The organism is Agromyces sp. NDB4Y10 (assembly GCF_001620055.1).
Lineage (GTDB): Bacteria > Actinomycetota > Actinomycetes > Actinomycetales > Microbacteriaceae > Agromyces > Agromyces indicus.
This window is the reverse complement of record NZ_LQGY01000003.1, coordinates 1-53,967: the sequence shown is the minus strand read 5'-3', so window position 1 is coordinate 53,967 and position 53,967 is coordinate 1. Positions and strand designations below refer to the sequence as shown.

The window sequence follows — 53,967 nt, the reverse complement described above, 5'->3', positions numbered from 1 at the left end:
CTCGCGGCGGCCTCCGCCGTCGGTCCGGACGAAGTGCGGGCGCCGGCGTCGGGGCGGACGGCGGTCACGTCGCCGCTCCCCCGCGCCGGCGCACGAGCGCGATGAGCACGGGCGCACCGACGACGGCCGCGACGATGCCGGCCTCGAGTTCGGCCGGCGAGGCGACCACGCGCCCGATCACGTCGGCCGTGACGAGCACGGTGGCGCCGAGGACGGCGGCGACCGCGATGCGCCGCCGGTAGTCGCCGCCGGCCAACGCGCCGGCGGCGTGGGCGACGGCGAGGCCGAGCAGCGCGATCGGTCCCGCGAGCGAGGTCGCGGTCCCGGCGAGGACGATGACCGCCACGGCGGTGACGAGACGGGTCACCCCGAGGCGGACGCCGAGGCCGCGGGCGACGTCGTCGCCGAGCGCCATGAGGTTGAGCCGCGGCGCGAGCCACGCGGCGAGCAGGAGTCCCGCGACGAGGAACGGCCAGAGGGCGGCGGCGGTCTCGAGCCCGCGTCCGGCGAGCGAGCCGACCGACCAGAAGCGGTACTGGTTCAGGGTCGCCAGGTCGCGGATCAGCACGAGCGTGATGAGGGGTGTCGTGGCCGCCATGACCGCGGCGCCCGTGAGGGCCAGGCGGGCGGGGGTCGCGCCGCCGCCCACCGAGCCGATGGCGAACACGACGGCCGCCGCAGCGGCCGCGCCGGCGAACGCGAACCAGATGAATCCGAGCGGGGTCGAGACGCCGAGGAAGGTGATGGCGACGACGACCGCGAGCGATGCGCCGGCGTTCAGCCCGAGCAGCCCGGGGTCGGCGAGCGGGTTGCGGGTCGCGCCCTGGAGCACCGAGGCGACCGCGCCGAACGCCGCGCCCGCGAGCACCCCGATGATCGCGCGGGGCAGCCGCAGCTCGCGCACGACGAGCTGGTCGGTGTCGCCGTCGACCGGGGCGGTGAACGCGCTCCAGACCACGTCGAACGGCACGGCACGCGAGCCGATCGCGAGGCTCGCGAGCACGGCGAGTGCGAGCAGGGCGACGGATGCCGCGAGCACGACGCCGAACGGTGGGCGCGGCCGGGGCGCGCGGTGGGGTCGTCCCGCCGCCGCACCGCGGTCGGGGCGCGACCGTTCGGCCACCGGCATCCGCTGGACCATCGTCGGGATCAGTCGAGCTCGGCGCGACCGCGGCGCCAGTACCCCATGAACGCGACCTGGCGGCGGTCGAGGCCGGCCTCCTGCACGAGGAACCGCCGGAGCGTCTTCACGACGGACGCCTCCCCGGCGATCCAGGCGTAGCAGTCGCCGTCGAGGCTCGTGCCCTCCGGCACGTCCCACAGGATGCCGTCGGCGTCGGCGGCCGCCTCGAGGTCGGCGAGCGTGCGTCGCGACGTCTCGGCCGCCGCGGCGACGGGGTCGGCGCAGTCGCGCAGCCAGCAGGTGCGTGCGACCCAGTCGCGGACCGCGGGGACCAGCCGCTCGCCGTGAGCCTGTCCGTCGAGGCGGGGCAGCCAGCGCACCTCGACGCCGGACGGCGCGCGGACGGGCAGCGCGTCCTCGGCGCACGGCACCTCGATGACCGCGGCACCGGTCGCGTCGGCCGGGAGGGACTCGAGGATGGCGCAGATCGCGGGCGCGGCGGTCTCGTCGCCGGCGAGCAGGACGGTGTCGACGTCGCCGGGACGCCAGTCGATGCCGACCGTGCGCCCCTCGCTCAGCTCGTCCGGTCCCACGAGGACGATCTCGTCGCCGGGAGCGGCGCGGCCCGCCCACGCGGATCCAGGGCCGGTGTCGCCGTGTGCGACGAAGTCGATGTCCACCTCGCGCGAGGCGGGACGGACCCCGCGGATCGTGTAGGTGCGGAACGGGTTGCGCTGCTCCGCCGGCAGCTGCCGCCACTCCCCGAACCAGTCCTCGCCCTCCGGGAACGACGTGAAGCCGGCGCCGGGCAGCGGCAGGACCACCTTGACCCGCTGGTCGAATCCGGCCGTGCCGAAGCCGGCCAGGTCGTCGCCGGCGAAGGTCACGCGCACGAAGTGCGGCGAGAGCCGCTCGACCCGCGACACGCTCGCGCGGAACGTCCGGTAGGCGGGACGTGGGCGGGCGACGACCTCCGCCTGGGCGAGTGAGGTAAGCATTACCTAAGTCTTGCACACGGTTCGGCTGCGACCGCAACCTCGCGTCACCACACCGGCGGTCGCCGCCTCCCCCGCCGAGCCGCGCGCTCCAACTGGGCGGCGAGGGCGAACAGGGTCGCCTCCCCGCCCGGGCGTCCGATGAGCTGCACCCCCATGGGCAGCCCGTCCTCGGTGTCCAGCACGGGCAGCGTGAGCGCCGGCAGGCCCGCCACGTTGACGAACGACGTGTACGGCGTGAAGCGGACCTGCTGCGCGAAGTTCTCCTCGCCGTCCTCGGCGTGGTACCACCCGACAGGACGCGGTTCGAGGGCGAGCGCGGGCGTCATGACCGCGTCGAAGGGGGCGAAGCGCGCGATGGTGCGCCGCTCGAACCCGGTGAGCCACGACTGCGCGGCGGCGAGCTCGGCGGCGGTCAGGGCGCGGCCCCGGCCCATGAGCCACCGCGTGAGGGGCTCGAGCTGGTCGGCGCGCTCCTCGGCCACGTCGATCGTCGCGGCACCGGCCTGCCAGATGGTGCGGAAGGCCGCCGGGTACCCGGGTTCCGCCGCCGGGGCGAGCTCCTCGACGCCGTGGCCGAGCCGGTCGAGCAGCGCGACGCCGGCATCCAGGGCGGCGCGCGCGGCCGGATCCAGCCGGATCTCCGTGAACTCGTCCCACGGCGTGTCCGTCATCACGGCGACCTGGAAGCGGCCCTCGCCACGGATCGCCGCACCGAGGTACGGTCCGTCGTCCCCGGGTGCCCGCACCGCGAACGGATGCCGCGGCGGGTACCCGTGCGGCGCGATCATGCCGTCGAGCAGGAGCGCCGCATCGGCGACGGTGCGGGCGATCGGGCCGACGACGCCGAGGCCCGCGAGCCGGTCGAGTCCCGACCCGGACGGCACCCGCCCGCGCGACGGCTTCACGCCGACCAGGCCGCACGATGCGGCCGGGATGCGGATCGAGCCGCCGCCGTCGCTGCCCGGCGCGAACGGCAGCAGGCCGGCCGCCACCGCGGCCGCCGCCCCGCCGCTCGAGCCGCCCGCCCCGCGCTCGAGGTCCCACGGGTTGCGTGCCGGTCGACCGCCCACGGGCTCCGTGTACGACGGCAGGCCGAACTCGGGCGTGGCGGTCTTGCCGAGGCTCACCGCGCCGGCCGCATCGACCGCGTCGACCAGATCGTCCGACTCGTCGGGCACGCGCCCCTCGTGGGCGCGCGACCCGAACGCCGTGGGCACCCCGGCGCGCGGGTGCAGGTCCTTGTCGGCGAGGGGCATGCCCCAGAGCGGGGCGGCGCGGGGCACGTCGCGCTCCACCCGGCGCGCCCGCTCGAGCGCGAGGTCGGGCGTGACCGCCGCGAACGCGCCCACCACCGGATCCAGCCGCTCGATCCGGGCGAGGTAGTGCTCGGCCGCCTCCGTCGGCGTCACGTCGCGGCGCTGCAGCAACTGGTGCAGCTCCAACGCCGTGTACTCGTGCAGGTCCTCGATCGGGTCGGCCACGTCACGAGCCTACGCAGCGTCGCCGGTAGAGTGACGCACGTGGCGGGGGTGGCAGCCGGAGAGCGCATCGCGGGGGCGGTGGCGCGGCATCCGCTCGCCTGGGGTGCCGCCTGGAGCCTGGCGTTCGGCGCGCTGCTCGTGGTGGCGCTCGTCGCCGACTGGCCGGCGTGGGCCGACGCGATCGTGCTCACGGCCATGGTCGGGCCGTCGCTCGCGGCCACCGTGACGGTGCTGCACGCGACGCCGCGACGCCACTTCGACGAGATGTCGTCGGTCTTCGGCCACTTCGCCGTGCGCTACGCGGCGCTCGTCATCGGCGTCGTCGCGTGGAGCGCCTCGGTGGTCGTCGGCGCGGCGATCTCGCAGGCGATCCAGCTCGCCGCGGAGGGCCGCGAGGACGAGATCCTCGGCACGGGCGTGGACGTCATGCTCTTCCTCGTCCCGATCCTCGTCGCCCTGCTGTGGGCCGCGTTCGTCCTGCGCTGCGCGTGGTTCCTCGGGCGCGTGCGCGGCTGGGGCGAGGTGCCCGCATCCGACCGGGTGCCGCCCGCGATGCTCGCGAGCCGGCCGGCGCTGCGTCGTACGGTGATCGGCCTGGCCCACCCGGGCCTGTTCAGCGCCACCGGGCTCGTCGTGGCGGTCATGCTGCCCGCGCTGCAGGGCACGCACGAACTCGTGCTCTGACCCGGCGGCTACTTCAGCGACTTCTGCAGCAGCACGGTGCCGAGCCACCGGTCGAACTTGAAGCCGACCCGGCCCATGCGCCCGATCTCGGTGAACCCGAAGCGCTCGTGCAGCGCGATCGACGCCTCGGCGCCCTGGTCGGCGATGACGGCGAGGATCTCCTTCAGCCCCGCCGCCTTCGACGCCTCGATGAGCTCGCCGAGCAGCGCCCGCCCGAGGCCCTTGCCGGATGCCGCGGGACCGAGGTAGATCGAGTCCTCGACCGTGTAGCGGTACGCCCGCTTCTGCTTCCACGGGGAGACGAGCGCGTAGCCGAGCAGCTGCCCCGAGGGCGACTCCGCGACGAGGAACGGCATGCCGAGCTTCTGCAGCATCGCGAACTTCTGCTTCCACTCGCGGAGCGTCATCGCGTCCTCATCGAAGGTCACGGTCGAGTTCGCGACGTAGTAGTTGTAGATCTCGCGCACGGCCGGCAGGTCGGCGGGCCGCGCCGGGCGGATCTCGTACGCGAACGGCGTCTCCTCCGGCTCGGGCCGGCGCAGGTGCCGGGGCAGCACCCGTCGCTGCTGGTATTCCTCCTCGAGCATCCCGCCATGGTACGCGCGCCGTGTTGCGAACGGATGACGCGGCCGGACGCGGTTGCCCGGCGGCGATGCCCGCCGTCGTCGGACGGTCAGTCGTCGGCGAGCGACCAGTCGACGGGTCGCCCGCCGCGGGCCTCGAGGAGCGCGTTGGCCCGGCTGAACGGGCGGGAGCCGAAGAACCCGCGGCTCGCCGAGAGCGGGCTCGGGTGGGCCGACGCGATGCGGGGCGTGTCGCCGAGCAGCGGGGCGAGCGACTGCGCGTCGCGACCCCAGAGGATGGCGACGAGCGGGGTCCCCCGGTCCACGAGGGTGCGGATGGCGTGGTCGGTCACGCGCTCCCATCCCTTGCCGCGGTGGGAGCCGGACTCGCCGGGCCGCACGGTGAGCACGCGGTTCAGCAGCATGACGCCGCTGCGGTTCCACGCGCCGAGGTCGCCGTGGTCGGGCGGCGTGCAGCCGACGTCGTCGGCGAGCTCCCGGTAGATGTTGGCGAGGCTCCGCGGGATCGGCCGGACGTGGCGCTCCACCGCGAACGACAGGCCGATCGGGTGGCCGGGCGTGGGGTACGGGTCCTGGCCGACGATGAGCACGCGGATGTCGTCGACCGGCTGCCGGAACGCCCGGAGCACGCGGTCGCCCGCGGGCAGGTACGAGCGGCCCGCGGCAGTCTCGGCCCGCAGGAAGTCGCCCATGCGCGCGATGTCGTCGGCCACGGGCGCGAGCGCCTCGGCCCAGCTCGCATCGATGAGGCCCGCCTCGGCGAGCTCGGGGAGGGTGCGGCCCATCAGCCGGTGATGCTCCGCACGACGACGCCCTCGTCGCCCGCGGTGACGCTCCAGACGCTGCCCGCGCCGGCGACCCGCAGGCCGCCGGTGCCGATCGAGAACAGCGTGTCCTCGTCGATCGCGATGCCGCCGTCGACGAGCCCCGCCTCGGTGGCCGCGATCAGCCGCGTGAGGGTGCCCCACTGCGCGGCATGGCAGTCGATGGTGAGGTCGACGAGCCCGATGCCGGCCTCGGCGGTGACCTCGTCGAGGTCCTCGGAGGCCTCCTCGGGGGCGACGGGTACGCCGCCGATGCGCCATCCGCCGAGCAGCGCCGTGTCGGCCGCGATGGCGGCGCCGGCCGAGAAGCCGAGGTAGGGCAGGCCGGATGCCACGAGCCGGCGCAGCTCGCCCGCGACGGGCTCCACGGCTCGGCGGTAGGCGGGCGTCAGCCCACCGCCGACGAGCACCCCGTGGGCGCCCGCGAGCGCCGGGGTCGCGAACGCGCCCTCCTCGTCCACGACCGAGACCGCGACGTCGACGTCGGCGACCGACTCGAGCACGGCGCGCCACCGCGCGGCGAGCTCGACGCCCTCGGCCTCGGGCGCGACGAGCAGCACGGCGACGCGGGGCCGCTCGACGGCGTCGCGGCCGGCGGCCGCGGCCGCCTCAGCGATGAACGGCGCGCACACGGCGGGCGCGTGCTCCGCGCTCCAGCCGCCCCCCACGAGGTGGACGCTCATCGGACCTCCTCCTCTGCGCGCACGGGCGGCAGGGCCGACCAGGGGAAGACGATCCAGTCCTCGGTCTCGCGATAGGCGAAGTCGGGGACGAGCACCGTGCGCGGCTTGACGTAGAGCGTGGCGCTCCGCACGTCGGCACCCACCCCGCCCAGCAGGTCGACGACCTTCGCGAGGGTCCGGCCCGAGTCGGAGACGTCGTCGACGAGGAGCACCCGCTTGCCCTCGAGCGCCGGCGCGTCGAGCATGGGCGGGTGCAGCACCGGCTCCGGGAGCCGCTCGTCGACGCCGGTGTAGAACTCGACGTTGATCGAGCCGCAGGACTTGGTGCCGAGCGCGTACGCGATCGCGCCGGCCAGGAGCAGCCCGCCGCGTGCGATCGCGATGACCACGTCGGGGCGGAACCCGGAGCCGAGCACGTCGGCGGCGAGCCCGCGGGCCGCGGCGGAGAAGTCGTCCCAGGTCAGGATCTCGCGGCGGATCCCGTCCGCGCCGCTCGCGGCGGCGTCATTCGCGTCGAAGCTCATTCCCCCAAGGCTAGCGGCCCGCCCGCTCGGGGCCGGGGTCGTCGCTCGCGTTCCGCTCCGCGACGTCGTCGCCCTCGGCGAGCCCCTCGCGCTCGGCGACGACCCCGCGGCGGTGCGGGTGCTCGCTCCGCAGGCCGGAGAGGCGCTCGTTGAGGACGGAGATCACCGTCGCGGAGGCGACGCCCACGATCGCGACGCCGCCGGCCATGAGGACCGCGGCCCACATGCGGCCGGGCACGGTGACCGGGTAGGTGTCGCCGTAGCCCACCGTGGCGAGCGTGACGACGGCCCACCAGATCGCCTCGCCGAAGCTCGTGATGTTGGCGCCCGGCGCGTCGCGCTCCACCTGGAGCACCGCGAGCGAGATGAAGAACACGTAGACCGTGGCGTAGATGATCGCGGAGAGGATGAATCGGGCCCGTACGGCCTCCGTCGTCCGGCGCTGCAGCACCGGCAGGTAGCCGAGCAGCGAGACCACCCGCAGGGCGCGGAACACCGGGAACACGACCGACAGGAGCTCGATCGGGTGACGCCAGGCGTACCGCCACCGCTCCCCTCGCGGCGTCAGGACGAGGCGCATGACGGCGTCGACGAGGAAGAGCGCCCACGTGAGCGCGAAGATCACGTTGAAGGCCACCACGATCGACCTGGGCAGGTCCGGGACGAGCACCCACACCGTGTACGCGACGATGAACGCGATGCCGAGCAGGGCGAGGAGCCGGCCGGTCGCGTCGACCCAGCGCTGCCGCCGCTCGACCCCGCCGTCGCTCATCGCGACGCCTCCCGCCGCGTGACGAGCGGTCCCTTGGCGAGCCGGTGCGGCGCGGCCTGGGCGACGGGCTTGACCACGATGAGGTCGAGGTCCACGTGCGGCGGCTTCGACATGGCGTCGACGATGACGGATGCCACGTCCTCGGCCACCAGCGGCTCGGGCACCCCCTCGTAGACGGCGTCGGCGCGCTCGCGGTCGCCGCCGAACCGCACCAGCGCGAACTCGTCCGTCTTCACGAGACCGGGCGCCACCTCGACGACCCGGATGGGCTCCCCGTTGAGCTCGAGCCGGAGCACCTCGGTGAGGGCGTGCGCGGCGAACTTGGCGGCGTTGTACCCGCCCCCGCCGACGTAGGCGACGTGCCCGGCGAGCGAGGTCACGTTGACGAGGTCGGCGACGCCGCGCTCGTCGGCGCCGCGCCGGAGCAGGGGCAGCAGCGCGCTGGTCACGCGCTTGACGCCGAGCACGTTCACCTCGAACATCCACGCCCAGTCGGCGAGGTCGGACTCCTCGACCGAGGCGAGGCCCTTCGCGCCGCCGGCGTTGTTCACGAGGGCGTGCACCGGGCCCGCCGACGCGAGGTCCTCGGCGAGCGCCGCGACGTCCGCGTCGGAGGTGACGTCGGCGACGACCACCTCGCACCCGGTCTCGGCGGCGAGCGCGCGCAGGCGGTCCTCGCGCCGCGCGACGGCCACGACGTCCCATCCGTCGTGCCGCAGCGCCCGCACGGTCGCCGCCCCGATGCCCGAACTCGCCCCGGTGACCACTGCGCGCTTGCCGTCCATGCGGCCATTCTGCACCGGCGGGCGCGGTCGTCCACGTGCACGGCGCGGGCCATGCGCGAGAATGGGCGGATGCAGCCGACGCCGTCGACCCGCGCCCCGAAGCCGCCCCAGCGCAAGCGCCGCGTGCCGCTGTGGGACAACGCGCGCTGGATCGCGATCACGCTCGTCGTGATCGGGCACGGCATCCTGCCCCTCATCGGCGAGGACGACGCGGCCTACAGCGTGTACCTGTTCATCTACTCGTTCCACGTCGCGGTGTTCGTGACGGTGTCCGGGTACTTCGCCAAGTCCGGTCCGCCGAACGCGCGCGCGATGCGCCAGGTGCTCACCGACATCGTCTTCCCGTACTTCATCTTCGAGACGATCTGGACCGTCATCCGCTTCGCCCTCGGCGGGGACTTCGTCCTCGACTACACCACCGCCTCGTGGACGCTGTGGTTCCTCATCGCCCTCGCGATCTGGCGCATCGCGCTGCCGTTCCTGGTGCTGCTGCGCTATCCGCTCCTCATCGCCATCGCGATCTCGATCGGCGCGGGCTACGCGGTCGAGATCGACTCGACCCTCGCCCTCACGCGCACGTTCGGCATGTTCCCCTTCTTCGTCTTCGGCTGGAAGCTCCGCCAGTGGCGCATCACCGACCGCTGGCTCGACCTGCCCACGGCGGTCACGTGGCGCTGGCGGGCCGGCGCGATCGCGCTCTTCGCGGGACTGCTCGTCGTGCTCCCCATCGCCATCGAGACCTGGCGCGACCTGCGGCTGCGCCGGTTCATGCTCTACGACGAGTCCTACGAGTCCATCGGCTACGACGAGCCCTGGTCCGGCGCCATCCGGCTCTTCCTGCTGCTGCTCGCGATGCTCCTCGCGGTCGCCTTCCTCGTGCTGATGCCGCGGCGCACCACCTGGTTCACCGCGTTCGGCAGCGCCACGATGTACATCTACCTGCTGCACTCCTTCGTGCTGTTCCCGCTGCGCGAGACCCCACTGCTCGAGGGGCAGCAGCCGTGGTGGGTGCTGCCGGCCATGATCGTGTTCTGCATCGGCGTGTCGGTCGTGCTGTCGCTGAAGCCCGTGCGGCGGATCTTCCGCCCCCTCGTCGAGCCGCGGGCGCGGTGGCTGTTCCGCCCGGAGCCGGCGACCGCGACCGGCACGCTCGTGCTCCCGCCCGAGGCGCTGCCGCCGGCGCCCTCCGCGCCGCGCACGGCGGCCGAGGACGCGACGGCGCCCGATGCGCGACCGCCGGGCGGCGAGCCGCGCGACGGCGAGCGCGGCGCGTGACGCCGTGTTGCGGCATCCGTTGATCGCCTGATCGACCGCTCGTAACGTGGGCTGCGGTTGCGGCGCTGCCGCACCGCGAACGCGAAGGAGTCCCCATGGCAGAGCAGGCCGACTGGCGCTTCGAGACGAAGCAGGTGCACTCGGGCGCCGCCCCCGACCCGGTCACGAAGGCGCGCGCGACGCCGATCTACCAGACGACGTCGTACGTCTTCGACTCCGCCGAGCACGCGCAGAACCTGTTCGCGCTCGCCGAGTTCGGCAACATCTACACGCGCATCATGAATCCGACGCAGGCCGTCGTCGAGGAGCGCCTCGCCGCGCTCGAGGGCGGCTCCGGCGCGCTGCTCGTCGCGTCGGGCCAGGCGGCCGAGACCTTCGCCGTGCTGAACATCGCGCAGGCCGGCGACCACATCGTCTCGTCGTCGTCGATCTACGGCGGCACGTACAACCTGTTCAAGTACACGCTCGCCAAGCTCGGCATCGAGACCACGTTCGTCGAGAACCAGGACGACGCCGACGAGTGGCGCCGTGCGGTCCGCCCGAACACGAAGCTCTTCTTCGCCGAGACCATCGGCAACCCGAAGATCAACGTCCTCGACATCGAGCTCGTCGCGGGCATCGCGCACGACGCGGGCATCCCGCTCATCGTCGACAACACGATCGCGACGCCGTACCTCATCCGCCCGTTCGAGCACGGCGCCGACATCGTGATCCACTCGGCCACGAAGTTCCTCGGCGGCCACGGCACCGTGATCGGCGGCGTCATCGTCGACGGCGGCCGCTTCGAGTGGTCGAAGCACGTCGAGAAGTTCCCCGGCCTCACCGAGCCGGACCCGTCCTACCACGGCGCGAGCTACACCGCCGCGGTCGGGGACGCGCTCGCGTACGTCATCAAGGCGCGCGTGCAGCTGCTGCGCGACCTCGGCTCGTCGATCGCGCCGGCGAGCGCGTGGCAGCTCATCCAGGGCATCGAGACGCTCTCGCTGCGCGTCGAGCGCCACGTGCAGAACGCGCAGGAGATCGCCGAGTGGCTCGACGGTCACCCCGACGTCGCGAGCGTCAACTACTCGGGACTGCCCTCGAGCCCGTGGTACGCGGCCGCCAACAAGTACGCCCCCAAGGGCGTCGGCGCGGTGCTGTCGTTCGAGCTCAAGGGCGGCGTCGACGCCGGCCGCGCGCTCGTCGACAACCTGTCGCTGTTCAGCCACCTCGCCAACATCGGCGACGTGCGCTCGCTCGTCATTCACCCCGCCTCGACCACGCACTCGCAGCTCACGCCCGAGCAGCAGCTCACGACCGGCGTCACGCCGGGCCTCGTGCGGCTCTCGGTCGGCATCGAGAACGTCGACGACCTCAAGGCCGACCTCGAGGCGGGCCTCGCGGCCGCGCGTCGTGCCACGGAGGCCGCGCGGGTCTGACGACCGCACGAGCAGCGAACGGATGCCGCGTCCGGCCCGGGACGCGGCATCCGTCGTCTGCGCGGGCTGCGGGCATCGCGGCGTCGGTGGGCGCGTAACAGAGGAGCAGCCCCGTCGCGCGTCCGGGAGAATCGAGGCATGGACTGGCAGACGACCTCGGAGACGGTGCCCGCGAGCATCGTGCCCGAGGCCCGCGCCGCCCACCAGCTCGCCGGTCGGGCCCCCGCCACGGGCGCGTGGCGCGCCGGCGACCCGGTCGGCGACCGCCGGTTCGCGCGCATCGGCGACCTGGCGCTCGAGTCGGGCCAGGTGCTGCCCGACGTGCGCATCGCCTACGAGACCTGGGGCACGCTCGCCCCGGCCCGTGACAATGCGATCCTCGTCCTGCACGCGCTCACGGGCGACAGCCACGTGCTCGGCCCCGCCGGCCCCGGCCATCCGAGCGCCGGCTGGTGGCCGGGCGTCGTCGGCCCGGGTCGCGCGATCGACACCGACCGCTGGTTCGTCGTCGCCCCGAACGTCGTGGGCGGATGCCAGGGTTCGACCGGTCCCTCCTCCGTGGCGCCCGACGGCGTCGAGTGGGGCGCCAGGTTCCCGTTCCTCACCATCCGCGACCAGGTCGCCGCGCAGATCGCCTTCGCCCGCGAGCTGGGCATCGAGCGCTTCGCCGCCGTGGTGGGCGGATCGATGGGCGCGATGCACGTGCTCGAGTGGGCCGTCATGGCCCCCGACGCGGTCGAGCGGATCGCGGTGCTCGCCGCCCCCGCGGCGACCACGGCCGACCAGATCGCCCTGAACTCGGTGCAGCTCGAAGCCGTGCGCAGCGACCCCGCCTTCCGCGGCGGCGCGTACTACGACGCCCCGGACGGCGACGGACCCACCCGCGGGCTCGCGCTCGCGCGGCGCATGGCGATGCTGAACTACCGCACGCCCGTCGAGCTCAACCAGCGGTTCGAGCGCAGCTGGCAGTCGGGCCTCGACCCGCTCGGCGGCGGCGGACGCTTCGCGGTGGAGTCGTACCTCGACTTCCACGGCAACAAGTTCACGCGCCGCTTCGACGCGAACAGCTACCTCGTGCTGACCGAGGCCATGAACTCGCACGACCTCGGCCGCGGCCGCGACGGGGTCGCGGCGGCGCTCGACCGCATCGAGGCGCGCGCGCTCGTGCTCGGGATCGACAGCGACCGCTACTTCTCCCTCGAGGGCCAGCGCGAGATCGCGCGCGGACTGCGGCGGACGGTGCACGGCGACGAGCCGGTCGTGCTCCGCTCCGACTACGGCCACGATGCGTTCCTCATCGAGGACGACGCGGTCGGCCGGGCCATCGGCGACCTCCTCGCGGCCTGACCCGAACCGGACCCGTCGCCCCGGTTCGGGCCGTTTGGCCCGTGTCCGGGGGTCGCTCTGGGTTATCTTCGAGGATGACGGCACCCGGGTGCCGCCATGGCGAGCCGCGAGAGGGGTGGCATGCGTCGGATCGACAAGGAACGTGACCGGCTGCTGCGACGACTCGCACGCGCCGGGAGCCTCACCGGAGCGGTCCTCGCGCTGGCCTGCCTGCTCGTGCCGGGCGCCCTCGACGCAGACCGCTTCGCCCTCGCGGTGATCCTCGACCTGGCGCTCATCGGGCTCGTCGTCCTCGCGACGGCGCGGGGCGCCACGCTGCCGATCCTCGGCACGATCGCGGCCTCCGTCGCCCTGCTGCTCGTGATCGGGCTCGACCCGACCATCGACCCCGCCGCCGAGACCGCCATGGCGGTGACCGGCGCGCTCACCGCCGCGGCCATCGCGATCCCCTCGATCGTGCGCCCGAACGGCGTGGCGCTCGTCGTGCTCTCCGGGCTCGCCGTCGTGACCGCCGTGGTCGCGTCGTGGTTCGCGGGGGCCGACCTCGGCACGGTGCTGGTCGCGTCCATCGCCGGATGGGCCGCGTCCACCGCCACCGGCCTGTGGCTCGCGCGGGCCATCGACCGCGCGGCCGAACGGATCGACGAGGTCGGCCGCGCCCACCGGGCGGAGCGGCTCGCGAGCGAGTCGGAGGCGCAGCAGCGCCAGGATGCGCGCGTCCTGCACGACACCGTGCTCGCGACGCTGAGCCTCCTCGCCCACTCCGGTGTCGGCGTCGGCGAGAGCGCCCTCCGCCAGCAGGCCGGCGACGACGCGCGCCTGCTGAAGCAGCTCCGCCTGGGCGCGCCGCTCGACAACGGTTCGAGCACCGCCTTCTCGCCCGACTCCCCCGCCGACGTGCTCGGCACGACCTTCGACTCCGTCCGCCAGCGGTTCGCCCGCATGGGGCTCGACGTCAACTGGCACGGCGCCGGTCAGCTCGTGCTGCCGCGCGACACGCTCGACGCGCTCCTCGGCGCGCTCGGCGAGTGCCTCGAGAACGTGCGCCGTCACTCCGGGGTGAAGGAGGCCGACGTCACGATCACCGACGACGACCGGACCGTCCGGGCGATGGTCACCGACCAGGGCGCCGGCTTCGAACCCGCGGCGGTCGATCCGGCACGACTCGGCTTCGCTGAGTCGGTCGTGGGTCGACTGCATGCCGTCGGCGGCCGCGCGCGGGTCTTCAGCTCGCCGGGGTCGGGCACGACCGTGATGCTGGAGGTTCCGAAGCCGTGAGCCGGTTCCAGCGCAGCCTCCCGCCGGACGACGTGCCGCGCGACACCACCCACGAGGTGCAGTTCCGCCGGCCGACGCGGTCGGCCCGCGCCGCGGAGGACATCCGCAGTGCGCACGGCGGCCGGCGCCTCGCCGCCGGCGTCACCGTCGCCTGCGTCGCGATCGTGCTCGCCCACCTGCTGCACGCGTGGGGCCTGGCCGACATCTTCCCGCCCGGCCGGGACCCGGGGCCCGCGTGGATCGCCCTCGGACTCGTGACCGTCGGCGCGGTGGTCGCCACCCGCGGCCTCAGCCGCGTGCCCGACTGGGTGTTCGGCACGCTCCTCGTCGCGCTCGCGGTGCCGGTCTGGCTCGACGTGGCCGCCACGGTCGACACCCTGCAGCTCGGCATCACGCCCACCGCCGCCCCGGCCGCCGCGGCGCTGCTCATGCCGGTGGCCGCGCTGCGCGAGACGCGCGGACCGCTCGCCGCGGCGGTGACCATCGCCGCGGTGCTGCTGGTCCAGGCGCTGGTCCAGGCGCCCGAGGCGGGCACCCGCACGGTGGTCGGCGTGGCCATCGCGGCCTCCGCCGTGGTGCCCGTGGTGCTCGTGGTCATCGCGGTCCGGGGGTTCCGCCGCCTGGTGGGGCGCGAGCTCGACCTCACGCTCGTGCAGAGCACCGTCTCCACCCCGCGTTCGGCCGTCGGCATGCGCGCCTCGGAGGAGCTCGCGGAGCTGGACTACGACGCCGAGGCGCTGCTCGACGACGTCGGCGCGGGCCGGATCGCGCTGCCGCTGCCGCCGGCGGCGGCCGAGCGGGCCGGCCAGCTCGCCGCGCGGCTGCGCGTCCGGCTCATCGAGGGGCGGACCGACACCTGGCTGCGCCACGCCGTCACCGAGTCCGCGTACCTCAGCCGACGGGTGACGGTCGACGACCCGGCCGGCCTCGCGGGCCTGCTCGGCCCGGCCCAGCGCGACGGGCTCCTGCTCGCGCTCTGGCTGATCGCCGGGCAACGGCGGACCAAGGCCTCTGCCCCGCCGCTGCGGGTGCTCGTGACCTGCCGCGACCGCGAGGCGCTCGATCCGGAGCCCGACGACGGCCGGCTGTTCGACGGCACGCGCATCGCGATCCGCTTCGACGTCTCCGGCGTCACCGCACGGAGGGTCGACGAGGCGACGTGGGAGGCACTGGATAATGTCGGAAGACACGATGTGGTCGCGGGAGCCGACGGCTTCCGGGTCGACATCGACTGCCGGATCGACCCCGCGAACCGTGCGGGAACCGCGACGCCACCCGGCGCCGCTTGACTGAGGGGAGCCTGACGTGCCCGAACCCGACACCAGCCCGATCCGGCTGGCGATCGTCGACGACCATCGCATGCTGCTCGGTGCGCTCACCGAGTGGGTCCGGGGCGCGGCATCCGACATCGACCTCGTCGCGGCCGTGCCGTCCTGGTCGGAACTGCTCGCCCACCCGGAGTTCCCCGTCGACGTGGTCCTGCTCGACCTCGACCTGCGCGACAACATCCCGATCTCGATCAAGCTGTCGACGCTGAAGTCGGCGAACGTCGCCACCATGCTCATGAGCACCTACTCCGAACCGGCGGTGGTGCGCGAGGCGCTCGGTGCCGGTGCGCTCGGCTACCTCGTGAAGTCCGAGCCGGTCGAGACGATCGTCGAGGCGATCCGCGCCGCGCAGTCCGGCGAGACCTACATCTCGACCGAGCTCATCGGCGCGCTCGACGACGACGGGGCCGCACCGCGCCTCAGCGCCCAGGAGCGCCGCGTCATGGCGCTGTACGGCGCCGGCCAGCCGGTGAAGGCGGTGGCCTTCCAGCTCGGCATCTCGGAGGAGACGGCGAAGAGCTACCTCAAGCGCATCCGCGAGAAGTACCGGCTCGCCGGCTACGACGTCGGCACCAAGGTCGCCCTGCGGAAGCGGGCCATCGCCGACGGCATCCTCCTGCAGTCCGAGTAGGCGAGCGGCTCAGTCCCCGATCGCGGGCATGGCGCCGGTGACCGAGGGCATCGGGATGCCGCGGCGCAGGCGCGCTCGATCGAGCCCGAACGACGCGAGCGCGAGCGCGGTTCCCGCGAGCGTCAGCGCGAGCCCGACCCAGACCGGGGCGACGTAGCCGAGGCCGGCGGCGATCACCACGCCGCCGAGGATGGCCCCGAGGCTGTTGCCGATGTTCAGCGCCGAGTGGTTCAGTGCGGCGGCGATCGACTGGCTGTCGCGCGCGATGTCCATGAGCCGCATCTGGATGGTGGGCGACAACGCCGACGCCGACCCGCCCACGAGGAAGAGGCCCGTGATGAGGCCGACGGGGTTCGACGCGGTCAGCGCGAGCACCACGAGCGACGCGGCCATGATGCCGAACCCCAGGTACATCGATCGGCGCACGCTCCAGTCGGCGAGGCGACCGCCGACGAAGTTGCCGATCGTCATCCCGAGTCCGATCACGATGAGCACGACCGGCACGAGGGCGGCGTCGAGTCCCGTCACCTCGGTGGCGAGCGGGGCCACGTAGCTGTACACCGCGAAGAGGCCGCCGAAGCCGATCGCCCCGATCCCGAGTGCGAACCACGCCTGCGTGCGCGTGAAGATCCGCAGTTCGCGGCCGATCGTCGCGGCCGGGTCGCCGGGCTGCCACGGCACGGCCGCGAGCACGGCGACGAACGTGGCGGCGAAGATCGCGGCGACCGCGAGGTAGGCGATGCGCCAGCCCGCGAGCTGGCCCAGCCAGGTGATCGCGGGCACGCCGACGACGTTCGCGATGGTGAGTCCGGAGAGCACGAGGGCGACGCCGCGCCCGCGCTTGCCGGGGCCCATGAGGTTCGCCGCAACGAGCGACGCGATGCCGAAGTAGGCGCCGTGCGGCAGGGCGGCGACGAAGCGCGCGGCCACCACGAGCTCGAACGTCGGCAGGAGGGCGGATGCCACGGTGCCGAGCGTGAACGCGGCGAGCAGGGTCAGCAGGAGCTGCTTGCGCGGCCATCGCGCCGCGGCCGCGGCGATCGTGGGGGCGCCGACGACGACCCCGAGGGCGTAGGCGGAGATGATCCAGCCCGCGGCCGCGTTGGCGGCCTCGGTCGAGGTCGCGGCGAGGCCGGGCAGGAGGTCGAGGGCCATGTCGGGCAGCAGGCCCATCGCGACGAACTCGGTCGCGCCGATGCCGAACCCGCCCATCGCGAGGGCGATGAGCGCGAGGCGGATGCGAGCCGGCGACAGGGTCGTCGGCGCGTGCGGGTGGCGAGTCACCCGCACGATTCTGCCACGGATCGAATCGATTCGATAATCGCGGCGCGGGAGTCAGCCTCCGGCGCGGACCGCCGGGGCGGGCGTCATCCGTCGTTCTCGATCGCCGCCTCGAGACGGTCGACCTTGGCCTCGAGCTCGTTCGACCAGCCCGGCCGGATGTCGGCCTTCAGCACGAGCGAGACCCGCGAACCGTAGTCGCCCACCGCCTCGGTGGCCGCCTTGACGACCGCGAAGACCTCGTCCCACTCCCCCTCGATCTCGGTGAACATCGACGTCGTCCGGTTGGGCAGGCCGGACTCGCGCACGATCCGCACCGCGGCGGCGACCGCGTCGTGGACCGAGGCGTCCTTCCGACCCGTGCCGCTCGGCGCGACCGAGAATGCGACCAGCATGGTGCTCCCCTCTCTGCGCGCACGCCGCTCAGGCGGAGGCATCGACCACCGGCGGCCGGCGCGCGGACCCAGCCTGCCACACGCGCACGAGGGCCCACGCGAGCAGCGCAGCCAGCAGGACGACCTTCAGCGTGAGCAGTAGCACGAAGCCGGGATTCGCGATGAGCAGCCAGCCGTACCAGTACGGGTAGATCACGTGGGTGAGCAGCGCGATCGCGGCGGTCATCGCCGCCGGCGTCAGGAAGCGCCCCCCGCCGAGGGCGATGCCGAGGATCACCGGGGCGGCGAGCCAGGTGACGAACTGGGGCGAGCCCACCTTGTTCGCGAGCATCAGGGCGACGATGAAGGCGAGGGCGAGCGGCGGCAGGAGTGCCACGACCGGCGCCCGCCGCATCGCGGCGCGGATGCCGAGGGCGAGGACCGCGGCCACCGCGATCGCCATGAGCGGGGTGGTCAGCGCCGACGCCACCTCGACGCCCGGCCCCTCGACCTGGAAGGTGAGGATGCCGCGGTCGTACTCGATCGTCGCCTCGTCGGTTCCGGCGACGATCCACCACAGCCACGGCACGGCGAGCGGCGCCTCGACCTGGAGGCCGCGGCCGGCCTGCTGGGCCACGAAGCCGAACGCGTTGAGGCCCGACCCGGCGATGAGGCTGACACCGAGGATGCCGGCCGACAGCGCCGCGGCCATCACCGCGACCTCCCCGCGCCGGCGGAGCGCGACGACGAGGCTCGCCACGAGCGCAGCGGGCCAGACCTTGATCCAGGCGCCGACCGTGAGCAGCATCGCGGCGACCCGCGGCCGGCCGGCCGCCCAGAGGAGTCCCACGATCGCGAACGGCACGGTCACCGCGTCGATGCGCCCGAGCGCGATGGGGCCGAGCATCGCGAGGAAGGCGACCCACCACCAGGCTGCGGCGCGACGGCGCACCGACAGGGTCCCGCGGCCGAGCAGCACCGCGAACGCGAACGCGTCGAGCGCGGTCACCATGGCGAGCCAGGCCTCGCCGTACCACTCCGCACCGAACGCGAGCGCGGCGGTCATGGGCGCGAACGCGAGGATCGGGTACACCCACGGGGTGTCGATCCCCATCCGCAGCCATCCCTGCTGTGCGGTCTCCGCCCACACCAGGTACACGCCCGTGACATCCCCCATCGGATAGCCCGGCGCGAACAGGTTCAGGCCGGCCAGCATCGCGTGGACGAGCACGAAGGCGCCCCACGCCGCGGCGCGGCCGCCGAGCAGCCGGCGGATGCCGCGTGGCGGCGCGTCCGCCGTCACCTGCTCGACGCTGCTCCCGGTCACTGCCACGACTCCGCCGTCAGCGCCGCAGGAGCCCGCCGATCACGGGCGGGACGGCGTGCGCCACGTCGAGCGCGGTGACCGGACCGCCGTCCCACGCGGCGCTCGCCCGGCGCGCCGCCTCGGCGTGCACGTAGGCCGCGGTCGCGGCGAGACGCGTGATGGCCGTGGCATCCGCGGCGAGCCGCTCGTGGTGCGTCGCCGCGAGGGCGCCCACGATCCCGCCGAGCACGTCGCCCGTGCCCGCGCTCGCGAGCCAGTGCGTCCGGACCGTCACCGTGAGGCGGGTGCCGTCGGGGTCGGTCACGTGGGTGACGGCGCCCTTCAGCAGCACCGCGACGTCGAGCTCGCGGGCGGCGCGGTCCGCCCACCCCGCCGGGTCGGCCTCGACCTCCTCCACCGAGGTCGGGATGTCGCGTTCGTTCAGCAGGTTCGCGAGCTCGCGCGCGTGCGGCGTGATCACCGTCGGCGCGGTGTGCGACCCGACGAGGTCGAGCCCTCCCGCGTCGAGCACGGTCGGCTGCCCCGAGGCGAGCGCGTGCTGCAGCTCGCCCGCGAGCAGGAAGGATCGGTGCGACGCGTCCATGCCCGAGCCGAGGAGCCACGCCTGGACCCGGCCCGCGACCCCGACCGTCTCGGGGCGCGCGGCGATGACCGCCTGCCGCACGGCGCGGGGCCCGGTGAAGCGCACCATGCCCACGCCGGTGCGGTGCGCGGCCTCCACGCCGAGCACCGCCGCACCGGGGTAATCGGGCGATCCGGTGATGACGCCGAGCACGCCCCGGCGGTACTTGTCGTCGTCGGCACCGGGCTCGCTCAGCCATTCGGATGCGTCGTCGGCGGTCCATTCACGCCAGGTCCCGGTGCCCATGCCCCAACGATAGGTTGAGGGGCATGCCCTCGACCATTCCCGCGCCGAACGCGTCCGCGCCCCGACCGCGCGAGCGCGGCACGACCCCGGCGGAGGCGACGACTCCGGCGCTGTTCCGCCCGATCACCATCCGCGGGCTCGAGATCCGCAACCGCGTCTGGGTTCCGCCGCTCTGCCAGTACTCGGTGACCGCCCGCGACGGCGTCCCGCACGACTGGCACCTCGTCCACCTCGGCGCGATGGCGGCGGGCGGCGCGGGGCTCGTCATGGCCGAAGCCACGGCAGTGAGCCCCGAGGGCCGCATCTCCGACCACGACACGGGGCTCTGGAACGACGCGCAGGCCGAGGCGTGGTCCCGGATCACGGCGTTCCTCCGCTCCCAGGGTGCGGCCTCGGGCATCCAGCTGGCGCACGCCGGGCGGAAGGCCTCGGTGTGGCCGGAGTTCCGCCGCCTGCCCGGCTCCCAGCCGATCGAGGAGGGCGGCTGGCCCACGGTCGCGCCCTCGGCGGTGGCGTTCGACGGACTGCGCGAGCCGACGGCGCTCGACGAGTCCGGCATCCTCGCGGTCATCGACGACTTCCGGGCGGCGGCGCGCCGCGCGGTCGACGCCGGCTTCGACCTCGTCGAGGTGCACGCGGCGCACGGCTACCTGGTCCACCAGTTCCTCTCGCCGCTGTCGAACCGGCGCGACGATCGCTGGGGCGGCTCGCTCGAGAACCGCGCGCGCCTGCTGCTCGAGATCGTCCGCGCCGTGCGCGACGAGATCGGCGAGCGGATGCCGCTGTTCGTCCGGTTCTCGGCGACCGATTGGGCGCCCGGAGGGTGGGACGAGGAGCAGACCTCGATCGCGGCCGGGTGGGCGGCCGAACTCGGGGCCGACTTCTTCGACATCTCCACGGGCGGCCTGGTCCGCGACGTGCGGATCCCGGTCGGCCCCGCCTACCAGGCGGCGCATGCGGAGTTCGTCGGCGACCGCGCGGGCGTCTCCGTGTCGGCGGTCGGCCGGATCACCACGCCGGCGCAGGCCGAGGCGCTCGTGGCCTCCGGCGCGGCCGACGCGGTGATGTTCGGGAAGGCGATGATGCGGGATCCGCACTTCGCCCTGCGGGCAGCGCACGAACTCGGCGCCGACACGTCGATGTGGCCGCCGCAGTACGTCCGTGCGCGACCGGACCTGAACGACGGGGAGTGGTGAGCGCGATCCGGCTCAGGCGCCCGCTGCCGAGAGCATGCCCCTCGCCTCGTCCATGGTGACCCGGGTCGGCTGGGCCAGCGCGATGATGTTGCCCTCGCTGTCGTCGAACCAGGCGCCGCGTTCGCCGTCCATGTCGACGACCCCGTCCGTCGTCGTGAGGCCCGGCAGGTCGTAGTCGTGGAACGCGACGCCCTTCGCACGGAGGGCGGCCATGTCGCGATCCAGGTCGTCGGTCATGATCGACAGCGCGGTCGCCTTGTTCGTGCCGGCGAACTGCGACTCGTAGACGAGCACGCCGCTGCCGCCGACCGCGTAGAAGTCGCCGCCCCAGTCGCTGCGGACCGGGTCGAGGCCCAGGACGTCGTGCCAGAACCGGCGCGCCCGCTCGAGGTCGGAGGCGGGCAGCGTGGCCATCATGATGGAGTTCTCGAACATGAGTGCACCTCAGCTTTCGTGACGCGCGAATTCTACGCCCGCGCCCGTCGACCCGCGCCCCCCGATCACGGTGGATCGGGGGGCGGGCGGGTCACCCCCTCCGGGTCGCGTCCTGCACCTCGCCGACGAGCTCCTCGATGATGTCCTCGAGGAAGATCACGCCGGTCGTGGCGCCGTCGCCGTCGAAGGCGCGCGCGACGTGGGTGCCGAGGCGCCGCATCGTCGCGAGGGCGTCCTCGAGGTCGGTCCCGTCGAAGATCGACACGAGGCGACGCACGCGCTTGGCCGGGATGGGGTCGTCGAACTCGTCGTCGTCGAGGTCGATGACGTCCTTGAGGTGCACGTAGCCGTTGGGCTCGCCGTCGTCGCCGGCCAGCACGTATCGCGAGAAGCCGCGACGGGCCACGGCGCGTTCGACGTCGGCCGGGGTGGCATCCGCCGGCAGGCAGACCAGCTCGTCCATGGGGACCGCCACGTCCTCGACCCGCTTGGTCGTGAACTCGAAGGCGGCCGTGAGCGTGCCGCTCGCGTCGGCGAGGATCCCCTCGCGGCGGGACTGGTCGACGATCGTCTGCACCTCCTCGAGCGTGTAGGTCGAGGTCGCCTCGTTCTTCGGTTCGACGCCGAAGAGGCGCAGCACGCCGTTGGCGATGGCGTTCAGCACGACGATCACCGGCCGGAACACGCGCGCGATGAACACGAGCGGCGGCGCGAGCACGAGCACGGCGCGGTCGGGCAGCGAGAACGAGAGGTTCTTCGGCACCATCTCGCCGAGCACGACGTGCAGGTACGACACGAGCAGCAGCGCGATGACGAACGCCACCGTGGACACGACCTGGGGCGACCACCCCGTGAGCCCGAGCGGGTACTCGAGCAGGTGGTGGATCGCCGGTTCCGAGACGGTGAGGATCAGCAGGGAGCAGATCGTGATGCCGAGCTGGCTCATGGCGAGCATGAGCGTCGCGTGCTCCATGGCCCACAGCGCGGTCTTGGCGCTGCGCTTGCCGCGCTCGGCGAGCGGCTCGATCTGCGATCGGCGCGCCGAGATGACGGCGAACTCGGCGCCGACGAAGAACGCGTTGCCCGCGAGCAGCACGAACAGCCAGGCGAGGCCGGCCCAGTCGCTCATCGCTCCACCTCCGTCAGCACGTCGGCGTGCGTGCGCGCGGTCGCCGGGGTGAACTGGATGCGGTCGATGCGGCGACCGTCGAGGCGCTGCACGCGGAAGCGGCCGCCCTCGACCTCGACCTCATCGCCCACCGCGGGCAGGCGGCCGAGCACGCTCATGACGTAGCCCGCGACGGTCTCGTAGGCGCCGTCCTCGGGCACCTGGATGCCCGTGCGATCGAGCAGCTCGTCGGGACGCAGCATCCCGGGGAAGCTCACGAACTCGCCGCGTCGGACGACGCCCGCTCGCGTGCGATCGTGCTCGTCGGCGACCTCGCCGACGAGCTCCTCCACGAGGTCTTCGAGGGTCACGACACCGGCGGTGCCGCCGTACTCGTCGACCACGACGGCCATCTGGTAGCCGCGCCCGCGCAGCTCGCCGAGGAGCAGGTCGAGCTTCATCGTCTCGGGAACCCGCAGCGCCTCGGACTGCAGCGCCGAGACCGGAACCTGGTCGCGCTTCTCGCGCGGCACGGCGACGGCCTGCTTGACGTGCACGAGGCCGACCACGTCGTCGAGGTTCTCGTCGTAGACCGGGAACCTCGAGAAGCCCGTCTGCCGCGCGAGTTCGATGACGGCCTCGGCCGGTTCGAGCCGCTGCACGGCCGCCACGCGCGGGCGCGGCGTCATGACGTCGGACGCGTCGTGCTCCGAGAAGCGCAGCGTCCGGCCGAGGAGCGTCGCGGTGTCCTGCTCGAGCAGCCCCGCGCTGGCCGAGCGCCGGACGAGGCTCGAGAGCTCCTCGGCCGACCGCGCCCCGGAGAGTTCCTCCTTGGGTTCGATGCCCATGGCGCGCAGCAGGCGGTTCGCGCTGCCGTTCAGCACGGCGATCGCGGGACGGAACACCCACGTGAAGGCGGTCTGGAACGGCACGACCACCTTGGCGGTCTGGCGCGGCAGCGCGAGCGCGAAGTTCTTCGGCACGAGCTCGCCGATGATCATCGACAGGAGGGTCGCGACGACCACCGCGGTGACCGCGCCGACGGGGCGGATGAGCCCGTCGGGCAGCCCGATCGAGCGCAGCGGATCGGCGAGGAGCGACGAGATCGCCGGCTCCATCGTGTATCCGGTGAGCAGCGTGGTGAGCGTGATGCCCAGCTGCGCGCTCGACAGGTGCGTCGAGGTGATCTTGAGCGCCTCGATGGTGAGGCCGAGTCGCGACTCCCCCTTCGCGCGGCGCGACTCGAGGTCGGCGCGGTCGAGGTTGACGAGCGCGAACTCGCTCGCAACGAACAGGCCCGTGCCGATCGTGAGGAGGAGTCCGATGCCGAGGAGGATCCACTCAGACATCCGCACCTCCCCGTTCGGTCACGGGCGAGGGTCTATGGCCGGGCGAACTGGCAGAAGGAGGGTCGTCCATTGTGCGGCCCAGTATATCGACGGATGCCGCACGAATGCCGCGTCACGGACCACCGGTGCGTTCGCTGCGGGATCCGCCGCTCGACCGCTACCAGCTGACCGGCAGCGCCTTGCCCTCCTCGTAGCCCGCGGCCGACTGGATCCCCACGAGCGCCCGCTCGCGGAACTCCGGCACGCTGCGCGCCCCGGCGTACGTGAACGAGCTGCGGACGCCCGAGGTGATCATGTCGAGCAGGTCCTCAAGCGACGGCCGGAGCGGGTCGAGGTAGATCGCGGACGACGAGATGCCCTCGGCGAAGAGCTCCTTGCGGGCGAGCTCGTACGGCGACAGCCGGCCGAACCGCTCCTTGACCGCCTTGGTCGAGGCCATGCCCCAGCTCTCCTTGTACACGCGGCCGTCGAGGTCGCGGCGCAGCGTGCCCGGTGCCTCGATGGTGCCCGCGAACCACGAGCCGATCATGACGGATGCCGCGCCCGCGGCGAGCGCGAGCGCCACGTCGCGCGGGTAGCGCACTCCCCCGTCGGCCCACACCGCCGCGCCGGCCTCGCGGGCCGCCTCGGAGGTCTCGAGCACGGCCGAGAACTGAGGCCGGCCGACGGCCGTCATCATCCGCGTCGTGCACATGGCGCCCGGACCGACGCCCACCTTCAGCACGTCGGCGCCCGCGGCGACGAGGTCGGCCACCGCGTCGGCGGTCACGATGTTGCCGGCGACGATCGGGATGCCGAGCCCGGCCGCCTTCACCGCGCGCACGGCGCGGATCATGCCCTCCTGGTGGCCGTGCGCGGTGTCGACGACGAGCATGTCGACGCCGGCGGCGGCGAGCGCGCGGGCCTTCGCCTCGACGTCGCCGTTGATGCCGATCGCCGCGGCGACCCGGAGCCGCCCCGAGGCATCCGTGTTGGGCTCGGAGACGGTGCCGCGCAGGGCGCTGCGGCGGCTCAGGGTGCCGATGACGCGACCGTGCTCGAGCACGGGGGCGAAGTCGATGCCCGCGTCGACCATGAGGTCGAACGCCCGGCGGGGCGTGTCGACGTCGTCGGCGTCGAGCGACGGGATGGCGCCGTGGACGAGGTCGCCGAGCCGTGCGTCGGCCAGCGCCGTCGCGAGCCGGGCGGCGGGGATGGTGCCGGCGTACCGGCCGTCGTCGTCGTGCAGGACGATGCCGTGGCCCTCGACGGGCGGGAGCACCTCGAGGGCGTCGGCGACGGTCTGGTCGGCCGAGAAGGCGTGGGGCACGTCGAACCGCGCAGGCCGCGACTTGACCCAGCGGATGGCGTCGTCGAGCTCCTGGAGCGGCAGGTCCTGCGGCAGCACGCCGATGCCGCCGCGCCGGGCCAGCGTCGCCGCGAGCCTCGGCCCGGTGACGGAGTTCATGTTCGCCGACACGATGGGGATGCTGGCGCCCGACCCGTCGTCGGGCGCGAGCGACACGTCGAGCCGGCTCGTCACGCCGGAGCGGCTCGGCACGAGGAAGACGTCGGAGTACGTGAGGTCGTGCCGCGGCGTCGTGCGATAGAACTGCATGCCACCCAGCGTATTCGGGCGTGGTGGGTGCCACCCGAGAGCGGCGGCCGCGGCGGATCGACGCGATCGATGCGCGCACACTCCGATGCCGATCGCAAGCGGTGCCGAGTGCTCCCCGAACGGGTTTAGGCTTGATGGGGCGTTCCGCGACGTGCTGCGCGCGCCACGCCACCAGGTGAGCATCCATCAATGGAGAGAGTGGGCGAGAGGCTGTGTCGAGCCAATTGACCGGGTCGGGGTCCGAAGAGACGACTGCGGCGGAGTTCGGAGCCAACGAATGGCTCGTGGACGAGATGTACGAGCGGTTCCTCGCCGACCCGGATTCGGTCGACGAGACGTGGCGCCCCGTGCTCGAGCAGTACCGCAGGGTCAAGTCCAACGGCGAGCAGCCCGCACCGGCCACCTCCGCGACCATGCCCGATGAGGCCGCGGTGTACCAGGCCGCCGGCGAGCAGGCCGAGACCGCGACGCCCGACGCATCCGCCCCGGCTCCGGCCGCCGAGGCACCGGCCGCCGAGGCACCCGCCGCTGCCCCCGCACCCGACCAGCCGCGGTCCGAGGCCGCCGCGCCGCAGGCCGACGCCCAGGCGCCCGCCGCCCAGCCGAACGCGCAGCCGGCCGAGCCCGCGGCATCCACCGGCCCGAGCACCTCGCCGAACGCCGTGGTCGGCCAGGCGCCCGAGGCGCGCACCACCTCGGTCGCCCCGCGCACCGCGCCCGTCCCGGCCGACGTGCCCGTCACGGGCCCGCAGCAGCAGCCCGACGGCGGCGAGCGCGAAGACGAGATCGTGCCGCTGAAGGGCATGCCGAAGACCCTCGCCGCGAACATGGATTCGTCGCTCACGGTGCCCACCGCGACCAGCGTGCGCACCGTGCCCGCGAAGCTCATGATCGACAACCGGATCGTGATCAACAACCACCTCCGGCGCACGCGGGGCGGCAAGATCTCGTTCACGCACCTCATCGGGTGGGCGCTGATCCAGGCGCTGAAGGAGTTCCCGAGCCAGAACGTCTCGTACACCGAGGTCGACGGCAAGCCGGCCCTCGTGAAGCCCGCCCACATCGGCCTCGGCATCGCGATCGACCTGCCCAAGCCCGACGGCACGCGTTCGCTGCTGGTCCCGGCGATCAAGCGCGCCGAGACCATGACCTTCAACGAGTACCTCGGCGCGTATGAGGACCTCGTGCGTCGCGCTCGCACCAACAAGCTCACCGCCGACGACTTCAAGGGCGCGACGATCTCGCTCACGAACCCCGGCGGCATCGGCACCGTGCACTCCGTGCCGCGCCTCATGAAGGGGCAGGGCTGCATCATCGGCGCCGGCGCCCTCGAGTACCCGGCCGAGTTCCAGGGCGCGAGCGAGAAGACGCTCGCGAACCTCGCCATCGGCAAGACCATCACGCTCACCTCGACCTACGACCACCGCGTCATCCAGGGCGCGGGTTCGGGCGAGTTCCTGAAGAAGGTCCACGAGCTGCTCATCGGCGAGCGGAACTTCTACCAGGACATCTTCGCGGCGCTGCGCCTGCCCTACGAGCCCATCAAGTGGAACGAGGACATCTCCGTCGACATCGCGAGCGCGATCGACAAGACCGCGCGCGTGCAGGAGCTCATCAACTCGTTCCGGGTGCGCGGCCACATGATGGCCGACATCGACCCGCTCGAGTACGTGCAGCGCTCGCACCCCGACCTCGACCTCGAGAGCCACGGCCTCACCTTCTGGGACCTCGACCGCGAGTTCGTCACCGGCGGGTTCGGCGACAAGCGCACGGCGCTCCTGCGCGACATCCTCGGCGTGCTCCGCGACTCGTACTGCCGCACGATCGGCATCGAGTACATGCACATCCAGGACCCGGTGCAGCGCAAGTGGATCCAGCACCAGGTCGAGCGCAAGTACGAGAAGCCCACGCACGACGAGCAGATGCGGATCCTCAGCAAGCTCAACGAGGCCGAGGCGTTCGAGACGTTCCTGCAGACGAAGTACGTCGGCCAGAAGCGCTTCAGCCTCGAGGGCGGCGAGTCGATGATCGCGCTGCTCGACGAGGTGCTGCAGGGCGCCGCGAAGGAGGGCCTCGACGAGGTCGCCATCGGCATGGCGCACCGGGGCCGCCTCAACGTGCTCACGAACATCGCGGGCAAGACGTACGGCCAGGTGTTCCGCGAGTTCGAGGGAACCCAGGACACCAAGGGCTTCTCCGGCTCGGGCGACGTCAAGTACCACCTCGGCACCGAGGGCACCTTCACCGCCGACGACGGCACGCAGATCCCCGTGTCGCTGGCCGCCAACCCGTCGCACCTCGAAGCGGTGGACGGCGTGCTCGAGGGCATCGTCCGCGCCAAGCAGGACCGCAAGCCGGTCGGCTCGTTCTCGATCCTGCCGATCCTCGTGCACGGCGACGCGGCGATGGCCGGTCAGGGCGTCGTGTTCGAGACCCTGCAGATGTCGCAGCTGCGCGCCTACCGCACGGGCGGCACCATCCACGTGGTCGTGAACAACCAGGTCGGCTTCACGACCGTCCCCGGCGACGCACGGTCCTCGATCTACTCGACGGATGTCGCGAAGGCCATCCAGGCCCCCGTGTTCCACGTGAACGGCGACGACCCCGAAGCCGTCGTCCGCGTCGCGGAGCTCGCGTTCCGCTACCGCCAGGAGTTCAAGCGCGACGTCGTGATCGACCTCGTGTGCTACCGCCGCCGCGGCCACAACGAGGGCGACGACCCGTCGATGACGCAGCCGCTCATGTACAACCTCATCGAGGCCAAGCGCTCGGTCCGCAAGCTCTACACCGAGGCGCTCGTCGGACGCGGCGACATCACCGAGGAGGAGTACGAGAACGCGCACCGCGACTTCCAGGACCGCCTCGAGCGCGCCTTCGCGGAGACGCATGCAGCCCAGACCGGTGCGATCCCGATCGTCGGCGCCGACGACCTGCAGCCCGAGCCCGCCGCGGGCGAGCCCGAGACCACGGGCGTGTCGCTGGAGGTCGTGCACGCGGTCGGCGACGCGTTCGCCAACAAGCCCAACGGCTTCACGGTGCACCCCAAGATCCAGCAGCTGCTCGCCAAGCGGGTCGACATGAGCCGCAACGGCAAGATCGACTGGGGCTTCGGCGAACTGCTGAGCCTCGGCTCGCTCCTCCTCGAGGGCACTCCGGTCCGCCTCGTCGGCCAGGATGCGCGACGCGGCACGTTCGTGCAGCGCCACGCCGTCCTGCACGACCGGGCGAACGGCCAGGAGTGGCTGCCGCTGCAGAACCTGGGCGACCAGCAGGCGCGGTTCTGGATCTACGACTCGCTGCTGTCGGAGTACGCGGCGATGGCGTTCGAGTACGGCTACTCGGTCGAGCGCGCCGACGCCCTCGTCCTGTGGGAGGCGCAGTTCGGCGACTTCGCCAACGGCGCGCAGATCGTGATCGACGAGTTCATCTCGTCTGCCGAGCAGAAGTGGGGCCAGCGCTCGAGCGTGGTCCTGCTGCTGCCGCACGGGTACGAGGGCCAGGGCCCCGACCACTCGAGCGCCCGCATCGAGCGGTACCTGCAGATGTGCGCCGAGAACAACATGACCGTCGCGCGTCCGTCGACGCCCGCGTCGTACTTCCACCTGCTCCGCCGTCAGGCGTACGCCCGTCCGCGCCGTCCGCTCGTGGTCTTCACGCCGAAGGCGATGCTCCGCCTCCGCGGTGCGACGAGCGAGGTCTCGGACTTCACGCAGGGCCGGTTCGAGCCGGTGATCGACGATGCGCGGATCACCGACAAGGCCGCGGTCAAGCGGGTCGTGTTCATGGCCGGCAAGCTCTACTACGACCTGCTCGCCGAGCTCGAGAAGCGCCCCGACCCGGAGATCGCGCTGGTGCGCCTCGAGCAGTACTACCCGCTCCCCGCCGCGGAGCTGAAGGCCGTCGCCGACTCGTACCCGAACGCCGAGCTGGTCTGGGCGCAGGACGAGCCGGAGAACCAGGGCGCGTGGCCGTTCTTCATCATCGAGACGAACAAGCTCGGTCCCCGCGAGGTGCGCGTGGTGGCCCGCCCGGCCGCGGCGTCGCCCGCGACCGGTTCGGCCAAGCGCCACGCCGCCGAGCAGGCCGACCTGGTGAAGCGGGCGCTCAGCCGCTAGCCGCGAAACGCGAAACGAGCGGATGCCTCAGTGGGGGCATCCGCTCGTTCCGTTCTCCCCTCCTGGAGGGGAAGCCGGCCGCGGCGGTGGCGTGGGCGGTGCCGCCGCGGCCGGCGGTCCGTCACCCGGCCTGGACCGGGTCGCGTCGCGGAGGCTCGGCCGCGTCGGCCGTGTCCCCGTCCGCCAAGTCTGCGCTCGCCTCCGCCGGGACCGCCTCGGCGCCCTCCGACGACGGCTCGTCGGTGTCGGGCGCCGCGTGCACGCCGTGGCGTCGTTCCTCGCGCGCGAGTCGACTCGGCCACCAGATCGCCCGGCCGATGTCGTACGAGGCGGCCGGCACGAGCAGGGTCCGCACCAGGAACGTGTCGAGCAGCACGCCGAAGGCGACGATGAACGAGATCTGCGCGAGGAACAGGATCGGTAGCACGCCGAGCGCGGCGAAGGTCGCGGCGAGCACGAGCCCGGCCGACGTGATGACCCCGCCGGTGAGCCGCAGCCCGCGGAGGATGCCCTCGCGCGTGCCGTGCCGCATGGCCTCCTCCCGCACGCGGGTCATGAGGAAGATGTTGTAGTCGACGCCGAGCGCGACGAGGAACACGAACCCGAAGAGCGGGACGGACGGGTCGGCGCCGGGGAACCCGAGGATGAACTCGAAGACGAGCGCCGAGACGCCGAGGGCCGCCGCGAACGAGAGCACGACGCTCGCGATCAGGATGAGCGGTGCGACCACGGCGCGCAGCAGCAGCATGAGGATCACGAGGATCGCGAGCAGCACGAGCGGGATGATGAGTCGCTGGTCGTTCACCGCCGCCTCGTTCGTGTCGAGCGCCACCGCGGTCGGGCCGCCGACGAGCACGTCCTCGCCGACCTCGTCGAGGGCCGCGCGCAGGTCCACGACCGTCGCCTCCGCCTCGGCCGAGTCGGACGGGTCGTCCAGGGTGGCCTGGAGCAGCACGTTGCCGTCCACGACGGTCGGCGCGGGCGCGGGCGTGCCGGGCGGGCCGAAGGCCTGCACGCCGTCCTCGGTGACGGGCGCGCTGCCCGCGGGCGAGTCGGTCGACAGCACCGCGACGGATGCCACGCCGTCGATGCCGAGCGCGACGTCGGCCATCTCCTGCAGGTCGTCCTCCGGCCCGATGATGGCGGCCGGGGTGCCGGAGCCGCCGGGGAAGTGCTCGCTCACGAGCTCCTGGCCGTCGCGGGCCTGCGACTCGCCGAGGATGAACTCGCTCGACGGGACGCCGTCGGCGTCGAGTCGGACGAGGCCGATCGACATCACCGCGAGCAGGAGGGTCGAGAGGATCCACACCGTGCGGGGGCGGCGGGACACGAGGCGTCCGACGGCGCCCCACAGTCCCCGCTCGCCTGCAGCGCGGTCGTCGACGACGTCGGCGTGACGCCCGTGCGAGGGGTCTGCGGCCGTGGCATCCGGCCGGGCGATGCGGCGCGGCCAGAAGGCCACGCGCCCGGCCCACAGGAGCAGCGCCGGGAGCAGCGTGAGGGCGGCGAGCAGTGCGAACACGATGCCGATGGCCGCGACCGGGCCGAGGATCTTGTTCGAGTTGAGTTCGCTCGCGAGCAGGATCAGGAGCGCGACGATGACGGTGCCGGCCGACGCCGCGATGGGCTCCCACGAGCCCTTCAGCGCCGCCCACGTGGCATCCCACTTGCGCTCGTGCTGGGCGAGCGCCTCGCGGTACCGCGCGATGTAGAGCAGCGCGTAGTCGGTCGCGGCGCCGATGACGAGGATGAAGAGGATGCCCTGCGTCTGCCCCGAGAGCAGGAGCAGGTCGGCCTGCGCGAGCTGCACGACCGTGAACACGGAGGCGGTCAGCGCCGTGAGGCTCGTGAAGAGCACGATGATCGGCAGCAGCGGCGAGCGGTAGACGACGACCAGGATCACGAGCACGGCCGACAGGGCCACGAGCAGGAGCAGGCCGTCGATGCCCGAGAACGCCTCGGCGAGGTCGGCGGTGAAGCCGGCGGGTCCCGTGACGGCGGCCGTCGTGCCGTCGATCGCCGACTCCTCGAGCAGCGCCCGCATCTCCTCGATGGTGACGCCGGAGCCCTCCTCGCCCTCGCCGGGCGCGACCGAGGCGACGAACTGGGCGGCCTCGCCGTCCTCCGACGGGATGACCGGCGACGTCTCGTCGGCGACGACGCCCTCGACGTCGAGCACGTCGTCGCGCAGCGCCTCGACGTCGGCGAGCTGCGCCTCGGTGAGCTCCGTGCCGTCGTCGGTCGCGACGATCACGATCGCGGGGACGTTGTCGGAGTCCCGGAAGCCGTCCTGGAGGTCGTTGACCTCCGTGGCCTCGGCCGAGGCCGGCAGGAACGACGCCTGGTCGTTCTGCTGCACCTCGCTGATCGTGCCGAACGCGGCACCGCCCGCGCCGAACAGCGCGAACCAGACGAGGATGAGGACGGTCGGGATGAGCACCCGGAGCCACGTGGGCACACGTCCGGGGCGCTTGGCGGGGGTGGCGGTCTCGTTCATCGTCACCGACGGTACGGAACGGGCACCGCCCGGCGCGTCCATCGAAAGTTCGGACCGCGCCCGCTTGCCGGACGGCGAACCGCCGGGATCAGTCGACGAGGACGCCGTGCCCGGACTGGATGTCGCGGATGCGCGTCATGACCATGAGGCGCAGTTCCTCGGGCGCCGTCTCGCGGCACGCCCGCTGCACGACCTCGGTGATCGCCACGCCGACGCGCAGCTCGCCGCGGCAGTCCTCGCAGTGCTCCATGTGCTCGCGGATGTCGGCGGCATCCGCACTGCACAGCTCGTTGTGCAGGTATTCCTCGAGCTCGGCCTTGGCCTTCTCGCAGCCGCAGTCCGTCATTTCGTGCTCCTCCGGGATCGGGTGGTCGCCGGCGCGACGGCGATGCCCTGCTCGGTCGCGTATTCGGCGAGGGACTCGCGGAGCAGGCGCCGGCCACGGTGCAGGCGGCTCATCACGGTCCCGATGGGGGTGTTCATCATGTCGGCGATCTCCTGGTAGGAGAACCCCTCGACGTCGGCGAAGTACACGGCCAGGCGGAAGTCCTCGGGAAGGGCCTGGAGCGCGTCCTTCACGGCCGAGTCGGGGAGGTGGTCGATCGCCTCCGCCTCGGCCGAGCGGCTCGAGGACGCGGTCGTCGACTCGGCACCGCCGAGCTGCCAGTCCTCGAGGTCGTCGATCGTGCCCTGGTAGGGCTCCCGCTGCTTCTTGCGGTACGTGTTGATGAAGGTGTTGGTGAGGATGCGGTACAGCCACGCCTTCAGGTTCGTGCCCTGCGTGAACGACCCGAAGGCGGCGTACGCCTTCACGAACGTCTCCTGCACGAGGTCCTGCGCGTCGGCCGGGTTCTTGGTCATGCGCAGCGCGGCCGCGTAGAGCTGGTCGATGAACGGCAGCGCCTGCTCTTCGAACAGCGCGCCGAGGTCGCGCGTCTCGTCGTCGGGCCGATCGGCGTCGGCCTGGTTCGCGGTGTCGTCGGCGGTCATCAGGGGCCATCCTAGGTCCTGAGGCTCCGAGACCACCGGGCGGTCGAGCACCGTCATCGTCACGCGCACCAACTCCTTCCCGTTCCGCCGAGCGCTACTGTTGGTAACCGATGCAGCTTTCGAGGTATTCCGCGCCCGAGTTCGACCCGTACGGCGACAACCGCCAGGTGGAGTCGGATGACGGATGGCGTGCGCCGGTGGCGTCGGCCCCGCTCGCGGCGACCCTGTCGCTGCCGGGTTCGAAGTCGCTCACCAACCGCGAACTCGTCCTCGCCGCCCTCGCCGACGGACCCTCGACGCTCCGCGCTCCCCTGTGGTCGCGCGACAGCGAGCTCATGATCGAGGGGCTGCGGCAGCTCGGCGTCGGGTTCGAGCGGATGCCGGGTGCCGGCGGGTTCGGCGACGACCTCCGGGTCACGCCGACCGACGAGCTCGTCGGGTCGACCACGATCGACTGCGGACTCGCGGGCACCGTCATGCGGTTCCTGCCCCCGGTGGCGGCGCTCGCCCTCGGCCCCACGACCTTCGACGGCGACGAGGGCGCCCGTCGCCGTCCGATGCGCGGCGTGATCGACGGCCTCCGCGGCCTCGGCGTCGACCTGGACGACGACGGTCGGGGCGCCCTGCCGTTCACGGTGCACGGCTTCGGGCGGGTCGCGGGCGGCGAGCTCGCCATCGACGCCTCCGCCTCGAGCCAGTTCGTCTCGGGGCTGCTGCTCTCCGCACCGCGCTTCGAGCGCGGTCTCGACCTCACGCACACGGGCGAACGCCTGCCGAGCCTGCCCCACATCGAGATGACGATCGAGACCCTCGCCCTGCGCGGCGTCACGGTCGAGCAGCCCGCGGTCGGCCGCTGGATCGTCGCTCCGGGGCCCATCGCCGCACGCGACGTCGACATCGAGCCCGACCTCTCGAACGCGGCACCGTTCCTGGTCGCAGCGGTCGTCGCGGGCGGGTCCGTCACGATCTCCGGGTGGCCCACCGCGACGACGCAGGTCGGCGCGCACCTGGCCGACCTCCTCCCCCGGTTCGGCGCCCGCGTCGAGCGCGACGGCGACCGGCTCACCGTGCACGCGCCCGAGCCCGCCGAGGACGGCGGACGCGGCATCCGCGGCGTCGAGCTCGACCTCTCGGAGGCGGGCGAGCTCGTGCCCAACCTCGTGGCGCTCGCGGCGCTCGCCGACGAGCCGAGCACGTTCACGGGAATCGGGCACATCCGACACCACGAGACCGACCGGCTCGCGGCGCTCGCGGCCGAGCTCAACGGCCTCGGCGGCAGGGTGACCGAGCTCGACGACGGCCTGCGCATCGAGCCCGCGCCGCTGCACGGCGGGGAGTGGAAGGCGTACGCCGACCACCGCATGGCGACCTCGGGCGCCATCGTGGGGCTCGCGGTCGAGGGCGTGGTCGTCGACGACATCGGATCGACGTCGAAGACACTGCCCCAGTTCACCGAGCTCTGGGAGCAGATGCTCGGATGAGCTGGTGGGACACCGACGACGAGGACGAGCCGGAGTACGACCAGTACGACGAGTCCGACGTGCGGGTCCGACCCAGCCGCCGCGGGAGCCGGCCGCGCACGAAGGTGCGTCCCGAGCACGCCGACGCCGAGACCGGGATCGTGCTCGGCGTCGACCGCGGCCGCTACACCGTGCTCGTCGACGACGCCGAACCGACCGAACGGGAGATCACCGCCGCTCGCGCGAGCGAGCTGCGCCGCAAGTCAGTCGTGACCGGCGACCGCGTCGACCTCGTCGGCGACACGTCGGGCGACGAGGGCACGCTGGCCCGCATCGTGCGCGTGCAGGAGCGCACGACCCTGCTTCGCCGCAGCGCCGACGACACGGACGCCGTCGAGCGCGTCATCGTCGCGAACGCCGACCAGATGCTCATCGTGATCGCCGCCGCCGACCCCGAGCCGCGCGTGCGCCTCGTGGACCGCTACCTCGTCGCCGCGTACGACGCGGGGATCGCCCCGATCGTGTGCGTGACGAAGACCGATCTCGCCGACCCCGAGCCGTTCCTGGCGAACTTCGCCGGGCTCGACCTCCCGGTGCTCCGCAGCCGCGCCGACGCGATGCCGCTCGACGAGATCGCCGAGCGGCTCGTCGGCCACCGCACGGTCTTCGTCGGCCACTCGGGCGTCGGCAAGTCGACGCTCGTGAACGCCCTCGTCCCCGAAGCCCATCGCGCCACGGGGCACGTCAACGTGGTCACGGGCCGCGGGCGACACACGTCGTCCTCGACCGTCTCCCTCCGCCTCGAGCACGACGGACGGACGGGCTGGGTCATCGACACCCCCGGCGTCCGCTCGTTCGGCCTGGGGCACGTCGACCCCTCGAACATCCTCGGCGCCTTCGCCGACCTGGCCCGCATCGCCGAGGACTGCCCGCGCGGCTGCACGCACCTGCCGGACTCTCCCGACTGCGCGATCATCGAGGCCGTCGAGGCCGGCGAGCTCGGCGAATCCGGGCGCGTGCGCCTCGACTCGCTGCAGCGCCTGCTCGCGACGTTCGCCTGAGGTTCCGAGCGCCTCGGATGCCGGGGGCGCGCGGCGCGGCATCCTTCGCCGTGCCTACGATTGGGGCATGACCGACGCTCGACTCGCCCCCGGCGACCTCGCCCCCGACTTCACCCTGCCCGACCAGGACGGCAACCCCGTCACGCTCTCGTCCCTCCGCGGGCAGAAGGTCGTGCTCTACTTCTACCCCGCCGCCATGACGCCCGGCTGCACCACCGAGGCCTGCGACTTCCGCGACCACCTCAACTCGTTCGCCGGCGCGGGCGTGCGCGTGGTCGGCGTCTCGAAGGACGACGTCGCGACGCTCAAGCAGTTCGCCGAGCGCGACGGCCTGAACTTCCCGCTCCTCTCCGACACCGACCTCGCGGTGCAGCAGGCGTACGGCGCGTGGGGCGAGAAGTCGCTCTACGGCAAGACGGTCACGGGCGCCATTCGCTCGACCTTCGTCATCGACGAGGAGGGCCGCATCGACAAGCCCATGTACAACGTCAAGGCCACCGGGCACGTCGCCCGCATCCGCAAGGACCTCGGCCTCGACGGCTGAGACCCGCCGTTCCTCCGGGCGGTCGTCGCGATGCGGCGGCCGCCCGCGGCGTCTCCGCTCCGGTCAGGCCGGCATCGCGGGTCAGCCGGCCGTGGGGTGCGAGGCGTCCTCGTCGCGCGCGTACGCCGCGCGGACCGGCGGCCAGAGCAGCAGGCCGACGACCGTGACCGCGGGGATGAGCAGCGCCCACCCGATGTCCGGGCGGGCGAAGAGGCCCTGGAACGCACCCACCGCGATCGACAGCTGCAGCACCTGCCAGACGATCGCGCCGGCTCGGGCCCACGGCGCACGCCGCACCGAGGCCACCGCGATGGCGGCGACCCAGACGGCCGCGAGGGCGGTGATCACGATGAGGGCGATCGCGGTCGCGAACGACGACGGCTGCAACACCAGCAGGTCGATGACGAGCCACACGACCATTGCCGCGAGCGCCGCCGCCTCGGCGAAGAGCAGGACGGTGACCGTGAGCAGTGCCGCCCGGACCCCTCCCGGCGCGGACGCGGTCGCGTCTCGGCCGGCGTCCCGCCCATTCACAGGCTTCTCCGAAAGTGCACTCTTGATTCACTTCCCACGCTATGCGACCATTTATGAGGCCGAATTGATGCTCACAGGGACGTGAGCCGATCTTCCACGATCCTACTTCCCGAGATTCGGCTTTCCCCCACCGCAGCCCCGCCGGTTCCCGGCAGCGCACGCATGCGTCTGCTGCGGATCGACAACGCAAGGAGCATCTGAATGGATTGGCGCGACAAAGCCGCCTGCCTGACCGCGGACCCGGAACTCTTCTTCCCCGTGGGGAACACCGGACCGGCCGTCGACCAGATCGAGAAGGCCAAGGCGGTCTGCGCCCGATGCACCGTCACCGAGATCTGCCTCCAGTACGCCCTCGAGACCGGCCAGGACTCGGGCGTGTGGGGCGGCCTCAGCGAAGACGAGCGCCGCGCCCTCAAGCGCCGCGCCGCGCGAGCACGTCGCGCGGGCTGACGCCCGCGCGCGTTGCGGGCCGGCTGCCGCAGTCCCCGGATCGACTTCGACCGGCAGGCCCACGGCCCGCACTCCCCGCAAGCACCCGAACCGGACGGCACCCGCATCGCGCGGGTGCCGTTCGCATGCGGGGACCGATCCTCGTCGGCGCGCGGCGCCCCTGATCAGGGCTTCGTGATCCAGCGCAGCGGCACCTCGATCGTCACCTCGGTGCCACTGCCGACCACGGTGTGCCAGTCGATCGTCCCGCCGAGCTCGCCCTGGATCAGCGTCCGGACGATCTGGGTGCCGAGGCCCTCGCCGACCTTGCCCTCGGGCAGCCCTGAGCCGGTGTCGCGGACCTGCACGATGAGCATCGTCTCGGACCGGCTCGCGATGACCTCCACGTCGCCCTCCTGCCCGGCGAGGCCGTGCTCGACCGCGTTCGTGACGAGCTCGGTGAGCGCGAGGGCGAGCGGCGTGGCGTAGGCGCTGGGCAGCACCCCGAACGTCCCCGACTTCTTCGGGTGCGCCGTCGTGTTGTGGGCTGCGGCGACCTCGGCCACGAGCAGCAGCGCGCGGTCGAACACCTCGTCGAAGTCGACGTTCTGGCTGAGGCCCTCGGAGAGGGTGTCGTGGACGACGGCGATCGCACCGACGCGCCGCATCGCCTGGGTGAGGGCGTCACGCGCCTCGTCGGAGTGCGTGCGCCGTGCCTGGATGCGCAGCAGCGACGCGACCGTCTGCAGGTTGTTCTTCACGCGATGGTGGATCTCGCGGATCGTCGCATCCTTGGTGATGAGCTCCTGCTCCTGGTGGCGCAGCTCGGTGACGTCGCGCGTGAGCACGATCGCTCCGGTGCGCTCGCCGCGGCGACGGATCGGGATGGCTCGGAGGGACACCGTCACACCGCGCGACTCGACGTCCGTGCGCCACGGTGCGCGCCCGGTGACGACGAGCGGCAGCGACTCGTCGACGTCGAGCCGCCCGCTGAGCAGCCGCGACGCGACATCGGCGAGCGACTGGCCCTCGAGCTCGTCGTCGAAGCCCATGCGGTTGAACGCCGACAGCGCATTCGGGCTGGCGAACGTCGTGATGCCGTCGACGTCGAGGCGGATGAGCCCGTCCGACGCGCGCGGCGCGCCGCGCCGGGGGCCCGTCGGTGCGCCGAGGTCGGGGAAGTCCCCCGAGGCGATCATCTGGAACAGTTCGGCCGCGCAGTCGTTGAACGTCAGCTCCTGACGGCTCGGGGTGCGGGTCGACCCGAGGTTGGTGTGCCGGGTGATGACGGCGACCGGCTCGGGCGCCAGCTCGGTGCCGGTGACGGAGAGCCGACGCATCACGGGCACGGAGCGGACGCGCGTCGGCATCTCCTCGTACCAGTCGGGTGCCGAGGAGTCGACGATCGCGCCCGAGTCGAACGCCTGCGAGACGAGGTCGCGCCACTCCGCGCGGATCGCCTGCCCGACGAAGTCGCGGTAGAACAGGGTCGCCGCGCTCGACGGACGCGAGTGCGCGACGGCGACGAAGTCGTCATCGCCGGACGGCACCCAGAGCACGATGTCGGCGAAGGCGAGGTCGGCGAGGAGCTGGAGGTCGCCGACGAGCATGTGGAGCCAGTCCACGTCCGCCTGGCTGCTGCGCCCTTGGGCGAGGACGAGATCACTGAGGGTCGACACAGACCCAGCGTAGCGAGCGCTGACCGCCTGCTCAGGCCACCGCGGCGCGCCGGCGGCCGACCGGCAGGAGCGCGCGCCGGCGCGGCGCGGGTTCCGGTTCGGGCAGCAGCCGGTCGTCGACGTAGGCACGCAGTGCCGCGCGGAGCGGCGACCGCGGCGCGGCATCGCGGAGGGTGCGCGCCATGAGGATCGCGGCATCCGTCGCCCGCCCGTCGTGCGGGAGCAGCGTCGCCTCGGCGAGCCCGGCGAACCGCCGCAGCGTCTGGCGGACCTGCGCATGCGCATCGAGGCCGAGCGCACTCGACCGCACGCGGTTCACCACCACGTCGACGCGTTCGACGTCGACGAGGTCGACCAGCTCGCCGTGGCCACGCAGCAGCCGCGACAGTCCCACTGGGTCGGCGAGGCCGACGGCGAGCACGCGATCGGCCGCCGCGAGTGCGGCGAACGTCGCGGCATTGCGCCGCGGCGCGAACTGGTCGGTCATGAGCTCCTCGTCGCGTTCCAGCGAGAATCCCGTGTCGACCACGACGTACTCGAACCGATCGCGCATGGCCGCGAGCGCGGCCGTGACGCGCTCGTCGGAGAGCTCGGGCCATCGGCTCGGGCCGACGAGCCCCGTGAACACCTCGAACGGGGCGCGCGGCGACGAGTAGCGCTGGGCGATGCGCTCGAGCTCGGCGCGATCGAGCGCCCCCGCACCGGCCAGCCGGCACGCCGAGGCGAATCCCGGCGCCTCGTCGAGCAGGCCGAGGATCGGCGCGACGGCGCCGCCGTACGGATCGGCGTCGACGAGGGCCACGCGGTGGCCCGCGGCGGCGAGCTCGGCGGCGACGTTGACCGCGACGGTGGTCCGGCCCGGGGCGCCCGCCGGGCCCCAGACCGCCACGATCCCGTTCCCCGGGCCGGCGTCGCGGCCGGCGGTGGCCGGGTCGCCCAGACGCGACGGGACGGTGACCCCGCCGCTGACGAGGGCCTCGAGCTCGGCGACGGGGACCCCGGCATCGAGCACCTCGTGGAGCCCGATGCGATTGGCCTGCGCGCGATCGTGGTCGGAATCCGCGAGCGCGATGCAGCGGATGCCGCGCTCGTCGCACGCGGCGAGCAGCTCGGGCGTCAATGTCGCGCGGCCCGCGCCGACGACGACCACCTCCGGCCCGACGACGTCGAGGCAGTCGAGCACGTCGCGCCATCCGACCAGCCGGGCCACGATCGTGTGCCCCGACTCGACCAGGTCGGCGAGGATGCGGTCCTCGAGCGACGGGTCGAGGGCGAGCGCGAGACGGGCCATCAGTCGCGGACCGCGCCGGTCGCGGGGACGAGGTCGACGGCGTCGCCCGCGGCGAGCGCCTCGAGGAGCGCCGCGGTCTTCTCGCGCGGGATCAGCAACTCGACCGTGGGCCCGCCCGTCGACATCATGCCGTCGGATTCGGCGACCGCCGCGACCTCGGCACCGGGCACCAGCACCACCGGCGGCTCGAACGCGCCGCGCTCGACCTCGGCGGCGGTCCACACGTCGACGAGGGCGCCCGGCGCGACCTCGCCCGGCAGCGGACGCGAACTCGTGACGACCACCACCGCGAGGTCGGCGCGCTCGCGGTCGGCGACGGATGCCGCGGGCAGGAGCTCGCCCGCCTGCACGGTGCGCACCACCACGAGACCGCCCTCGGGGAGGTCGTCGGGGGCGAGGTAGCCGTCGGCGAGGGCGCCGAGCCGGACGGATTCGACCCGGAGCGAGGCGGCCTCCACGCGCGTGCCCGGCGTGAGCGTCGCCGGGGCGACCAGGACCTCGCGGGTGTCGTCGAGCGCCTCGACGAGCGCCCAGATCCCGAGGCTGGATCCGGCCACGAGCGCCAGCCCGATGAGCAAGCGGGGATCGACTCGCGTCGAGCCCCGCTCTCGTCGTGCGCTGCGAACCGCCATTCCGACTCCTCTCCTCGGTCGCCGGGACCATGGTGGCGCCTTGCCGAGAGGTCACCGTGAAGTTATCCACACCGCGGACGGCGTCCGACGGCGAGGTCGATAATCGAGTGATGATCCAGAACGGTCCGGGCGATGCGATCGGCCGCTTCCTTACGGTCGCCGATGCGGCCGAGGTGCTCGCCGTCGACGTCGAGACCGTGCACGACCTGATCCTGTCGGGCGAGCTGCCCGCGATCCGAGTCGGCGAACGCGGGCCATGGCGCGTCGAGCGCACCCAGCTCGAGCTGTGGATCGACGACCAGTACGAGGCGACGCGGCGTCGTTCGGCATGGCATCAGGGCGAGTTCGCCAACGTCATCGAGTTGTCCGGCCTGCGCTCCGGAGGGCCGCGCGCCGTCGACTGAGGCGCTTCAGCGCACCGTCACCGCCACGACGCGGGCGAACGGCACCAACCGGTAGCCGCGGACGTCGCGTTCGCGCCGAGGGGTCCCCGGCTCGTGCAGGGCGAGGTCGAGGTGATCGAGGCCGACGCGGTCGATCGTGCCGTGGTGCCGGCCGTCGAGGGACTCGAGATCGACGGGGATGCGACGCCGACCGAGGTCCCGCAGCACGAACGCGAGCCCGATGCGCTCGGCGATCCTGGTGGAGGACTCGGGCACTCGCGTGAGGCTCTCGTCCACCTGGCGACGACCCGCGGCGACCGCGGCGATCGCGTCCATCGGGACGATGCACTGGCTCCGGCCGCCCTGCACGACGAGGTGCCCGCTCAACCAGTCGCGGCCGAACGTCGTGGGCTGCACGAGCAGCGTGCGTCCTCCCGCGAGCTCGAGGCGGATCCCGCCGCGTTCCCCGTCGGCCGCGGCGAGCGCCATGATGCGCTCCCGGAGCGACAGCCGGGCGAGCCGCAGCCGCTCGGACTCGAGCGCCAGCACGCGCTCCTCCTCGCGTTGCTCGCGGTCGAGCTGCGACTCCAGGTCGTCGAACAGCAGGTCCCAGCGCATGCGCCGACGCTACCCGGCAGGGCCGGAGCCGACGCACTTCTCCACAGGCGCGGATTTCCCTTGACACCCGAGAGCGCTCGACCGTACCGTTCAGTCAGACCCTCCTACCCCCCGAACAGGGGACACCGCGTCGACGCATGCCGGCTGACGGGCCCCACCCTACTGGAGCATCCATGACCGCTCGCCTCCCCAGCGCGCCCAGAACCCCCGTCGTCGAAGGGGCCGTCGCGCGTCGCCTGTTCTTCGACGACGACGAGTTCTCCCGCCAGCGCTCCGGGCGAGCCGAGCTCGACGACCCCGAACAGCTGCTGCGCAACCTGACCCACTGCGTCATCGAGGTCCTCGCGGGTGCGCGCGACCTCGAGCAGCTCGCGCGGTGGGTGACCGACGACGTCTATCGGAACCTCTCGAAGCGCGTCGTGCTGGCGGCCCGAGCACGGCGAGCGAAGGGGCTCGTCCCGCAACGGCCCGCCTTCACCGTCGGACGGGTGATGATCGACGAGCCCGCCGACGGCATCGTCGAGGCGGTGGTCATGGTGCACCAGCGCGCTCGATCGCGAGCGGTGGCCATCCGCCTGGAGGGCCTCGACCAGCGCTGGCGCGCGAGCGTCATCAGCGTGCTCTGATCCGCGACTCCCCGGCCCCACCGGTCCCACCGGTGATGGCACCTCGCCGGCACATCCCCTAGCCTCATGCCATGGACCGCGGCTCGGCGGCCCGGCGCATCACGGCGGCGGGCACGGCCATCGCCTCGCTCGGCGTGGCCCCGGGCGACGACGACGGCCGCCGCATGGAGAAGCGGGTCCTCACGTTCACCGCCGTCTTCACCTCGGTGGTGGTCGCGCCCTGGGCGGCGTTCTACTACGCCATCGGGGTCCCCGTGGCCGCGGCCATCCCGACCGTCTACATCGTCGCCACGATCGCGGGCCTCGCACACCTTCGCGCGACCCGGGACGACCGGTGGTTCCGCCGGTCCCAACTGACGATGTTCCTCACGCTGCCGCCGCTCGTCCACGTCGCCCTGGGCGGCTTCGCGAACAGCAGCGGCGTCATCCTCTTCGCGGCATCCGCACCGATCGGCGCGCTCTCGTTCAGCCGCGTACGACGACCCGGGCTCGTGTTCGCCCTCTACGTGGCCATCGTGGCGGCCATGGTGCCACTCGAGGGCGTGCTCAGTGCGACCGCTCCCGACCTCGACCCCCGCGTGGTCACGCTGTTCTTCGCCGTCAACATCGTGTCGGTGTCCACGATCGTCTTCGTCGCGATGCGCGCGTACGTCCGTTCGCGCGACCGACTCGCCGCCGCCTTAGCGGAGGAGCGGGACCGCTCCGACCGGCTCCTGCGGAACGTCCTCCCGGGCGCGATCGCCGATCGCCTCGTCGCGGGCGAGCACCCGATCGCCGATCGCCTCGACGGGGTGGGGGTCCTCATCGCGGACATCGTCGACTTCACGAGCCTCTCGGAGACGCTCTCCCCGGACGCCCTCGTGCAGGACCTGGATCGCCTGTTCGGCGCACTCGACGACCTCACGGCCCGGCACGGCCTCACCAAGGTCAAGACGATCGGCGACGCGTACCTCGTGATCACCGGCGGGCTCGACGACGAGGCCGACCTCGACGCCCTCGCGGGGTTCGCGCTCGACGCCCGGGCACTGGCCGCCTCGCACGCGATCGGCGAACGTCCGGCGGTGCACCTCCGCGTCGGCATCGCCGTCGGACCGATCGTCGCCGGCGTCATCGGCGCCTCCCGCTTCCTGTGGGACGTCTACGGCACGACCGTCAACACCGCGAGCCGCATGGAGTCCACCGCGCCTCCGGACTCGATCCAGGTCACCGACGCGGTGGCGGACCGCCTCGCGGAGGGCTTCCGACTCCGGCCCCGGGGTCCCGTGGACGTCAAGGGCATCGGCACGGTGCACACCTGGTTCCTCGAGTCGCGACGATCGGCCTAGACGACCTCGCGCGAGGCGTCCCGCGAAGCGCCGGGACGCGGAACGACCCGGGCGTCGCCCGGGCCGTTCGTCGTGGTCGCGGTCAGCGCCCCTTGCGATCCTGGGCGCGGCGCTCCTGCCGGTTCATCGGCGCGGCGTCGCCCTCCGTGCGCTGCCCGAACGCGCCGCGGGCCGCGGGCTGCTGCGGCTGCTGCGGCTGCTGCTGTGCGGCGACGGCGCGACGCGCGCGCTGCGTGGCCGCCTGCTGGATCTGCCCGCGCTGGTTGCGCACCTCCACCCCGCCCGAGTCGCTCGGGGCGGAGTAGCTGAGCTTGTCCTCAGGAGCGGTGGGGCGCTGCAGGCCCTTGGCCTCGATGCGCGGGGCGGCACCCTGCTGCGCGACCTCGACCTCGAGGTTGAAGAGGAAGCCGATGGTCTCCTCGCGGATCTGCCCCATCATCTGCTGGAACATGGCGTAGCCCTCGCGCTGGTACTCGACCAGCGGGTCGCGCTGGGCCATGGCGCGCAGGCCGATGCCGTCCTTGAGGTAGTCCATCTCGTAGAGGTGGTCGCGCCAGCGGCGGTCGATGACCGAGAGCACCACGCGCCGCTCGAGCTCGCGCATGGCGGGGCTGCCCAGCTGCTCCTCGCGGCGCTGGTAGGCGAGCTTGGCGTCCGAGAGGATCTCGCGGCGCACGAAGTCGCGGTTGACGCGCCCCTTCTCGCCGGCCTCGGCGACGACCTCGTCGATCGTGATGCCGATCGGGTACAGCGTCTTCAGCTCGGCCCAGAGCGCGTCGAAGTCCCACTCGTCGGGGCTGGACTCGGCGGTGTGCTCGTCGAGCACCTCGTCGATGACCTCTTCGAGGAACGACTGCACGCGGTCGTGCAGGTCGTCGCCCTCGAGGATGTGCCGGCGGTCGGAGTAGATCGCCTCGCGCTGGCGGTTCAGGACGTCGTCGTACTTCAGCACGTTCTTGCGGATCTCGGCGTTGCGCGCCTCGACCTGCGACTGCGCCGAGCGGATGGCGCGCGTGACGACCTTCGACTCGATGGCCACGTCGTCGGGCACGCCGCGCGACATCAGGCTCTCGGCGGCTCCCGCGTTGAACAGGCGCATGAGGTCGTCGGTGAGCGAGAGGTAGAAGCGGCTCTCGCCGGGGTCGCCCTGTCGGCCCGAGCGGCCGCGGAGCTGGTTGTCGATGCGGCGCGACTCGTGACGCTCGGTGCCGAGCACGTAGAGCCCGCCGGCGGCCAGCACCTTCTCGGCCTCCTGCTCGACCTCGGCCTTGGTCTGGTCGAACACGGCGTCCCAGGCGGCCTCGTACTCGTCGGGGGTGTCGACGGGGCTGAGCCCGCGCTCGTGCATCCGCTGCACCGCCATGAACTCGGCGTTGCCGCCGAGCATGATGTCGGTGCCGCGACCGGCCATGTTCGTCGCGACGGTGACGGCACCCAGTCGGCCGGCCTGCGCGACGATCGCGGCCTCGCGGGCGTGGTTCTTCGCGTTCAGCACCTCGTGGCGCACGCCCTTCTTGGCGAGCAGCCGCGAGAGGTACTCGCTCTTCTCGACGCTCGTCGTGCCGACGAGGACGGGCTGGCCCTTCTTGTGCCGCTCGACGATGTCCTCGACGACCTGGGCGAACTTCGCCTCCTCGTTCTTGTAGACGAGGTCGGGCTGGTCGATGCGCACCATGGGCTTGTTCGTCGGGATCGCGACCACGCCGAGCTTGTAGGTCGACATGAACTCGGCCGCCTCGGTCTCGGCCGTACCGGTCATGCCCGAGAGCTTGTCGTAGAGGCGGAAGTAGTTCTGCAGCGTGACGGTCGCGAGGGTCTGGTTCTCGGCCTTGACCTGCACGCCCTCCTTGGCCTCGATCGCCTGGTGGATGCCCTCGTTGTAACGGCGCCCGACGAGGATGCGTCCGGTGTGCTCGTCGACGATGAGGACCTCGCCGTTCATCACGACGTAGTCCTTGTCGCGCTTGAAGAGCGCGCGCGCCTTGATCGAGTTGTTGAGGAACGAGATGAGGGGCGTGTTCGCCGACTCGTAGAGGTTGTCGATGCCGAGGTAGTCCTCGACCTTCTCGATGCCGGGCTCGAGGACGCCAACGGTGCGCTTCTTCTCGTCGACCTCGAAGTCCTCGCCGGGGACCAGCCGCTGCGCGAGGCGCGCGAACTCGGTGAACCAGCGGTTGGCCTCGCCCGAGGCGGGGCCGGAGATGATGAGCGGCGTGCGGGCCTCGTCGATGAGGATCGAGTCGACCTCGTCGACGATGGCGAAGTAGTGGCCGCGCTGGACCATGTCGGACGCCTGCCACGCCATGTTGTCGCGCAGGTAGTCGAACCCGAACTCGTTGTTGGTGCCGTACGTGATGTCGGCGGCGTACTGCTCGCGACGGACCGCGGGAGTCTGGCCGGCCACGATGCATCCGGTCGACATGCCGAGCGCGCGGAAGACGCGGCCCATGAGCTCGGACTGGTAGCTCGCGAGGAAGTCGTTGACCGTGACGATGTGCACGCCCCGGCTCGTGAGCGCGTTCAGGTAGGCGGCCGTCGTCGCGACGAGCGTCTTGCCCTCGCCCGTCTTCATCTCGGCGATGTTGCCGAGGTGCAGGGCCGCGCCGCCCATGAGCTGCACGTCGAAGTGGCGGAGGCCGAGGGTGCGACGGCTCGCCTCGCGGACCGCGGCGAACGCCTCGGGCAGGAGGTCGTCGAGCGACTCGCCGTTGCCGTAGCGCTCGCGGAGCTCGACGGTCTCGTGCTTGAGTTCGTCGTCGCTGAGCGCCCGGAAGTCGTCTTCGAGGGCGTTGATCGCGGCGGCGTAGTTCTCGAGCCGCTTGAGGGTGCGACCTTCGCCGACGCGGAGGACCTTTTCCAGAATCGAAGCCACGAACTGCTCTCCCGTTGTCGTCAGGCGTGCGACGGCGGGGTGGGGCACCCGCGCACGCCGGAGGATCCGCCTGTGCAGACGGTCATCATAGCCATGCTACTGGGCTGCGGACTGGGCGTCGGCCCGGTGCCCGGCAGGAGTCGCCGGGCGCCGGGCCGACGGGTCGGCGGGACGCGGGTCAGGCGCCGGCTCGAGCCAGGTCCGCCTGTCCCGACTCGGCGGTCGCGTCGGCGTTGCCGTGCTCGTCGAGGCCGATCAGGCCGTAGTCCCAGCCCTTCCGGCGGTACACGACGCTCGGTCGGTGCGTCTCGACGTCGATGAAGAGGTAGAAGTCGTGGCCGACGAGCTCCATGTGGTACAGCGCGTCGTCGACGGTCATCGGGGTGGCGTTGAACACCTTGCGGCGGATCACGACCGGTGAGTACGGCGCCTCCTCGGCCGAGGCGTCCGAGTACTCTCGGACGACGGGGATCTCGCCGGTGCGCACGCGCTCGAGCACCTCGACGTCGGCGGCCTGCACGCCGACGCCCGCGAAGCCGCCCTCGGTGGCCTCGCGCAGCGAGGTGGGGCGGCGACTGCCGCCGCGATGGACCTTGCGACGGTCCTTGGCCCGTCGGATGCGCTCGAGCAGCCGCCCGAGCGCGACGTCGAACGCCGCGTACTTGTCGGAGCCGTCGGCTTCGGCCCGGACGAGGGGCCCCTTGCCGACGAGGGTGAGCTCGACGCGGTCCAGCCCGGAGTTGCCGTTCTTCTCGTTGTGCCTGCTGACCTTGACGTCGAGCGAGATCGCACGGTCCGAGAGGTTGGACACCTTCTCGGCCTTCTCAGCCGCGTAGGCGCGGAATCGATCGGTCACTTCCAGGTTGCGTCCGACGATGTTCAGTTCCATGACGACCTCCATCCACCGGCGTGTCACCCGGGTTGGAAGGGTGGTTCGACCACGCCTGTCCTGACACCGTAGTCCGCCCGCCCGCCGATGTCACGGGCCGTTCACCAACTGGCAGGGAGATCTCCGGGACGCGCCTGGGCGTGTGGGCCACGACCGCCGCGGCATGCACGGTGCCGCCCGCCGAACGGATGGCGCGGACCGCCTCCGCGAGCGTCGAGCCGGTGGTGACGACGTCGTCGACGACCAGGAAGGTGCGCCCGTCGAGGCGGCGCAGCGGGGCCAGCGATCCCGCGGCGTTCGCCCGCCGCGCCTCGCGTCCGAGGTGGGCCTGGTCGAGCCGTCCCTCCCGCGTGCGGAGCACCGCCGGGGCGCGGAAGCCGGCGCGGCCGAGGAGCAGGCGGACCGGTTCGTACCCGCGCTCGCACCGCGCGGCCCGGGTCGACGGCACGGCGGCGATCTCGAGCCGCGTCGGCGGCATCCCGCCGACCGGGTCGCGGCAGGCCGCCGCGAGGGCGGCGCGCAGGGCGGGGGCGAGCGCGGCCGCGGCATCCGTTCGCTGGGCGTCCTTCATCGAGCGGATGACGCTCGAGGCGATGCCCGCGTACTCGAGCCCGGCCCACACTGCGATGCCGTCGGTCCCGCCGAGGACCGCCCGGCTCGTGCGCACCGGCGCGGGCGCGAGCGCAGCTCGGCACGCGTCGCACACCGAGCGATCGGGCGCGCCGCATCCGGCGCAGTCGACCGGCAGCACGAGCGCGAGGGCGTCGAGCACGGCGGCGCGGACGGGACGGGCGAACGGGGGCACCCGCCCATCGTGACCCGCGCCGCCCGCGGCATCCGCTCGCCTCGGCGGCACGCGTGCACCGCCAGCGCTTGCCGGACCCGTGGAGGACGAGTCAGCCGGACTGCTGCGTGGCCAGGAACCGGATGCCGCGGTCCTGGACCTGCCACGTCGCGCCCGCCCGGGTGGCCAGGTCGCCGTCCGACGTCAGGACGCGGAGGTCGCGCTGGCTGTTCGCGCCGTCGAGCTGCACCGCGCCCTCGGGCCCCTCGCCCGCGGTGTCCGGCGCACCGACCTCCTGCAGGCCGACCCGCGCACCCGACGCCGACGCCGTCAGCACGCCGATCGACCCCGAGTCGAGCCAGGCGAGGTCGAGCGGCTCGCCGACCGCCCCCGCCAGCTCGAGCACCACCGGCCCGAGGGCGACCGGGAGCCCGGCCTCGTCGCGCTGGACCGACGCGACGACCACGCGCGATCGCGCGCCGTCGGCCAGGAGGGCCGCGAGCCGCGTGCCGTCGCGCGACAGCTCGATCGCCGCGATGCGCGACCCGCTCCACGGAACGGGGATCTGCTCGCCGGCGGCCGAACCGTCGACCGCGAACCAGGCGAGCGCGTCGGGCGCGTCGCCCGGCACGGACCACACGACGTCGTCGATGTCGAGCGCCGGCACCACGAGCCCGTCGCGCGGATCGAGCAGCACCGGCTCCTCGTCGGGACGCACCAGCCAGACCCCGTCGGCGGCGCGCACCGCGGCGGCGTCGTCGCGGGGACCGAGCGCGGCTCCGGTCGGCTCGAGGGCGACGACCTGCTCGGAGATGCCCGGTACGGGTGAGAGCTCGTCGCCACCCGACAGGAAGCCGAACGCCTCGCCGTCGTACACGACCGGCCTCGGGTCGATGCGCAGCGTGCGCTGCGGCTCCTGCGCGAGGTCGGGCGCCTCCACGGGCGCGCCGTTCAGCGCGAGCTCGACGTTGCGGACGTTCCGAACCCCCGCGAGGCTCTGCTCGAGCTGGTACTGCATGCGCTGCACCGTCAGCAGGTTGTCGAAGGCCGCGCCGACGAGCGAGACCTCGGCGACGCCGTCGGTGACCGGCACGGTCGCGGGATCGAGCGTCACGTCCTCGGGGATCGCCGACACCACGGCGGGCGCGAGCCATTCCGCCGGCCCCGCGAGGAGGGCGCGCACGATGCTCGTCTGGGCGGACTCCCGCCCGGCGAACCAGCGCACGTCGGGCACGAGGAAGCGGTACTGCGGATCGAAGAACGCGAGCGTGTAGTCGCGGTACACGATCTGGAAGGTGGTCTCGTCGACCAGCAGGCCCGGCGGCGCGGCCGAGATGCGCCACTCGCCGTCGACCTGCTCGAACTCGTACTGGAGCTGGACCGGCGCGGTGGTCGCGGACTCGAGGTACTGGCCGTTCGGCGCGAGGCTCCCCGACGGCACCACCTGGACCCGGATGCCGCGCTCGCCGAACTGGTTGAACGTGCGGTCGGCCAGCACGTCGATCGTGGTGCCGGCGTCGGCCGCCCACTCGCTCGCGAAGGCGGGCGTAAGGTACTCGCGGGCGATGTCGTAGTTGCCGCGAGGGCTCGCGGCCGCCTCGATGAACCCCTCGAGGATCTGCTGCTGGGTCTCACCGCCCTGCGGCTGGCGGACGAGCACGTCGAGGTCCACGGGCTCCTCCGCCGGGCGCGCGACCCCCGCGTTGACGTTCCCGCTCGTCGGGATGGACGCGCATCCCGTGAGCGTCGCAGCGAGCGCGAGGGCGGCGATCACGGCCGCGCGGCGGGCGAGATCACGCATCGTGGACCTCCCGGATCGCGGCGGTGTCGGTCGGAGGTGTGGACGGCGGCCCCGGCTCGGTGGCATCCGGATCGTCGGGCTCGAGCGCGAGGGGCGGCACGACCGGCTCGATCCCTCGCCGCCGAGGGAGCGTGAGCCGGAACACGGTGCCCCGACCCTGCCGCGACCACACGTCGATCGTCCCCCCGTGCGCGACGGCGTCCTCGAGGGAGATGGCGAGCCCGAGCCCGGTGCCCCCGATGCTGCGACGGCGACTGGGGTCCGCCCGCCAGAACCGGTCGAACACCCGCGCGGCGTCCTCCTCGCTCATGCCCATGCCGTAGTCGCGGACCGAGAGCGAGATCGCCGTCTCGTTGCTGTCGACCGACACGACGATGGGGCGGCCCTCGCCGTGCTCGATCGCGTTGCCGACCAGGTTCCGCACGATGCGGCGGATGCGGCGCGGGTCGACGTCGGCGTCGAGGTGCCCGCCGGGCGCCTCGAGCCGGAGCTCGCTGCCGTGCTCGACGGCGAGCTCGTGCATCGACTCGATCGTCTCGCCGGCCAGGTGGACGAGGTTCGTGGGCTCCGTCTCGAGTTCCACGGATCCGGCGTCGTACCGGCTGATCTCGAGCAGGTCGGCGAGCATGTTCTCGAACCGCTCGGTCTGCGTGCGGAGCAGCTCCACCGTGCGGGCGGTCGCCGGGCGGAAGTCGTCCCGCTGCCCGTCGAGCACGTCGCCGGCCAGTCGGATGGTCGTCAGCGGGGTGCGCAGCTCGTGGGAGACGTCCGAGACGAACCGCTGCTGCATGACCGAGAGCTCGGCGAGTTCGCGGATGCGCGACTGCAGCGTGTCGGCCATGCCGTTGAAGGATGCCGCGAGCGTGGCGATCTCGTCCTCGCCCCGGACCGGCAGGCGCACGCCGAGGTCGCCCGCGGCGAGGCGCCGGCTCGTGGCCGCCACCGCCTGGATCGGCTCGATCACCCAGCGCACGACGACGAGCGTGATGGCCGACAGCAGGGCGATGAGCGCGACGGCGCCGACAGCGCCCGTCGCCTGCACGAACGCGAGCGTCTGCGCCGCATCGGCGAGGTCGTAGCCGATGTAGAGCTCGTAGAAGCCCGCGCCCGGGATCTCGAGCTGCGAGCCGACCATGATGCCCGGCACCGACTCGCCGCGGCTGTTGACGAGTTCGATCGACTGCCAGTACTGGCCGGTCGGGTTCTCCTGCACCCGCTCGCGCAGGTCGGCGGTGATGCGACCGCCGAGGTCGGGGCTCAGGAAGTCCGGCGGGGCGATCGACGCGGGCGGCGTCCCCGGCGCGCGGAACAGCGCGATGTCGGCGCTGCCGGAGACGCCGGTGACGGTCTGCAGCGCCGAGCTCGTGACGGCCTGGACCGAGGCGCGGTCCGCGGCATCCGACGACTCGAGGTATCGCTGGGCTGCGACCGTCGCCGTCGCCGACGAGGCCAGCACGCGGTCGACCTGGTCGGAGAACAGGTTCGAGGCGACGGTGAACGAGATCGTGAAGCCGATCACGAGGATCGCGAGGCTCGACAGCCCGAGCGTGATGAGGACGGTGCGGAACTGCAGCGAGCGCCGCCAGAGCGTGCCGATGCGGCGGGACTGCGCGCGGATCCAGCCGAGGCTGCGCGCCGCCGGGTTCGCCGCCGCGGTCATCGCGCCCGTCTCAGGTGGTGGCGCCGGCGCGGTAGCCGACGCCGCGCACGGTCATCACGATGCGGGGGTTGTCGGGGTCGTGCTCGACCTTGGCGCGGAGCCGCTGCACGTGCACGTTCACCAGGCGCGTGTCGGCCTTGTAGTGGTAGCCCCAGACCTGCTCGAGCAGCATCTCGCGCGTGAACACCTGCTGCGGCTTCGACGCGAGCGTGAGCAGCAGGTCGAACTCGAGCGGCGTGAGGTTGATGCGCTCGTCGCCGCGGCGCACCTCGTGGCCGGCCGCGTCGATCACGAGGTCGCCGATCGAGATCGTCTCGACCGCCGACTCGGGCGCCGGCCGCAGGCGCGTGCGGATCCGGGCGACGAGCTCCTTCGGATTGAAGGGCTTGACCATGTAGTCGTCGGCTCCGGACTCGAGCCCGCGCACGACGTCGGCCGTGTCGCTCTTGGCCGTGAGCATGATGATCGGCGTGCCCGACTCCGCACGGATGCGGCCGCACACCTCGATGCCGTCCATCCCGGGCAGCATGAGGTCGAGCAGCACCAGGTCGGGCTTGGTCTCGCGGAACGCGGCGACCGCGCCGGAGCCGTCGGCGCAGAACGACGGGTCGAACCCCTCGGTGCGCAGCACGATGCCGATCATCTCGGCGAGGGCCGTGTCGTCGTCGACGACGAGTACGCGTGGCGTCATCCGTTGCTCTCCGTCGTTGCCGGCGCACCGCCGGCGGGGAACCAGGTGCCTCCAGCGTAGTGGCTCGACAGCCGGGACCGGCCGGGGCGGGCCTGTGGCAGCATTGGGGCAACCCCGGAGAAGGAGCGCCGCACGTGCCCGACCACGACTGGAAGCCGCCCGTCGGCGGTCCCGACGACGCGACGGATGCCACGGGCGCAGGCCCCGCGCCCGGTCCGCCCCCGCCGGTGCCGCCGGTGGCGCCCCCGCTCCCGCCCGCGGCGCCCCCGCCCTACGGACCGCCGCCCGGATACGCGTCCGCTCCCGGGCCGTACGGAACGGCTCCCGGGTCGTACGGAACGGCTCCCGGGCCGTACGGCGCGGCCCCCGGCCAGTACGGCGCGGCGCCCGGCCCGGCCGGCTGGACGCCGCCGCCGAAGCCCGGCCTGCTCCCCCTGCGGCCCATGTCGTTCGGCACGCTGCTCTGGGCCCCCTTCCGCACGCTCCGCCGCAACCCCGCGCCCGTGTTCGGGACGGGCCTCGTCGTGCAACTCGTGTCGGCGATCGCGTCCGCCGCCGTGTTCGTGCCCCTCTTCTTCTGGATCTTCTCGCGCGTCGAGACGGCGAGCGAGGCCGACCTCGACGCGATCCTCTCCGGCGCCGTCGGCTGGGTGGTCCTGCTCTCGCTCGTGCCGATCGCGGTCTCGGTGGTCGCGGCCGCATTCCTGCAGGGCGTGATGGTCGTGGAGGTCGCGAGCGGCACCCTGGGCGAGAAGCTCACGTTCGGACAGCTCTGGCGCCGGGCCGCGCGCCGCATCGGCCCGCTGATCGGCTGGACGCTCCTCGTCGGCGCGGTCGTGCTCGTCGTGCTCGGGGTCGTGTTCGGCGGCGTCATCGCGGCCGCGTTCATCTCCCCCGAGGCGGCGTTCACGGCGGCGGGGCTCGCCGTCGTGGCCGTGCTCGGACTGGTCGTGCTCGGCGCATGGCTCGGCACGAAGCTCGCGCTCGTGCCGAGCGTCATCGTGCTCGAGCGCGCGGGCATCGGCCGTTCCATGCGCCGCTCGTGGGCCCTCACGAACGGCAACTTCTGGCGCACGTTCGGCCTGATCCTCCTGGTCGGGCTGATCCTGTCGTTCGCCGCGCAGGTGGTGGTGCAGCCCGTGTCGCTGCTCGGCACCATCCTCGCCAGCGTGCTCGACCCCGGCGCGGGCGAGACCTACCTGGCCATCTCGATCGCCACCACGATCGCGACGCTCGTCCTCTCGATCCTCATCGGCGCGATCACCTCGGTCGTGCAGGCGGCCCTCATCGCCGTCATCTACATCGACCTCCGGATGCGCGGCGAGGGGCTCGACCTCGAGCTCGAACGCCACGTCGAGGCCCGCGACGCCGGACGCGACGTGTCCGATCCGTACGAGACCGTGCCCGCCGCTCCGGCCGGGCCGCCGACCGCCGGCACCGCGCCGACGTGGTCCTGACCGGCCCCGTGCGGTGGGAGCCGCCGCTCGACCCCGACGCGCCCGAGGCGCGACGGTGGGTGCTCGACGAGCTCGCGAAGCCCGAGTACCGCGCGGCGGAGCCGACGGCGTTCGACCTGTTCGCCCAGGCGGTGCGCGACTGGCTCGTCGGCCTCTTCGAGGGCGCCGGCGGGCTGCCGATGCCGGCCCTCGCGCTCATCGCGGTCCTCGTCGTCGCCGCGCTCGTGGGCGTCGCCCTGCTCGTGTTCGGCCTGCCGCGGCTGCGTCGCCGGGCCGGAGCGCCCGTGCCGCTGTTCGACGACGGCGACGTGCGCGACGCCGCCGCCCTGCGCCGCGCAGCCGAGGCGGCCGCGGCATCC

The 53,967-nt window shown here is 72.9% G+C and carries 48 protein-coding genes and 1 pseudogene; 18 read left to right on the top strand and 31 right to left on the bottom strand.

Annotated elements, in window-relative coordinates; all coding sequences use genetic code 11:
- Positions 1 to 64 precede the first annotated feature (64 nt).
- The 3 genes from AVP42_RS00900 to AVP42_RS00890 are packed head-to-tail and all read right to left on the bottom strand — an operon-like array spanning position 65 to position 3,590.
- Positions 65 to 1,129: an iron ABC transporter permease gene (locus AVP42_RS00900; RefSeq protein WP_082846882.1), complete on the bottom strand. Its 1,065-nt coding sequence runs from the start codon at positions 1,127 to 1,129 to the stop codon at positions 65 to 67.
- 20 nt (positions 1,130 to 1,149) lie between these two features.
- Complete coding sequence (locus tag AVP42_RS00895; RefSeq protein ID WP_067945201.1) at positions 1,150 to 2,121, bottom strand: siderophore-interacting protein; 972 nt, start codon at positions 2,119 to 2,121, stop codon at positions 1,150 to 1,152.
- Between the two features lie 44 nt (positions 2,122 to 2,165).
- Positions 2,166 to 3,590 (bottom strand): amidase, encoded by a 1,425-nt coding sequence (locus tag AVP42_RS00890; RefSeq protein ID WP_067945213.1) that lies wholly within the window; start codon positions 3,588 to 3,590, stop codon positions 2,166 to 2,168.
- Positions 3,591 to 3,641: 51 nt separating this feature from the next.
- Here AVP42_RS00890 and AVP42_RS00885 point away from each other — a divergent pair, with 51 nt between their 5' ends.
- Entirely contained in the window at positions 3,642 to 4,286 is a 645-nt protein-coding gene (locus AVP42_RS00885) for a hypothetical protein (protein WP_067945200.1), read from the top strand.
- 8 nt (positions 4,287 to 4,294) lie between these two features.
- Here the strand turns inward: AVP42_RS00885 and AVP42_RS00880 are convergent, their stop codons facing one another.
- The 6 genes from AVP42_RS00880 to AVP42_RS00855 all read right to left on the bottom strand — a co-directional run bounded on the left by AVP42_RS00880 (position 4,295) and on the right by AVP42_RS00855 (position 8,458).
- A complete protein-coding gene (locus AVP42_RS00880; RefSeq protein ID WP_067945198.1) occupies positions 4,295 to 4,873 on the bottom strand; it encodes a GNAT family N-acetyltransferase in 579 nt (192 codons plus the stop codon).
- 86 nt (positions 4,874 to 4,959) lie between these two features.
- The gene (locus AVP42_RS00875; protein WP_067945195.1) at positions 4,960 to 5,655 is read right to left on the bottom strand and encodes a uracil-DNA glycosylase; all 696 of its coding nucleotides are present in this window, start codon (positions 5,653 to 5,655) and stop codon (positions 4,960 to 4,962) included.
- Positions 5,655 to 6,377 carry a peptidase S51 gene (locus tag AVP42_RS00870; RefSeq protein WP_067945193.1) on the bottom strand — a complete coding sequence of 241 codons (723 nt, stop codon included), beginning with the start codon at positions 6,375 to 6,377 and terminating at the stop codon, positions 5,655 to 5,657. Before AVP42_RS00870 ends, AVP42_RS00875 begins: the two co-directional genes overlap by 1 nt.
- Positions 6,374 to 6,901 (bottom strand): phosphoribosyltransferase, encoded by a 528-nt coding sequence (locus AVP42_RS00865; protein ID WP_067945191.1) that lies wholly within the window; start codon positions 6,899 to 6,901, stop codon positions 6,374 to 6,376. The genes AVP42_RS00870 and AVP42_RS00865 overlap by 4 nt, the downstream gene beginning before the upstream one ends.
- Before the next feature lie 10 nt (positions 6,902 to 6,911).
- Positions 6,912 to 7,673 (bottom strand): potassium channel family protein, encoded by a 762-nt coding sequence (locus tag AVP42_RS00860; protein ID WP_067945189.1) that lies wholly within the window; start codon positions 7,671 to 7,673, stop codon positions 6,912 to 6,914.
- Complete coding sequence (locus tag AVP42_RS00855; protein ID WP_067945188.1) at positions 7,670 to 8,458, bottom strand: SDR family oxidoreductase; 789 nt, start codon at positions 8,456 to 8,458, stop codon at positions 7,670 to 7,672. The genes AVP42_RS00860 and AVP42_RS00855 overlap by 4 nt, the downstream gene beginning before the upstream one ends.
- Positions 8,459 to 8,527: 69 nt before the next feature.
- Here AVP42_RS00855 and AVP42_RS00850 point away from each other — a divergent pair, with 69 nt between their 5' ends.
- From AVP42_RS00850 to AVP42_RS00825, 6 genes are all read left to right on the top strand, one after another.
- Positions 8,528 to 9,733: an acyltransferase family protein gene (locus AVP42_RS00850; RefSeq protein WP_067945186.1), complete on the top strand. Its 1,206-nt coding sequence runs from the start codon at positions 8,528 to 8,530 to the stop codon at positions 9,731 to 9,733.
- A gap of 95 nt (positions 9,734 to 9,828) precedes the next feature.
- Entirely contained in the window at positions 9,829 to 11,151 is a 1,323-nt protein-coding gene (locus tag AVP42_RS00845; protein WP_067945184.1) for a bifunctional o-acetylhomoserine/o-acetylserine sulfhydrylase, read from the top strand.
- Between the two features lie 138 nt (positions 11,152 to 11,289).
- Complete coding sequence (locus tag AVP42_RS00840; protein ID WP_067945182.1) at positions 11,290 to 12,498, top strand: homoserine O-acetyltransferase; 1,209 nt, start codon at positions 11,290 to 11,292, stop codon at positions 12,496 to 12,498.
- A 120-nt stretch (positions 12,499 to 12,618) separates the two neighbouring features.
- Complete coding sequence (locus AVP42_RS00835; protein ID WP_067945211.1) at positions 12,619 to 13,776, top strand: sensor histidine kinase; 1,158 nt, start codon at positions 12,619 to 12,621, stop codon at positions 13,774 to 13,776.
- Positions 13,773 to 15,065, top strand: coding sequence for a hypothetical protein (locus AVP42_RS00830; RefSeq protein ID WP_067945180.1), 1,293 nt, complete (start codon positions 13,773 to 13,775; stop codon positions 15,063 to 15,065). The genes AVP42_RS00835 and AVP42_RS00830 overlap by 4 nt, the downstream gene beginning before the upstream one ends.
- Before the next feature lie 16 nt (positions 15,066 to 15,081).
- A complete protein-coding gene (locus AVP42_RS00825) occupies positions 15,082 to 15,735 on the top strand; it encodes a response regulator transcription factor (RefSeq protein ID WP_067945178.1) in 654 nt (217 codons plus the stop codon).
- Between the two features lie 9 nt (positions 15,736 to 15,744).
- Here AVP42_RS00825 and AVP42_RS00820 read toward each other — a convergent pair whose 3' ends face one another.
- The 4 genes from AVP42_RS00820 to AVP42_RS00805 form a co-directional block, all read right to left on the bottom strand.
- Positions 15,745 to 16,947: an MFS transporter gene (locus AVP42_RS00820; RefSeq protein ID WP_082846884.1), complete on the bottom strand. Its 1,203-nt coding sequence runs from the start codon at positions 16,945 to 16,947 to the stop codon at positions 15,745 to 15,747.
- Between the two features lie 155 nt (positions 16,948 to 17,102).
- Positions 17,103 to 17,411: a thiamine-binding protein gene (locus tag AVP42_RS00815; protein WP_067945174.1), complete on the bottom strand. Its 309-nt coding sequence runs from the start codon at positions 17,409 to 17,411 to the stop codon at positions 17,103 to 17,105.
- 28 nt (positions 17,412 to 17,439) lie between these two features.
- The gene (locus AVP42_RS00810; RefSeq protein ID WP_231878492.1) at positions 17,440 to 18,717 is read right to left on the bottom strand and encodes a glycosyltransferase 87 family protein; all 1,278 of its coding nucleotides are present in this window, start codon (positions 18,715 to 18,717) and stop codon (positions 17,440 to 17,442) included.
- 16 nt (positions 18,718 to 18,733) lie between these two features.
- Positions 18,734 to 19,585, bottom strand: coding sequence for an ADP/ATP-dependent (S)-NAD(P)H-hydrate dehydratase (locus AVP42_RS00805; protein WP_067945172.1), 852 nt, complete (start codon positions 19,583 to 19,585; stop codon positions 18,734 to 18,736).
- 23 nt (positions 19,586 to 19,608) lie between these two features.
- On the opposite strand from AVP42_RS00805, the gene AVP42_RS00800 reads away from it, so the two are divergent.
- Positions 19,609 to 20,781: an NADH:flavin oxidoreductase/NADH oxidase gene (locus tag AVP42_RS00800; protein WP_082846881.1), complete on the top strand. Its 1,173-nt coding sequence runs from the start codon at positions 19,609 to 19,611 to the stop codon at positions 20,779 to 20,781.
- 12 nt (positions 20,782 to 20,793) lie between these two features.
- Here the strand turns inward: AVP42_RS00800 and AVP42_RS00795 are convergent, their stop codons facing one another.
- The 4 genes from AVP42_RS00795 to AVP42_RS00780 all read right to left on the bottom strand — a co-directional run bounded on the left by AVP42_RS00795 (position 20,794) and on the right by AVP42_RS00780 (position 25,270).
- Positions 20,794 to 21,216, bottom strand: a complete 423-nt coding sequence (locus AVP42_RS00795; RefSeq protein ID WP_067945170.1) for a VOC family protein — start codon at positions 21,214 to 21,216, stop codon at positions 20,794 to 20,796.
- A gap of 91 nt (positions 21,217 to 21,307) precedes the next feature.
- The gene (locus AVP42_RS00790) at positions 21,308 to 22,345 is read right to left on the bottom strand and encodes a hemolysin family protein (RefSeq protein WP_067945168.1); all 1,038 of its coding nucleotides are present in this window, start codon (positions 22,343 to 22,345) and stop codon (positions 21,308 to 21,310) included.
- Complete coding sequence (locus AVP42_RS00785; protein WP_067945166.1) at positions 22,342 to 23,673, bottom strand: hemolysin family protein; 1,332 nt, start codon at positions 23,671 to 23,673, stop codon at positions 22,342 to 22,344. The genes AVP42_RS00790 and AVP42_RS00785 overlap by 4 nt, the downstream gene beginning before the upstream one ends.
- Positions 23,674 to 23,830: 157 nt before the next feature.
- Complete coding sequence (locus tag AVP42_RS00780; RefSeq protein ID WP_067945164.1) at positions 23,831 to 25,270, bottom strand: GuaB1 family IMP dehydrogenase-related protein; 1,440 nt, start codon at positions 25,268 to 25,270, stop codon at positions 23,831 to 23,833.
- Positions 25,271 to 25,482: 212 nt separating this feature from the next.
- On the opposite strand from AVP42_RS00780, the gene AVP42_RS00775 reads away from it, so the two are divergent.
- Complete coding sequence (locus tag AVP42_RS00775; protein ID WP_082846880.1) at positions 25,483 to 29,385, top strand: multifunctional oxoglutarate decarboxylase/oxoglutarate dehydrogenase thiamine pyrophosphate-binding subunit/dihydrolipoyllysine-residue succinyltransferase subunit; 3,903 nt, start codon at positions 25,483 to 25,485, stop codon at positions 29,383 to 29,385.
- A gap of 121 nt (positions 29,386 to 29,506) precedes the next feature.
- Here the strand turns inward: AVP42_RS00775 and AVP42_RS00770 are convergent, their stop codons facing one another.
- The 3 genes from AVP42_RS00770 to AVP42_RS00760 form a co-directional block, all read right to left on the bottom strand.
- Positions 29,507 to 31,882 carry an MMPL family transporter gene (locus tag AVP42_RS00770; protein WP_082846883.1) on the bottom strand — a complete coding sequence of 792 codons (2,376 nt, stop codon included), beginning with the start codon at positions 31,880 to 31,882 and terminating at the stop codon, positions 29,507 to 29,509.
- An 88-nt stretch (positions 31,883 to 31,970) separates the two neighbouring features.
- Entirely contained in the window at positions 31,971 to 32,228 is a 258-nt protein-coding gene (locus tag AVP42_RS00765; protein WP_067945159.1) for a zf-HC2 domain-containing protein, read from the bottom strand.
- Positions 32,225 to 32,872, bottom strand: coding sequence for a sigma-70 family RNA polymerase sigma factor (locus tag AVP42_RS00760; protein ID WP_197466912.1), 648 nt, complete (start codon positions 32,870 to 32,872; stop codon positions 32,225 to 32,227). The genes AVP42_RS00765 and AVP42_RS00760 overlap by 4 nt, the downstream gene beginning before the upstream one ends.
- Positions 32,873 to 32,982: 110 nt before the next feature.
- Between AVP42_RS00760 and aroA the strand changes: the two genes are divergently transcribed.
- The 3 genes from aroA to bcp all read left to right on the top strand — a co-directional run bounded on the left by aroA (position 32,983) and on the right by bcp (position 35,937).
- Complete coding sequence (aroA, locus tag AVP42_RS00755) at positions 32,983 to 34,353, top strand: 3-phosphoshikimate 1-carboxyvinyltransferase (protein ID WP_067945157.1); 1,371 nt, start codon at positions 32,983 to 32,985, stop codon at positions 34,351 to 34,353.
- Positions 34,350 to 35,393, top strand: a complete 1,044-nt coding sequence (gene rsgA / locus AVP42_RS00750; protein ID WP_067945155.1) for a ribosome small subunit-dependent GTPase A — start codon at positions 34,350 to 34,352, stop codon at positions 35,391 to 35,393. Before aroA ends, rsgA begins: the two co-directional genes overlap by 4 nt.
- 67 nt (positions 35,394 to 35,460) lie before the next feature.
- A complete protein-coding gene (bcp, locus tag AVP42_RS00745; RefSeq protein ID WP_067945153.1) occupies positions 35,461 to 35,937 on the top strand; it encodes a thioredoxin-dependent thiol peroxidase in 477 nt (158 codons plus the stop codon).
- A gap of 81 nt (positions 35,938 to 36,018) precedes the next feature.
- On the opposite strand, the gene AVP42_RS00740 is transcribed toward bcp, so the two are convergent.
- Positions 36,019 to 36,471 (bottom strand): hypothetical protein, encoded by a 453-nt coding sequence (locus tag AVP42_RS00740; protein ID WP_231878491.1) that lies wholly within the window; start codon positions 36,469 to 36,471, stop codon positions 36,019 to 36,021.
- A gap of 201 nt (positions 36,472 to 36,672) precedes the next feature.
- On the opposite strand from AVP42_RS00740, the gene AVP42_RS00735 reads away from it, so the two are divergent.
- On the top strand, positions 36,673 to 36,921 hold the full coding sequence (locus AVP42_RS00735) for a WhiB family transcriptional regulator (RefSeq protein WP_055859573.1): 249 nt from the start codon (positions 36,673 to 36,675) through the stop codon (positions 36,919 to 36,921).
- 164 nt (positions 36,922 to 37,085) lie between these two features.
- On the opposite strand, the gene AVP42_RS00730 is transcribed toward AVP42_RS00735, so the two are convergent.
- The 3 genes from AVP42_RS00730 to AVP42_RS00720 are packed head-to-tail and all read right to left on the bottom strand — an operon-like array spanning position 37,086 to position 40,502.
- On the bottom strand, positions 37,086 to 38,579 hold the full coding sequence (locus AVP42_RS00730) for a sensor histidine kinase (RefSeq protein ID WP_067945151.1): 1,494 nt from the start codon (positions 38,577 to 38,579) through the stop codon (positions 37,086 to 37,088).
- A 31-nt stretch (positions 38,580 to 38,610) separates the two neighbouring features.
- On the bottom strand, positions 38,611 to 39,870 hold the full coding sequence (locus tag AVP42_RS00725; RefSeq protein ID WP_067945149.1) for a P-loop NTPase: 1,260 nt from the start codon (positions 39,868 to 39,870) through the stop codon (positions 38,611 to 38,613).
- A complete protein-coding gene (locus tag AVP42_RS00720) occupies positions 39,870 to 40,502 on the bottom strand; it encodes an SAF domain-containing protein (protein WP_157356662.1) in 633 nt (210 codons plus the stop codon). The genes AVP42_RS00725 and AVP42_RS00720 overlap by 1 nt, the downstream gene beginning before the upstream one ends.
- Before the next feature lie 110 nt (positions 40,503 to 40,612).
- Between AVP42_RS00720 and AVP42_RS00715 the strand changes: the two genes are divergently transcribed.
- A complete protein-coding gene (locus AVP42_RS00715) occupies positions 40,613 to 40,906 on the top strand; it encodes a helix-turn-helix domain-containing protein (protein WP_067945146.1) in 294 nt (97 codons plus the stop codon).
- Positions 40,907 to 40,912: 6 nt separating this feature from the next.
- On the opposite strand, the gene AVP42_RS00710 is transcribed toward AVP42_RS00715, so the two are convergent.
- The gene (locus AVP42_RS00710) at positions 40,913 to 41,503 is read right to left on the bottom strand and encodes a hypothetical protein (protein ID WP_067945144.1); all 591 of its coding nucleotides are present in this window, start codon (positions 41,501 to 41,503) and stop codon (positions 40,913 to 40,915) included.
- 173 nt (positions 41,504 to 41,676) lie between these two features.
- On the opposite strand from AVP42_RS00710, the gene AVP42_RS00705 reads away from it, so the two are divergent.
- Together AVP42_RS00705 and AVP42_RS00700 are read left to right on the top strand one after the other, a co-directional pair.
- Positions 41,677 to 42,129: an Rv3235 family protein gene (locus AVP42_RS00705; RefSeq protein ID WP_231878490.1), complete on the top strand. Its 453-nt coding sequence runs from the start codon at positions 41,677 to 41,679 to the stop codon at positions 42,127 to 42,129.
- Positions 42,130 to 42,200: 71 nt separating this feature from the next.
- A complete protein-coding gene (locus tag AVP42_RS00700; RefSeq protein WP_067945128.1) occupies positions 42,201 to 43,454 on the top strand; it encodes an adenylate/guanylate cyclase domain-containing protein in 1,254 nt (417 codons plus the stop codon).
- An 82-nt stretch (positions 43,455 to 43,536) separates the two neighbouring features.
- Here AVP42_RS00700 and secA read toward each other — a convergent pair whose 3' ends face one another.
- The 6 genes from secA to mtrA all read right to left on the bottom strand — a co-directional run bounded on the left by secA (position 43,537) and on the right by mtrA (position 52,151).
- The gene (secA, locus tag AVP42_RS00695) at positions 43,537 to 46,326 is read right to left on the bottom strand and encodes a preprotein translocase subunit SecA (RefSeq protein WP_067945126.1); all 2,790 of its coding nucleotides are present in this window, start codon (positions 46,324 to 46,326) and stop codon (positions 43,537 to 43,539) included.
- Between the two features lie 178 nt (positions 46,327 to 46,504).
- Positions 46,505 to 47,215 carry a ribosome hibernation-promoting factor, HPF/YfiA family gene (hpf, locus tag AVP42_RS00690; RefSeq protein WP_067945124.1) on the bottom strand — a complete coding sequence of 237 codons (711 nt, stop codon included), beginning with the start codon at positions 47,213 to 47,215 and terminating at the stop codon, positions 46,505 to 46,507.
- On the bottom strand, positions 47,151 to 48,020 hold the full coding sequence (locus AVP42_RS00685; RefSeq protein WP_067945121.1) for a ComF family protein: 870 nt from the start codon (positions 48,018 to 48,020) through the stop codon (positions 47,151 to 47,153). The genes hpf and AVP42_RS00685 overlap by 65 nt, the downstream gene beginning before the upstream one ends.
- Positions 48,021 to 48,111: 91 nt before the next feature.
- Positions 48,112 to 49,800: an LpqB family beta-propeller domain-containing protein gene (locus AVP42_RS00680; RefSeq protein WP_197466911.1), complete on the bottom strand. Its 1,689-nt coding sequence runs from the start codon at positions 49,798 to 49,800 to the stop codon at positions 48,112 to 48,114.
- Complete coding sequence (mtrB, locus tag AVP42_RS00675) at positions 49,793 to 51,460, bottom strand: MtrAB system histidine kinase MtrB (protein WP_067945117.1); 1,668 nt, start codon at positions 51,458 to 51,460, stop codon at positions 49,793 to 49,795. The genes AVP42_RS00680 and mtrB overlap by 8 nt, the downstream gene beginning before the upstream one ends.
- Before the next feature lie 10 nt (positions 51,461 to 51,470).
- Entirely contained in the window at positions 51,471 to 52,151 is a 681-nt protein-coding gene (gene mtrA / locus AVP42_RS00670) for an MtrAB system response regulator MtrA (RefSeq protein ID WP_067945115.1), read from the bottom strand.
- Between the two features lie 134 nt (positions 52,152 to 52,285).
- On the opposite strand from mtrA, the gene AVP42_RS00665 reads away from it, so the two are divergent.
- Together AVP42_RS00665 and AVP42_RS00660 are read left to right on the top strand one after the other, a co-directional pair.
- Positions 52,286 to 53,608, top strand: a complete 1,323-nt coding sequence (locus AVP42_RS00665; protein WP_067945113.1) for a glycerophosphoryl diester phosphodiesterase membrane domain-containing protein — start codon at positions 52,286 to 52,288, stop codon at positions 53,606 to 53,608.
- Positions 53,599 to 53,967: pseudogene (locus AVP42_RS00660) on the top strand (hypothetical protein); the annotation flags it as partial. The gene AVP42_RS00665 and the pseudogene AVP42_RS00660, both read left to right, overlap by 10 nt.

What these genes read in the sequence shown, in the direction of transcription:
- AVP42_RS00845 (WP_067945184.1), top strand. Translation starts at nt 9,829, where the DNA reads ATGGCAGAGCAGGCCGACTGGCGCTTCGAGACGAAGCAGGTGCACTCG.
- AVP42_RS00705 (WP_231878490.1), top strand. Translation starts at nt 41,677, where the DNA reads ATGACCGCTCGCCTCCCCAGCGCGCCCAGAACCCCCGTCGTCGAAGGG.
- AVP42_RS00710 (WP_067945144.1), bottom strand. Translation starts at nt 41,503, where the DNA reads ATGCGCTGGGACCTGCTGTTCGACGACCTGGAGTCGCAGCTCGACCGC.
- AVP42_RS00820 (WP_082846884.1), bottom strand. Translation starts at nt 16,947, where the DNA reads ATGGGCGGGTTCGGCATCGGCGCGACCGAGTTCGTCGCGATGGGCCTG.
- rsgA (WP_067945155.1), top strand. Translation starts at nt 34,350, where the DNA reads ATGAGCTGGTGGGACACCGACGACGAGGACGAGCCGGAGTACGACCAG.
- AVP42_RS00865 (WP_067945191.1), bottom strand. Translation starts at nt 6,901, where the DNA reads ATGAGCTTCGACGCGAATGACGCCGCCGCGAGCGGCGCGGACGGGATC.
- aroA (WP_067945157.1), top strand. Translation starts at nt 32,983, where the DNA reads ATGCAGCTTTCGAGGTATTCCGCGCCCGAGTTCGACCCGTACGGCGAC.
- AVP42_RS00680 (WP_197466911.1), bottom strand. Translation starts at nt 49,800, where the DNA reads ATGCGTGATCTCGCCCGCCGCGCGGCCGTGATCGCCGCCCTCGCGCTC.
- AVP42_RS00765 (WP_067945159.1), bottom strand. Translation starts at nt 32,228, where the DNA reads ATGACGGACTGCGGCTGCGAGAAGGCCAAGGCCGAGCTCGAGGAATAC.
- AVP42_RS00860 (WP_067945189.1), bottom strand. Translation starts at nt 7,673, where the DNA reads ATGAGCGACGGCGGGGTCGAGCGGCGGCAGCGCTGGGTCGACGCGACC.
- bcp (WP_067945153.1), top strand. Translation starts at nt 35,461, where the DNA reads ATGACCGACGCTCGACTCGCCCCCGGCGACCTCGCCCCCGACTTCACC.
- AVP42_RS00800 (WP_082846881.1), top strand. Translation starts at nt 19,609, where the DNA reads ATGCCCTCGACCATTCCCGCGCCGAACGCGTCCGCGCCCCGACCGCGC.
- hpf (WP_067945124.1), bottom strand. Translation starts at nt 47,215, where the DNA reads ATGGAACTGAACATCGTCGGACGCAACCTGGAAGTGACCGATCGATTC.
- AVP42_RS00840 (WP_067945182.1), top strand. Translation starts at nt 11,290, where the DNA reads ATGGACTGGCAGACGACCTCGGAGACGGTGCCCGCGAGCATCGTGCCC.
- AVP42_RS00815 (WP_067945174.1), bottom strand. Translation starts at nt 17,411, where the DNA reads ATGCTGGTCGCATTCTCGGTCGCGCCGAGCGGCACGGGTCGGAAGGAC.
- AVP42_RS00855 (WP_067945188.1), bottom strand. Translation starts at nt 8,458, where the DNA reads ATGGACGGCAAGCGCGCAGTGGTCACCGGGGCGAGTTCGGGCATCGGG.
- AVP42_RS00835 (WP_067945211.1), top strand. Translation starts at nt 12,619, where the DNA reads ATGCGTCGGATCGACAAGGAACGTGACCGGCTGCTGCGACGACTCGCA.
- AVP42_RS00900 (WP_082846882.1), bottom strand. Translation starts at nt 1,129, where the DNA reads ATGCCGGTGGCCGAACGGTCGCGCCCCGACCGCGGTGCGGCGGCGGGA.
- mtrA (WP_067945115.1), bottom strand. Translation starts at nt 52,151, where the DNA reads ATGACGCCACGCGTACTCGTCGTCGACGACGACACGGCCCTCGCCGAG.
- AVP42_RS00760 (WP_197466912.1), bottom strand. Translation starts at nt 32,872, where the DNA reads ATGACCGCCGACGACACCGCGAACCAGGCCGACGCCGATCGGCCCGAC.
- AVP42_RS00870 (WP_067945193.1), bottom strand. Translation starts at nt 6,377, where the DNA reads ATGAGCGTCCACCTCGTGGGGGGCGGCTGGAGCGCGGAGCACGCGCCC.
- AVP42_RS00880 (WP_067945198.1), bottom strand. Translation starts at nt 4,873, where the DNA reads ATGCTCGAGGAGGAATACCAGCAGCGACGGGTGCTGCCCCGGCACCTG.
- AVP42_RS00795 (WP_067945170.1), bottom strand. Translation starts at nt 21,216, where the DNA reads ATGTTCGAGAACTCCATCATGATGGCCACGCTGCCCGCCTCCGACCTC.
- AVP42_RS00715 (WP_067945146.1), top strand. Translation starts at nt 40,613, where the DNA reads ATGATCCAGAACGGTCCGGGCGATGCGATCGGCCGCTTCCTTACGGTC.
- AVP42_RS00780 (WP_067945164.1), bottom strand. Translation starts at nt 25,270, where the DNA reads ATGCAGTTCTATCGCACGACGCCGCGGCACGACCTCACGTACTCCGAC.
- AVP42_RS00785 (WP_067945166.1), bottom strand. Translation starts at nt 23,673, where the DNA reads ATGTCTGAGTGGATCCTCCTCGGCATCGGACTCCTCCTCACGATCGGC.
- AVP42_RS00790 (WP_067945168.1), bottom strand. Translation starts at nt 22,345, where the DNA reads ATGAGCGACTGGGCCGGCCTCGCCTGGCTGTTCGTGCTGCTCGCGGGC.
- AVP42_RS00895 (WP_067945201.1), bottom strand. Translation starts at nt 2,121, where the DNA reads ATGCTTACCTCACTCGCCCAGGCGGAGGTCGTCGCCCGCCCACGTCCC.
- AVP42_RS00850 (WP_067945186.1), top strand. Translation starts at nt 8,528, where the DNA reads ATGCAGCCGACGCCGTCGACCCGCGCCCCGAAGCCGCCCCAGCGCAAG.
- AVP42_RS00700 (WP_067945128.1), top strand. Translation starts at nt 42,201, where the DNA reads ATGGACCGCGGCTCGGCGGCCCGGCGCATCACGGCGGCGGGCACGGCC.
- AVP42_RS00720 (WP_157356662.1), bottom strand. Translation starts at nt 40,502, where the DNA reads ATGGCGGTTCGCAGCGCACGACGAGAGCGGGGCTCGACGCGAGTCGAT.
- AVP42_RS00725 (WP_067945149.1), bottom strand. Translation starts at nt 39,870, where the DNA reads ATGGCCCGTCTCGCGCTCGCCCTCGACCCGTCGCTCGAGGACCGCATC.
- AVP42_RS00805 (WP_067945172.1), bottom strand. Translation starts at nt 19,585, where the DNA reads ATGGGCACCGGGACCTGGCGTGAATGGACCGCCGACGACGCATCCGAA.
- AVP42_RS00735 (WP_055859573.1), top strand. Translation starts at nt 36,673, where the DNA reads ATGGATTGGCGCGACAAAGCCGCCTGCCTGACCGCGGACCCGGAACTC.
- AVP42_RS00875 (WP_067945195.1), bottom strand. Translation starts at nt 5,655, where the DNA reads ATGGGCCGCACCCTCCCCGAGCTCGCCGAGGCGGGCCTCATCGATGCG.
- mtrB (WP_067945117.1), bottom strand. Translation starts at nt 51,460, where the DNA reads ATGACCGCGGCGGCGAACCCGGCGGCGCGCAGCCTCGGCTGGATCCGC.
- AVP42_RS00770 (WP_082846883.1), bottom strand. Translation starts at nt 31,882, where the DNA reads ATGAACGAGACCGCCACCCCCGCCAAGCGCCCCGGACGTGTGCCCACG.